Here is a 57,671-nt window from a genome sequence, read left to right on the forward strand (position 1 = left end):
GCATCCTCTACAGCAAATCTACTGCTTAGTGTTATTCCAGGCCGATTTGCAATCCCAGGCTTGTTTATAATCTCATGTCTTATTTCAATGGCAATGGGAACAAGCGTAGGTACCATATCTGTGCTTGCGCCAATAGCATGTGCTGTAGCTAAAAACGGACACATCAGCTTGGCATTTTGTGTTGGAGTTGTCGTAGGTGGTGCTATGTTTGGAGATAATCTTTCATTTATTTCAGACACCACTATTGCAGCCACAAAGACTCAGGGCATCGCCATGAAGGATAAATTTCAGGCTAATTTAAAGCTGGCTCTTCCGTCGGCGATTATTACTTTAGCAATCCTGATAGTCTGTTCCTTTAAAACAGAAGTAACAGCAATAGGAAATTTTGATTATAATATCCTTCAGGCACTCCCTTATTTCATTGTACTTGTACTATCAGTACTTAGCATAAACGTCTTCAAGGTACTGCTTTTGGGCTGTTTCATGTTTATAGTTGTTGGAATGCTTACCGGCTCGCTTACCTATGTTTCTGGGCTATCTTCGATGGGAACAGGAATTGCAGGTATGTTTGAGACAATGATAGTAACAATCCTTGTGGCATCTGTTGCATCTCTTATTAGAGAACATGGTGGATTTGAAGCGATATTACAGTTGATTAGAAATAAGGCAGGCAATAAAAGAGGTGGAATGCTTGGCATCGCCTTCCTGACCATGTTTATGGATCTTGCCACTGCTAATAACACTGTTGCAATTGTAATTGCAGCACCAATCGCTAAACAAATAAGTGAAGAATACAGCGTGGAGCCGAAGAAGACAGCGTCACTGCTTGATACATGCTCATGCATAATGCAAGGAATCATCCCTTATGGTGCACAGCTTCTTGTGGCAGCCAACATTGCAAAAATAGCCAGTTTTTCACTTATTCCTTGGTTGATATATCCATTTGTTTTGATAATATTTGTGGGAATTTCGATTTTCAGAGAGAAATAAAAATTAGCCAGTTATTAATAGATTTAATAGCTGGCTATTATATTAAACCACTTGCAGCTATACTTCTACAGAGTTATAATAAAGCTATACTTCTACAGAAGTATAGCTTTATTTTTTGAAAGCAAGGTGATTTAATTGAGCAAATTAGTTTTATATCATGGCTCGGACAAAATAATAAGTTCCCCTAAGTTTGGGTATGGAAAGCCCTTCAATGATTATGGGCAGGGCTTTTATTGCACTAAGCATATAGACCTGGCCAAGGAATGGGCAGTAGAAGCTGAGAGAGACGGTTTTGTTAATGTATATGAAATAGATGATAAGGGGCTTAAGATTCTAAATCTTAATGATGAAAAGTATTCAATTTTGCATTGGATTACACTGCTGATTGAGCATAGAACCTTTAGTATCAACAGCCCACTGGCAAGGGATGGTATTGGCTTTTTGCAGCGAAACTATCATATAGATATAGATGAATATGATGCAATAATAGGTTATAGGGCAGATGATTCATATTTTTCATTTGCCAGAGCCTTTTTGGCAAATACTATTAGCATTGAACAGTTGGAAGAAGCTATGCACCTTGGTGAATTGGGACAACAGTTCTTTATAAAGAGTGAAAAGGCTTTTTCAAAGCTTAAGTTTATAGAGGCAAAACAAGTGGATTGCGCGGAGTATTATCCTAAGAAGTCTGCTAGGGACAACAAAGCCAGGGAAAGCTATAATACTATTGCTGATGCAATGGATAAAAAAGGAACATATCTTATTGATCTTGTAAGAAAGGAGCAGTAGAATGGTTCATCCTTATAAAGAAATTTATCTTAGTGATGCTATGGCAAATTTAGCAGAAGCATTTCAGACTGCAGCTCATGATTACAAGTTCAGTCTAGATTTTTTTATGAGCCTGTTCATCGTTTCAGGAATAGCAGCACAGTTTGAAGTGGGAAATCCCAAATACATAGTTGGAAAATCTGGGGCGGAGCTTACTCAGGAGATAGTCCTTAGAACAAATGCTACAGAACTAAGGCAGATTGATACATCATTTAAAGCACCTAAAGCGGATTATTGGACAGGTTGGGTGTTAGCATATTATCAGTGGTACTCGGCCAAGAGCTTCAAGGAAATACAAAGCATTATTACCCCAGAGGAATTAATGGAGAAGTACAATCCATATCATGAAATGGATGAAATGCAGATAGTAGAATATATTAATTCCAAAGTCGACAAAGCAAGAGCGGTAAGCAGGCTTCAGATGTATCGAAAATACTTTGAAATGTCTCAAAGTGAGCTTGCCAAGGAAGCAGATGTTAATTTGCGCACATTGCAGCAGTATGAAATAGGGGCCAAGGATATAGGCAAAGCCTCGGTGGCTACACTTGAATCTTTATGTAAGGTCTTGAAATGTGACGTAAAGGATTTATTATAGTTAATATGATATAAAAAAAGCCTTCCCCATGAGGGGAAGGTGGCCTAAGGCCGTATAAGCTGTATTTTTATTTAATCTTCTTACATACATAATTAATGCAGATACCACCAACTGAATTTCCAGCAGTGATAACCAGTAGCTTAATTATCGCATTTACGGAATAATTAAATGCCATGTTGTAATAGAACATATCTGCAACACAGTGCTCTGTGCCTGCAAGAATAAATCCCATAACACCAAGGAATATTCCTAAGTATTTGCCAAGCTCATGGCTGTTATTCTTAAATTCATCTACTGCAATAAAAATAAAAATGTTGCATAAGATTCCAAGTAAGAACAGGCTCAAGTATGAGTCTCCATTTTTAACTTCACAAAGAGCTGTGGCCTTTTCAGCAACGGCTGCTCCAACTCTAGTACCTCTTATCATAAGAGCAAGTATCAATGTTCCGATAAAATTTCCAACCCAAATAGATATCATATCAAGTATAGTAGGGCCGCCCTTATCAATAGTGTAGCAAACCTTACCAGTGAAAAGATTAAAGCCGAAGGTAAGTACTACGAAAAGTCCAACAGAAAACAGTGCGGAACCAATCACCTTATTATCTAACGATAAATAAATGAGTCCACCAAGGCCGATAGTGAAACCAGCCATAATAGATTTTACAAAAGCTTTGTTAGTCATATACATTTCTCCTTTATCGGCAATATTATATGTATTTTTTTACTTAAAAGCAACGAAGTACAATAGGTATTTGACAAAATACAAAAAAGAAAATAATATGTTATAGCCTATTATTTAGATGGGTGTAAAAGGATGAGCTGTTTTTTGTTAAAAAATGAGGAGTTTATGAAGGAAATATCATATAAAGAGCTTATGGAGCTCAGTAAAGATTCATATATATTAGTTGATACCAGAAATGAGGGAAGCCTTAAATATGGAATGATTCCAGGGGCAGTTAGCATCACTCATGAACTGTTTGAGACAGATTTAGAGGGTGTCTGCAATCGTCTGGACAAATCAAAGCAGATAATACTTTATTGCACCAGAGGTGTGGTTTCGGTTGAGGATGCTGCTGTTTTATCAGAGCAGGGATTTGATGCGGTAAGCCTTAAGGGCGGTTATAATAGTTATCTTTCAGCTATGATGGAGGCTCAGGATAATGAGGCAGAAGATGAGCTTAGAGAAAAGACTGCTGAGATAGAAAAGAGCATCAGAAAGAAATTCCATAAGACATTGTTTTCTCCATTTGCAAGAGCTTGCAAGCAGTACGAGCTTATAAAGGAAGGTGACCATATCGCCGTATGTATTTCAGGTGGTAAGGATTCCATGCTGATGGCTAAGCTATTTCAGGAGATTAAGAGACATCAGAAGGTTAATTTTGATCTTACTTTTCTTGTAATGGATCCTGGCTACAGTGAGGTTAACCGCAAGCTTATTGAAAGTAATGCCAAGCTAATGGGTATCCCAATTGTAATATATGAAAGCGATATTTTTGATGCTGTGGATACAGTAGATAAGAATCCTTGCTACTTGTGTGCCAGAATGCGCCGTGGTCATCTTTATTTCAAGGCTAAGGAGCTTGGCTGCAACAAGATAGCACTTGGCCACCACTATGATGATGTTATAGAAACTATTCTGATGGGCATGCTTTATGGCGCCCAGATACAGACAATGATGCCTAAGCTTCATTCTACTAATTTTGAAGGCATGGAGCTAATCAGACCACTGTATCTTATCAGACAGGATGATATCATTGCATGGCAAAGATACAACGGCTTACACTTCCTACAGTGTGCCTGTCATTTCACCGAGACCTGTGACAGCTGTTCTGTAGATGGAACCAGTGCATCAAAGCGTCTCGAAACAAGAAACTTAATTGCAGAGCTTAAGAAGGTAAATCCTTATGTGGAATCAAACATTTTCCGCAGTGTTGAAAATGTAAATCTTGCCACAGTAATTGCTTACAAACAGGATGGTGTAAAGCATCATTTCTTAGATGATTATGATAACTAACTGTTAACTAAATCGCTGAGCTTCTTGCCATAGAAGAAGTCTCTTTCAAGTAGATAAAATTCAGTCCACATTGGGAGTGTCTTGCATACTCCCTCGCGAGGGCAGTCTTTCGCACCGTCAGCCAGACATGCTACAGGTGCGAGGCTGCCCTCTAATAACTCTATAATCTCTCCAACGGAATACTCTTCCGGCTTTCTTGTAAGCTTGTAGCCGCCGCCCTTACCGCTGACACCAGCAACTAGGCCGCCTTTAACAAGTTCCTTAACAATAATCTCTAAATACTTCTTTGAAATATCCTGACGCTCTGCAATATCCTTAAGAGGAATATAAGCCTCAGAATGCTGCTGCGCCAAATCTATCATAACGCGTAGTGCGTATCTTCCTTTTGTACTAAACATAATCGTAACCTCCTATTACCATATTTTACGATAGGTAAGTAGGTAATTGCAAGACTCTACAGTTTTTTTAATATTAATGGTAATATAGAAAAAATAACTTAGCAAAAGGAGATATAAGGAAATGACAATAGAAGAAAGAGCTGACTTGGCAGCTAATTTAAAGGCAACAGGCCAGTGCAACTGCACACAGTCTGTACTAAAGGCATTTGAAGATAAGATTGATATTGCTCCAGAGGAGCTTTCAAAGCTTGCAGCTGGCTTCGCAGCAGGCATGGGTTGTATGGAAAGCACCTGCGGTGCCCTTATCGGCGCTGTAATGACAGCCGGTATGATTACAGAAGGAAAAGGCACCCCTAGATACTCAAAGGAAATGGTAAGCAAGTTCAATGACAGATGTGGCGCCACAATCTGCAAGGATTTAAAAGGAATCTCCACAGGCCAGGTACTTTGCGAATGCCCTGAGTGTGTACGTAATGCAGTGCTTGCGTTGGGCGAGACTTTGGCAGTAGAAGATTAAGCTTTAAAACTCCCAGGCAACCAAAGGCATCTAATAAATTGGTTCATGTGGTGTTTATTATCGGAGGATTACATTAAATACTAAAGAAAATAGATTATTTCCGTATTAAATAGAAGATGATTACATGAATAATTGTGATATTGCATATTATATGGTAATTATTCAATGTGCCTTCATAGTGTAATACCCATGTATTGCATGAGTGAGTAGAAGTTATGCCACACTCCTTGTAAAGCCTACGGAAATATCCTAAGATTATATAAAACTTATGTAATTTTTAGAAAACCAAAGCTTCATAGAGTTTAAATCTTAAATAAAGTGACAAAGAAAACTATTAAAATTTCAAGTAACAATAGCCAGCTATAAATCAATTTGATAGCTGGCTATTATTTTTTACAATTATAAAGCCTATTGACCTAGTAGGTAATAAGAATTAATATATGTCACATAATAACAAGAAAGGAGGTACCACATGAAAAACATCTTATGTTTTGGGGATTCAAATACATACGGGCTACGTCCAGATAATGGTGATAGATATGCCAGAGATGTCAGATGGACAGGGATTCTTTCCAAGAGGCTTGGCGATAAAGATTACAGAATCGTTGAAGAAGGCTTATGTGGAAGAACTACTGTTTTTGAAGATAGCACACGTATTGGTAGGAATGGCTCTCTTTACTTGCCGGTTTTTTTGGAGTCACATTATCCAATTGATACAGTAGTACTGATGCTTGGAACTAACGATTGTAAATCAATTTATAATGCTTCCTCTACAGTGATTGGCAGAGGAATAGAAATCCTTCTTAAACAAATTAGAGCGTATAAAAAAGACATGGACATCATCTTAATATCACCTATTCATCTAGGCGAAAAAGTATGGATGAAAAAGTACGATCCAGAGTTTAATGAAAATTCAGTGGTTACCTCCAAGGAGTTGAAGGCAGTATTTAAAAAGCTTGCGGAGGAATATGATTGTAAGTTTTTGGCAGCATCTGATGTGGCGGAGCCTTCAGAATTGGATCAGGAGCACATGGACGATAGAAGCCATGCGAATCTTGCGGGGGCAATTGAAAAATTGATAAAAATATAAATGAAAGAGGATTATTAAAATGAGAAACAAATTATTAAAAAGATTAACAAGCGGATTACTTATTACAGCACTTACAGCTGCTACATTTACAGCATGCGGCTCTAGTGATAACTCAGCAGCTACTTTAGATGCAGGTACAACTGATTCATCAAAGGAAACAGGTTCAGCAGCAGGATTTAGAACATTAGATGAAATCAAAGAAAGTGGAACAATCAATATTGGAGTATTTTCAGATAAGAGCCCATTTGGTTATGTAGATGAGAACGGCGAATATGCAGGATATGATGTTTATTTTGCAGAAAGAATTGGCAAGGACCTTGGAGTTGAAATCAACTATGTGTCTACAGAGGCAGCTAACAGAATCGAATATCTTCAGACAGGAAAGGTAGATATCATCCTTGCAAACTTTACTGTTACAGAGGAGCGTGCACAAGAGGTTGATTTTGCACTTCCATATATGAATGTAGCTCTTGGTGTTGTATCACCATCAGATGCAGTAGTAGAAAGTCTTGATGATATCGGTGCTGATGATCAGGTTATTGTTATTTCTGGAACAACAGCAGAAACATATCTTACAAAGAATTATCCAGATATTAAGCTTCAGAAATACGATGCATATGCAGAAGCAAAGACAGCTTTTGAAAATGGTAATGGTGTGGCATGGGCAAATGACAACACAGAAGTTATCGCATTTTCGATAGAAAATGAGGGCTACACAGTAGGCATCCCTTCACTTGGTGACAATGATACTATTGCACCTGCAGTAACAAAGGGTAATGAAACACTTCTTACATGGCTCAATGATGAAATTACATCACTTGGCGACGAGCAGTTCTTCCACGCTGATTATGAGGCAACACTTCTTGATACATACGGAGCTGACTATGAGGATACTCTTGTAGTAGAAGGTGGAAAAGTACAGTAATTGAAAGGCTATTTATTTAGTGATGGATATAGATATTCTTAAAAGTTATATTCCACTATATAAGGACGCACTTTTTCTTACAATGAAGATAGGATGGCAGGGCATACTTCTTAGTTTGATTCTTGGACTAGTTGGCGCTGCCGTTCTTCATTTTAAAGTTCCGGTCCTTAAAGTTATCACTGGAATATACATTGAAATTTTTAGAAACACACCACTTTTGGTACAGTTATTTTTTATTTATTTTGCATTGCCAAAGGTGGGGGTAAAGATTACAGCAGAAACTTGCGGCGTGCTTGGCTTAGGAATGCTTGGCGGCGCCTACATGATAGAAACTATCAGAAGTGGATTGGAATCAATCCCAGTAATACAAACAGAAAGCGCATTAAGCCTTGGCATGACAAAGGAGCAGACTTTTATACATGTAATATTGCCTCAGGCAATTTCCATGAGTGTGCCAGGTCTTCTTGCAAATGTTATTTTCCTTTTGAAGGAAACATCAGTATTTTCCACAATAAGCCTTATGGATTTGATGTTTACAGCAAAAGATTTAATTGGAATGTACGCAAAGACTATAGAGTGCTTATTCCTTCTTGTATTGTTCTATTTGATAATGCTTCTTCCAGTTTCAATACTGGGGGCATTTGTAGAAAGGAGGATGCGCTATGGCCAATTTGGGGATTGATGTTTTATTTAAGGGCACAAACTTTTTAAGACTTTTGCAAGGCTTGTGGGTATCAGTAGAAATCAGCCTTGTATCAGTTGCAATCAGCATTATATTAGGATTGCTTGTAGGTGTTTTGATGACACTTAATAAGCTATGGCTTAAGGCCATTCTTAAAATCTATCTTGAGATTGTCAGAATCATGCCACAAATGGTACTGCTATTCATTGTATATTTCGGAACCACCAGAGTATTTGGTTGGGACATTACAGCGGAGGCTGCTGCTATATTTGTATTTAGCTTTTGGGGCGTTGCTGAAATGGGAGATTTAGTAAGAGGTTCCATAAAAAGCATTCCTAAGATTCAGTTTGAATCTGCATATGCGCTAGGCATGGATAAAAAGCAGACTTACTTTTACATCATATTGCCACAGACAATTAGAAGACTGATTCCACTTTCTATAAATCTGATTACAAGAATGATTAAAACCACATCTCTTGTAATGATGATTGGAATAGTGGAAGTTTTAAAGGTGGCACAGCAGATAATCGAGGCAAACAGAAAGGCATCACCTAACGCAGCCTTTGGAGTATTTGCTGTGGTGTTCTTACTATATTTTATAGTTTGCTGGCCTATCAGCAGACTTGCAGTTTATTTAGAGAAAAGGTGGGCGTAATGAGCGAATTATTAAAAGTTACACATTTACAAAAGAAATTTGGAGATAATGTTGTATTAAAAGATATTAACCTATCTGTGAAAAAGGGAGAGGTTGTGGTTATCATAGGTCCATCTGGCTGCGGAAAAAGTACTTTTCTAAGGTGCCTTAATGGACTGGAGGAAATCCAAGACGGAGTCATAGTGGTGGACGGTCTTCCTGTTGAAGCTGGTAAAAGAGAAATTACAAAGCTAAGGCAAAAAATCGGAATGGTATTTCAATCCTACGAGTTGTTTCCACACAAAACGGTGCTTGAAAACATAATCCTTGCGCCAATGAAGGTACAGAAGCGTTCTAAGGATGAAGCTACAAAGGAAGCTTTAGAGCTATTAGATAAGGTTGGGCTTGTAGATAAAAAGGATTATTATCCAAGACAGCTTTCTGGCGGACAAAAGCAAAGAGTGGCAATTGTTCGTGCACTACTGATGCACCCTGAGATTCTATTATTTGATGAGGTGACAGCTGCACTTGATCCGGAGATGGTGCACGAGGTGTTAGAGACAATGCTGGCCCTTGCAAAATCAGGTTCAACTATGCTTATAGTTACTCATGAGATGTCGTTTGCAAGAGCTATTGCTGACAGAATTCTATTTTTAGATAAGGGAGAGATAGTGGAGGAAAGCAACGATGCAAAAAGCTTTTTCATCCAACCTACCACTGAAAGAGCACGTAAATTCTTAAAAACGTTTGCATATGAATAGAGAAATATAAATATATAGCTGGTTATAAATCAAATTTATAGCCAGCTATAATTTTTGGCAATTATAAAACCTATTGACCTAGTAGGTAATAACTTATATTATTAACACAACAAAACAAACGAGAATATTCTTAAGTAAAAACAAGGAAATAAAAGGAGGAAATATATATGAGCAACTATCGATTTGAAACATTGGCACTTCATGTAGGACAGGAAAATCCAGACCCAGCATCTGATGCAAGAGCAGTACCTATTTACCAGACAACATCTTATGTGTTTAGAGATTCTCAGCATGCGGCAGACAGATTCGGTCTTGCAGATGCAGGTAATATATATGGTAGACTTACAAACTCTACACAGGGAGTTTTGGAGGCAAGAGTGGCAGCCCTTGAAGGTGGTTCAGCAGCACTTGCAGTTGCATCTGGTGCAGCAGCTATCACATATACTATTCAGGCACTTGCAGCAAACGGTGGACATATCGTAGCCCAGAAGACCATCTATGGCGGCAGCTACAATCTGCTTGCTCACACACTTACACAGTATGGTGTTTCTACAACATTTGTAGATGCGCACAACCTTGACGAAGTAAGAAATGCCATCCAGGATAATACAAGAGCTATTTACTTAGAGACACTTGGAAATCCAAACAGTGATATTCCAGATATTGATGCAATCGCACAAATTGCTCACGAGGCAAATCTTCCACTCGTTGTTGATAACACATTTGGTGCAGCTTATTGGGTTCGTCCAATTGAGCATGGTGCAGATATTGTTGTTCATTCAGCTACAAAGTTCTTCGGTGGACATGGTACAACACTTGGCGGTGTCATTGTTGAAGCTGGAAAATACGATTGGAAATCATCAGGAAAATATCCAAATATTGCAGAAGCTAACCCTAGCTATCATGGTGTTTCATTTGCTGAGGTGGCCGGACCTGCAGCATTTGTGACTTATATTAGGGCAATTCTTCTTAGAGACACAGGGGCAACAATCTCTCCATTTAATGCATTCCTCCTTTTGCAAGGAATAGAGACATTGCCTCTACGTCTCGACAGACATGCAGAAAACACAAAGAAGGTAGTAGAGTTCTTAAAGAACCATCCAAAGGTAGCTCATGTTAATCATCCATCACTCGAGGATCATCCAGACCATGAGCTATACAAGAAATATTTCCCTAAGGATGGCGGAAGCATATTTACATTTGAAATTAAAGGGGGCAAAGAAGAGGCTTATAAGTTTATCGACAACCTTGAAATCTTTTCAATCCTTGCAAATGTAGCAGATGTAAAGAGTCTTGTAATTCACCCAGCCACAACAACACATTCACAGCTCACCGAAGAAGAGCTTATCGACCAGGGAATTACTCAAAGCACAATTCGTCTATCAATTGGAACAGAGCACATTGATGATATCATCGAGGATTTGGAAAAAGGCTTTGCAGCAATCGACGATGAGAAAATAGATGAGATTTTTAATGCAGAGAAAAACGCAAATGCGGTATAATAAGTTTTAATGAGATTTTAAATGAGCCTGTAGCTAACAAGCTATTATATTTCTTAAGGGAGACGTGCTGTCGACCGTAGAAATATAATGCTTGTGAGCGTAACAGGCGGACTATATTATTAGAAAAACTGGGAGGATATTGATATGTCAAAGATATATAAGGGAGCAAGTGAATTAATCGGAAATACTCCACTTGTTGAGGTTACAAATATTGAAAAGGAACTTGGCTTAGAGGCTACAGTGTTAGTTAAGCTTGAATATTTCAATCCAGCTGGTTCTGTAAAGGATAGAGTTGCTCTAGCTATGATTGAAGATGCAGAAGAAAAGGGATTATTAAAGGAAGGTTCTGTAATCATTGAGCCAACAAGTGGTAATACAGGTATTGGCCTTGCAGCTATTGCAGCAGCAAAGGGCTATCGTGCAATTCTTACAATGCCAGAAACAATGTCAGTAGAACGTAGAAATATTCTTAAGGCATACGGCGCAGAAATCGTTCTTACTGAAGGTGCACAGGGCATGAAGGGCGCAATTGCTAAGGCTGAGGAGCTTGCTAAAGAAATCGATGGAAGCTTTATCCCAGGACAGTTTGTAAATCCAGCAAATTCAGCAGCACATCGCTCAACAACAGGCCCAGAAATTTGGAGAGATACTGATGGAAAAGTGGATATCTTCATCGCTGGTGTAGGTACAGGTGGAACAGTTACAGGTGTTGGCGAATATCTCAAGAGCCAGAATCCAAAAGTAAAGGTAGTTGCACTTGAGCCAAAGGATTCTCCAGTTCTTTCAGAGGGACGTGCAGGTGCTCATAAGATTCAGGGTATTGGTGCAGGCTTCGTGCCAGACGTTCTTAATACAAAGATTTATGATGAAGTATACCAGGCAGACAGTGAAGATGCATTTGCAGCAGCTAAGCTTCTTGCCAAGAAGGAAGGCATCTCAGTTGGTATTTCATCTGGCGCAGCACTTCATGGTGCAATAGAACTTGCAAAGCGCCCAGAAAACAAGGGTAAGACAATCGTAGCACTTCTTCCAGATTCAGGAGACCGCTACTATTCAACACCACTTTTTACAGAGTAATAATGATTATTTTAAGGCTAGAGCATTTCGCTCTAGCCATTTTTTTGAATAGAAGCTTCACCACTTGCACACAATCTATTTTTGTATTATTTTATAGTCATGATTAATGTATGTATCGTAGAAGATGAGCTGGCTCAGGCAGAGCTCCTCAAACAATATATAAGTAAATATGGAAATTCCACAAAGCAGCCCTTTAACATCACACATCTTAGTGATGGAATAGACCTTGTAGATGATTATAAGGGGCAGTTTGATATTATATTGCTTGACATTCAGATGAAGCATTTGGATGGAATGGCAGCTGCGGAGAAGATTCGCAAGGTGGATTCTGATGTTATTATTATTTTTATCACCTCCACCGTACAGTATGCTGTTCAGGGATATGCTGTTGATGCCTTGGGATATGTACTTAAGCCTGTTCCTTACACTCAGTTTGAGCAGCTTTTTGATAAGGCCATCACCAGAGTAAATGCTAAAAAGCAGCATGTGTATGTAAAGGTTTCAGTGGATGATAAACAGCTTAAGCTTGATTGCGATACCATTTCTTATATCGAAAGTCAGCGTAACAATGTTATCATTCATACTGATGACATGGACTATACTACCATTGGTCCTCTTAAAAGATTTGATGAAATGCTTATGGAGCATGGTTTTAGCAAATGCCATAACGCATACATCGTTAATCTTTCAAGGGTTGAGGCAGTGCAGAAGGAAGAGGTGTTACTTACAAACGGAGTAGCGCTTCCTATTAGTAGAGCCAGAAAAAAGGAATTTATGGCAGCCCTTACAGAAGACATTTTATAAGCTAGGAGATTAAAATGGATTTACATGCTTTTTTAGACCCAGTTAAATTACAGGATACACCGCGACTTTTTACCGCTATTGCTGAATGGCTAGCGGTTTTTGTTTATTTCAATATTTATAAAAGAAGACGCCACGACAAGGTTTATGTTTTTCAGTGCATAGGAACACTTCTTATACAGGTTTTATATCAGTTCATTGCAGGAATTCTTCCTTTGGAATTTTGGATTCCAAGTATGATTGGTGCCGTTGTGCTGATGTACCTTTCCTTATATTATGTGCTTGATATCAAACCAAAGGATTGCGGCGTCATCACCACCCACGCATTTGTTTTGGCAGAATTTGCAGCATCACTTTACATACAGCTTTATGTGTGGTGTGTATATTTTTCTAACGTAGATGATTTTGTTGAATCACTGGTGGTGATGGGTATCGTATATACGATAACATTTATTGCTTATTATAATTTTGAAAAAGATAACATCCCTCCAAATAAAAATCTTAATGTAAAGACAAATGAACTTATAAGCGTTATTGTTACAGGTATTGGTGCTTTTATTATGTCTAACCTGAGCTTTGTTACACAAAAGACGCCTTTTTCAGCTACTGAAAATATGCTGTATGTTAGAACATTGGTTGATTTCGGAGGCATGCTGATGTTGATGACAGAAATGGGCCGCCGTAACGAAATGGCAGCTAAAAACGAAAACGATGCCATCAATCAGTTGTTCCAAAAGCAGTACGAACAGTACAAGCTGGCGGTCGATAATTCTGAGGCCTTGCGCAAGGAAATGCATGATATGAAGCATTACGTAATGGCGTTAAAGGAAGAGGATGATCCAGCAAGACGTGCTGAAGTGTTAGAGGACATGGAGCAGGCCATCGCCATACAGGAATCATTTATGAACACCGGAAATAAGGTTTTGGATGTTATCCTTACTACCAAAAGTCTTCAGTGTGAGAAAAAGGACATCACTCTTAACGCCATGGTAGATGGAGATTTGCTTTCTGGCATTCACGTTAAGGATATCTGCTCATTATTTGGTAATGTCCTTGACAATGCCATCGAGGCAACCCAGCAGGTAGAAGATAAAGACAAAAGATTAATCACCCTGTCAGTTCGTTCCCGTAATCAATTCATTATAGTCGAATGCGAAAACTATTCTGAAAGCGATAATGTAAGACTTAGAAAAAGCGAAAAGAGGCGAATCTTCAAAAACGATAATCTGCCTCGCACAACTAAAAAAGATAACGTAAAGCACGGCTTTGGCCTTAAATCTATTGGCCAGGTAGCCGAGAAATACGGCGGTGCCATGAACGTAAGCTACGAAGATGGTTGGTTTAAGGTAAAGGTCCTTCTCAGTAATAAGAAGTAGGCTTCCCCCTCTGGGGGAAGCTGTCACCGCAGGTGACTGATGAGGGTTATTGCAAGTTATCACGGATTTTTGACAAGTTGTCCTTCGGGGCAACTTGTTTTTTTTATATCGTGGTAGATTAATATCAGAGTTAAATGAAGATGGTAAGCCAATGAGTCTGTAGCTAACAAGCTCTTATATTTCTTAAGGGAGACGTGCTGTCGACCGTAGAAATATAATGCTTGTTAGCGTAACAGACGGACTAAAGACTAGCCAATAAATGGAGGATATAGATGGACGCTAAAGAAATAATTTCAAAGCTTACATTGATGGAGAAGGCCGCACTTTTAAGCGGTAAGAATGAGTGGGAGTCGCGTGATATTCCACGCTTGGGGATACAGTCAATTACTTTTTCTGATGGCCCTCACGGGTTACGCCGTCAGGAAGGCGCTGGTGATCACTTAGGACTTAACGCATCACTTCCAGCTACATGCTTTCCAACAGCAGCAACAGTTGCTAACAGCTGGGATCCTAGCCTTGGCGAAGAAATCGGTGCAGCTCTTGGTGAAGAAGCAGTGGCACAGAACGTAGATGTGTTACTTGGACCTGGTCTTAATATGAAACGCTCTCCACTTTGTGGTCGTAACTTTGAGTATTTCAGCGAAGATCCAATCCTTGCAGGTAAGATGGCAGCAGCTTATGTAAGAGGTATTCAGAGCAAGCATGTTTATTCTTGCCCAAAGCATTTTGCAGTTAACTCTCGTGAGTACCGCAGAATGGCTATGAACGCTGTTGTTGATGAGCGTACACTTCGTGAGATTTACCTTACAGCATTCGAAATCGCTGTTAAGGAAGGTGGGGCAAAGACAATCATGTCTGCTTACAACGAGGTTAACGGTCAGTATGCAAACGAGAACAAGCATCTTCTTGTAGATATCCTTAGAGAAGAGTGGGGATTTGACGGTATCGTTGTTACAGACTGGGGTGCTAGTAACGACCACGTTGCAGGTGTTAAGTGCCAGTCAAACGTTGAGATGCCAAATCCTGGTCTTGATTCTGCTAGAGAGCTTATCAAGGCAGCTACAGAAGGCGAAGGACGCATCACAGAAGAGGAAATCGATAAGGCAATTCTTCCTATTATAGAAGCAGCTATTTACTTCAAGGAGAATGACCATACTAAGGGATTCGATAAGGAAGCACACCACGCGATTGCTAAAAAGGCAGCTGTTAATTCAGCAGTGCTTCTTAAGAATGATGAAGATATCCTTCCACTTAAGGCAGGTACAACAGTTTGCTTACGCGGACCATTTGTTGATAAGCCACGTTACCAGGGTTCTGGTAGTTCACAGGTTAACTCAACAAAGGTTGAGACAATAAGAGAGCAGATTGCAAACTATGACTTAAACGTAACAGATGATCCAGAGAAGGCAGATGTTGTTTTATTCTTCTTCGGATTAGATGAAATCGCTGAAAGCGAAGGCGCAGACAGAATGTCAATCGATGTGCCTGAGTATCAGATAAAGGAGCTTGAGGAGCTTACAGTTTACAACAAGCACATCATTGGTGTTATGAGTGCTGGTTCATCAGTAAAGATGCCATGGCTTGGCAACTTACAGGCTTTACTTCACGGATATTTAACAGGACAGGCTGGAGCATCAGCAGTTCTTGATATCATCGTTGGAAAGGAAATCCCAACAGGTAAGCTTTCAGAGTCTTATCCATTTGCATATACAGATTGCTCAATCGTGAACTATGCAAACACAGATAAGAGAAACCTCCAGTACCGCGAGGGACCATTTATCGGATATCGTTATTACGATACAGCTGATGTGGCAGTTCAGTTCCCATTCGGATACGGACTTAGCTACACAACATTCGAATACTCAGCACTTTCAGTATCAGAAGAGGGTATTAAATTTACTATTAAAAATACAGGAAATCGCGACGGCGCTGAAATCGCTCAGATGTACATTGGTAAGTCTGAATCAGGTCTTATCCGTCCTAAGAAGGAGCTTAAGGGCTTCAAGAAGGTATGGATTAAGGCTGACGAATCAGTAGATGTAGAGATTCCATTTGATGACAAGTCATTCCGGTATTTCTCAACTGTAAGCAGCAACTGGGAAATCGAAGATGGCGAGTATCAGATTTACGTAGGTAGAAACGTTCGTGATATCGAGCTTACAGGCCGAATCACAAAGAAGGGCACAATCACAGAATTGCCTTACAATATCGAAAGCCTTCCAAGCTACAAAACAGGAAAGGTTAGAAACGTTCACTACGAAGAGTTTGAAAAGCTTTATGCAGCTCCACTTCCAGAGGAAAAGGTTGGACCACTTGATATCAACGATGCCCTCTGCCAGATGAAGGATGCTAAGAGCGGAATTTGCAGATTAGTTTACAAGGTACTTAAGAACAACCTTGATAAATCTTATGAAAAGGGCGTACCTGATCTTAACACAATGTTCATCTACAACATGCCTTTCAGAGCAATCTGTAAGATGTCAGGCGGAATGGTAAGCCGTGAAATGGTAGAAAGCATTGTAAAGATTGCCAACGGACACTTCTTCCGTGGCCTTGGCGGCGTAATCGGTGGCTTCTTCAAAAACGCCCGCGCAAACAAAAAATACGAAGCTCGTCTTAACCATAGGGAATAAACAGTTATAAATCCAAACCTAAAGATAGCTTGTAGCTAACAATTATTTATATTTCTGCAGGAGACATCCTAGTCGACGAAGGAAATATAAATGATTGTGAGCGTAACAAGCGAGAGACTAACTAAAGGAGAATGAAAATGAATATTTGGAATAATTTTGTAGAGAAGCACCCTGCAGTTGCTAAGTGGGTTCGCGAGGGTGGCTTATTCGTAATCGTAAGTAACTTAATCACAGTATTTAAGTATTTGTTACTTACATTTTTACCTGCAGCTTTTGCATTCTTAGGAGACAGAACTTTTGGCTGGCCAGGTATTCCACTTACAATCGCTGGTGAAACATTCCAGTGGAACATCTTAGGTTACGACCAGGCACACGGTGGTCTTGCTTACTTCACAGCATACATGATTGCCATGGTAATCGGCGAGGTTATCAACTTCCCAATTCAGAAGCTTGTAGTATTCCGTAACCACGACAAAGCTGGCAAGCAGATTGCATGGTACATCCTTGCATTCATCGTAATCACTTGCATCGTAAACTCAATCAACTGTATTTGGGTTGCAGTAGCTGGTAAGTTCGTTCCTGCATTTGTTTACAACATCGGAACAACAGTACTCAACGGCGGAGTTTCTATGGTAGTCTTCTTCTTCGTGAACAAGATTATCTTCCCAGAAACCCCAAAGTCCACAGAAGCGTAATTCAAACGCCGACTTTTATTTGCACTTAGGAATTTAGATGAGCCTGTAGTTAGCAAGCTATTATATTTCTTAAGCGAAGCATTCTTAGCTGAGCGTAGAAATATAATGCTTGTTAACGTAACAGGCGGACTAGATTCTTGAGATAAATTTACTATTAATGAAGAGTTAATAGGAAGGAGAAGAGAGAATGTTATCAATCAACATTGCGGACGTCATTGCCGTCCTACAAACAATGATTCCACAGCTTATCATTTTAGGCGTGGCACTCGTTGCAGCTATCATCGTTACTGTTTGTGCGATGAAGGCTAAGAAGCCTCTTAAAGGCTTCATCAGAAAGGAAGCTTGGATTGCTTTCTTATTAGTAGTGGTTGTAGTTGCAAACACTATCGTACTTGGCCCTATGTTCTCCATGATTAACATGGCTATGGGTGGTGGCAAGATTTCAGATGATGCCATCGCAGAGGCTAAGGAGCTTTGTACAGATATTGCAGAGGAAGGTATCGTTCTTTTAAAGAATGATGAGAAGGCTCTTCCACTTGCTGAGGGTGCAAAGGTTAATGTATTTGGTTGGTCTTCAACTAACCCTATCTATGGTGGTACAGGTTCAGGTGCACTTTCAGATGCATACCCAACAGTAGACTTCTTAACAGGTCTTACAGATGCAGGTATCGAGTACAACCAGGATCTTGTAGATTTCTACAAGGGTTGGAGAGATGCCAGACCTACAGTAGGTATGATGGGACAGGATTGGACAATTCCTGAGCCAAAGGTTTCTGAGTATGGCGACCTTATTTCAGATGCAAAGAACTATTCAGACACAGCTGTTTTCTTCATCGCTCGTTCAGGTGGTGAAGGTGCAGATCTTCCACAGTCTTATGATGGAGAGGACACATTCTCAACAGAGGGTATGTTCGGTGCATCAGGTGTTCGTTACTCTGATCAGAAGGACGATTTAGATGCTTCTAAGTCTTACCTTGAGCTTTCAAATAGAGAGCAGGCACTTCTTGATGAAGTAACAGCAAACTTTGACAAGGTTATCGTTGTTGTTAACTCAGCAAACGCTATGGAGCTTGGCTTTGTTAACGATTACTCACAGATTAAGTCAGTTCTTTACTGCCCAGGTACTGGCCAGACAGGTTTTGATGGACTTGGTGAAATCTTAGCAGGTCAGGTTAACCCATCAGGTAAGACAGCTGACACATTCGTAGCAGATTTATTTGCTACACCAACAGTTAACAACTTTGGTGATTTTGATTATACAAACATGGAAGCTTACGGTGTAGATAACATGTTCGCTGAAGGCGGCAAGGCTTATCCTACATTTGTAAACTACGTAGAAGGTATCTATGTTGGATACAAGTTCTACGAGACAGCAGCTGCTGAGGCAGAGGCAGGCAACTTTGAATTCGATTACGATTCAACAGTTGTATATCCATTCGGTTATGGATTATCTTACACAAACTTCAAGCAGGAAATGGGACCTATCACAAACGATGGTAAGACAGTTTCCTTTGATGTAACAGTTACAAATACTGGCGATGTTGCTGGTAAGGATGTAGTAGAGGTTTACTACAACCCACCTTACACAAACGGTGGTATTGAAAAGTCTGCAGCAAACTTAATTCAGTTTGCAAAGACACAGACACTCGAGCCAGGTGCTTCTGAGACAGTTTCAATCTCATTCGCACTTGAGGATATGGCTTCTTATGATACATACGGCAAGGGCTGCTATGTACTTGAGGCTGGTGATTATGAGATTTCTATTAATTCAGATGCACACAACAAGATTGCTACAGATACAGTTAACGTAGCATCAGATATCGTATATGACGATTCAAACAAGCGTGATAGCGAAGTAGTTGCAGCTAAGAACGAGTTCCAGTTTGCAGAAGGTGATGTAACTTACCTTTCACGTGCAGATGGATTTGCTAACTACGCAGAGGCTACTGCAGCTCCTGCATCTACAGAGATGTCAGATGAGTACAAGAAGACATATTTCAATGAGACAAACTATGATCCTACAGATTACAACAACGACGCTGACGAAATGCCAACAACTGGAGCTAAGAACGGTGTCGAGTTAAAGGAACTTCGTGGTCTTGACTATGATGATCCTAAGTGGGAAGAGCTTCTTGACGAAATGTCAGTAGCTGACATGAACACACTTATCGAGCTTGGTGGATATGAGACATCAGCAGTTGATTCTATCGGCAAGGTTATGACATACGATTGTGATGGTCCTGCTTCAATCAACAATAACTTTACAGGCCAGGGTTCTATCGGATTCCCAGCAGCAGTTATGATTGCTTGCACATGGAACAAGGATATGGCTCTTGCATTTGGTCAGTCAATCGGCCGTATGGCTAACGACATGGATGTATCTGGTTGGTATGCTCCAGCTACAAACACACATCGTTCAGCATTCGCAGGACGTAACTTCGAGTACTACTCAGAGGATGGCGTACTTGCAGGTTGGATGTGTGCAAACGCTGTTAACGGAGCAAGAGAGTGGGGCGTATATGCATACGTTAAGCACTTCGCAACAAATGATCAGGAAACAAACCGTACAGGACTTCTTTGCACATGGCTCAACGAGCAGTCAATGCGTGAGATTTACTTAAAGTCATTCGAAATTACATTTAAGAATTCTAACCCAGGTGCAACAATGGTTGCATTCAACAACATTGGTACAGTACCTGCAGAGGCTTGCCCAGAACTTCTTAACGACGTACTTAGAGGCGAGTGGGGATTCCGTGGATTCGCTGAAACAGATTACTTCGGTGGATACGGATACCAGGATTCAGATAGAATGATTAGAAATGGTTGTGACCTTATGCTTGCAACATACTCTACACCACAGTCAACAGTTACAGATCAGACATCTGCAACATCTGTGATTGCTATGAGACAGGCATCTAAGAACATTCTTTACACAGTAGTAAACAGCCGTGCTTATGACAAGGATATCCAGGGCGGTCTTCCAGCATGGGAGAAGGTTCTCATCCTTATCGATGTAATCCTTGGATTACTTATCGTTTGCCTTGAGTACTTCGCAGTTAAGAAGTATCTTGCAAAGAGAAAAGAAATGGCACCAACTGTTGAGGCAGAATAATCGGTTGATGATATTCATCATATTTGATAAAATCATAAAGGTTACTTAACAAGGGGACGGGCAACCGTCCCCAATTTTTATAGGAGATATATTATGAAATTATTAAGTTTTGCAGTACCATGTTATAATTCTGCAGATTATATGGAACATTGCGTTGAGACCTTACTTCACGGCGGTGAGGATGTTGAAATCATAATTGTTGATGACGGAAGTCAAAAGGATAACACAGCAGAAATCGCTGATAGATTAGCAGCTGAGCATCCTACAATCATTAAGGCTGTTCATCAGGAAAACGGTGGCCACGGTCAGGCTGTTAATACAGGTCTTAAGAATGCAACAGGTTTATTCTTCAAGGTCGTAGATTCAGATGACTGGGTTGATCCAGAAGCTTATGATAAAATTCTTAAGGTTTTACGCAATTCAGTAGAACATAGCAAGCAGCTTGATATGCTCATTTCTAATTTCGTATATGAAAAGGAAGGCGCACATCACAAAAAGGTAATGTCATATTCAAATCTCCCTGTTAATAGATATTTTACATGGGATGAAACCAGACATTTCAGAAAAGGCCAGTACATATTGATGCATTCTGTTATCTATCGTACAAAGCTTCTTCGTGATTGTGGATTAGAGCTTCCAAAGCACACATTCTATGTAGATAACCTTTATGTATTCTATCCACTACCTTATGTTAAGAACATTTATTATTTGGATGTGGATTTCTATCGTTACTTCATCGGTAGAAATGACCAGTCTGTTAACGAAAAGGTTATGATTAGCCGTATCGATCAGCAGATTAAAGTTAATAAGCTTATGTTAGAAGCTTATGATTATAAGAATATTAAGGATGAACACGTTAAGAAATACATGTTCAACTATCTGGAGATGATTACAGTTATTTCTACAGTGCTTCTCATGAAGAGTGGTACAAAGGAACACCAGCAGAAGCGTAGAGATTTATGGAAATACATCAAGGAGCAGGATTATTATCTATATCGTAAGCTCCGCTACGGATTCATGTGTGCAACAACCAACCTTCCTGGTCATGGCGGACGTGCTATTTCAATTACAGCATACAAGATTGCACAGAAGGTAGTAGGATTTAACTAATCATCAGATTAGTTAAATCCGTATATGGCATCACTTTTGGAAACAAAAGTGATGTTTTGCTTTAGCAAAATTAAACTGCTGCTTTCCTTGGCAGCAGTTTAACCCCAGGGTTTAACTAATTATTAAACAGCACTTTTTAACGAAAAAAGTGCTGTTTTGTTTTAAAGAGATTTAATTTTGAAATTCAAAAATACTAAGAGGTAAAATAACCAAAAGTTAAATGTAGATTTAGCGTGATTATAAATTAAAACAGGATATAATAAAAAAGAAAAACAGCGTACTTTCCCGTATTCGCAAAATATGGGAAAGTCTTTTTTTATGCTGATTAGTACATTTGCTCAAAAAACTGTGCTTTTTTTGACGTTTTTGCCAAATTTTGGCACTTCTTGCCAAACCCCTTTATTTTGTTGATTATTTGGGCTATATTAGACCGTGGACACATAATGTTCACATATTGTTTACAATTTGATAATATTTAATATACACTTAGTTCACATTTATTTCACAAAACGATTGTGGCCTAGATTTTAAGGAGCATTTTTAACATGAAAAACAATCTCATCTTAAAAAGAATAATGTCCTTTGGTCTTGCCATGGCATTGTTTATATCGACACCAGCTAATGCGTGGGCAGATGATGTAAATCCAGTGCCAGTTGAGACGGTTATTGATGATAAGTTACAGGTTAATGAGGCTGATGCTGAAAGGGAGACAGTATCAGAACAGGATTTAGCCACTGCAGCAAAGGGAGAATCTGAGTCAACAGCTGCATCTTCGGATGTAGCTGAAAATGACTCGGAGGAAACACCTACAGGAGAAGTTGTTGTTACTGAAGAAATAAAAACAGAAGACGATGACAAAACAGAAGAAACAGAAGAAACAGAAGAAACAGATGAGATTGAAGATACAGAATTAGATGAAGAAGATACTGAATTAGAATTAGAAGAAACAGAAGATGATGAAGAAGTAGAAATAGTAGATGATGCAAATCTTGTAAGAATAGTTGCTAAGAAGAATGTATTAAACGGAGCAGTTAAGGTTTCTGTTAAAGAAATCACACAGGAGTCTGATGAAGGTCAGTACAATCAGATGGCTAGCGTTCTTAATAGTGAAAATGCTGCTGATACTTCTGTAGTAGATTTTGTTGCTTATGATATTTCACTTATAAATGAGAATGGTGAAGTGGTTGAACCTACAGGAGAGGTTAAGGTCGAATTTAACAATCCTTCAGTAGATGGTCTTAATGATGATTCACTTTCAACTGAAGTTTATCACTACTTAGATAAATCTCTTAATAAGATGGGCGAAGTTGCATCAGATAGTGATTCAGTTGAAATGATTACTGATCATTTCTCTACATATATTATTGCTATTAAGGGATACAGAAATGGAAACATTTTTGATAGCAAATATGTAACTGTTCGTGCTGAACAGCGTGATTGGAAATATAGTAACACTTTCCCAGAGATGTATGCTCATGAAGGTACATACGAGAATTCATATTTCTACACAAACATCAATGGCATAAATTATAGATATTATTATCCATTGGAGTTAAGAGTATATCTTAATGGAAGTGATGAACCAGTAGAAACATTTAGCCATGCTTATTTCGCAAGCAATGATGCTTATGCTCGAGATGCTTTCAAAATTAACGCTGAGGATTATGTTATTGATTCAGTGAATTTTGGTGTAGGTCCTAGTTACAATAAATACAATATGCAAAGACAGGACGGTACAGGTACATACGGTTTTGGATTTGCTGACTATATGCATACTGATCAAAAGATACCTCAGAATGACTTATATAAGAACGGCGTTTACGACATAGTTTACCCAGTAAATCCACAGAGAAATATCAACTATATTGATATATATCTAAAAGATAGCAATTTAAATGTTTACTCAGTTCAGAAGGCAGCACTTATTGATTATAAGGATTGCTTTAAGGCTGCCGTAACTAATCAAGATAATCAAATCGTTGATGCGTTTAACTTTGCTAGAAATGGTGGAATAAATAACACAGCAGGCAACGTATTTGAAGGAAACAATTTCCATGAAAATGCTACAGTATATCAGGGATTAGCAAACCAGAAGTATTACGATAAGTTTAATCTTGCTGATTCTATATATATGACTCAGGAATTATTCCCAAGTCCTGATATGTTAAACGAGAATTATGATGCTGCTGCTTACAATGTAAGTGTTCAGTTTGTTAAGACAGATGATGGATACTATGTAATGGATAGTGGCAAGTATGGTTATGATTTAGTTCAGGATAATGGTGATTCAGCAATTGGAACAGTTTCAAATCATGCAACATTGAAAGTTAAGAATGAACCAGAAAATGGCTTTTGGCCATTTGCATTATCTGGATATCATTTCGGAATGCAGATTCCACTGGATTTCGCAATTTCACCAAATGGAAAAACAGTAGTGAATGGACAAGAAAGAGATACTGTTTTTGAGTTTTCTGGTGATGATGATGTATTCGTCTATATCGATGAGAATTTAGCTCTTGATTTAGGTGGTATACATGGTAGGGTTGCAGGTTCCATCAATTTTGCAACTGGTATGGTTCACGTAGAAGGTGATGATTATATCGGTAATGGTAATCGTATGAATCTTAGAGACAAGGATTTCAATTTCTACGATAAGATTGGAATGTCACGTGAAGCATTTAGTAAGAGTGCTCATACAATGCATGTTGTTTACTTTGAAAGAGGCGCTAATGAATCAAATTGTATGATTAAGTACAATTTCGTTCCTCTTAACAATAAAAAGGTATTCAAGAAGAGCATTACTATAGAAAAAGAATGGGATGATGCTAATAATGCAGAGCTTCGTCCAGAACAGTTAACATTTAACGTTTGCGGTTCTTATTCAGAAGAGGGCAATGTTAAATATGTAGATTTAGCTGGAAACAGTCATGACGACAAAGAATCAGCTATAACAGAGGTCGTTGTTTCAGCTGATGAAAATTGGCAAAAGACAATTAATGGTCTTCCAGTATTCTTTCAGAATGATGCAAGAAAAAAAATAACATGGTCTGTTGAGGAAGTGGTTCCAGAGGATTACGAACAGACAGGTTATGAAAAGTGGTATTCAGAGACTACAGATATTACTAAAGAAGATTTGATTCCTGAACCTGCTTCAGAAGGCGGAGAAAGATACAGTCATTTTGATATCGAAATGAATGCTGTTTCAGATGACAATTCTGTTGGAGCAAGAACAATTGAAAGCATCCGTGATTTGAACGGTAACGAAAACTGTGTATCAGTACTTGGTTATTATGATAATTATACATGGAGACCTTATGAAAAATCTGTTCCTATGTATAAGCACAATAACTACGAATGGAGAGCTGATCATCAAGCAATTGGTAAAAACACAGTAATTACATTCTATGTTAAGTATTCAGGAAGAAATGATTATAAGTTAGTAATCATAGACAAGAATTCTTATTATCCAGAAGGTGCTAAATACTTTAAGCATTCAACAGAGTTTAATGATCAGCATGAGCCATACAGAAATTTGGCTTTGTACTATACAGGAACTGATAATCCTTGGTGGGGATATGTTGATTTAAGTGGAAAGAACTTATTTACCACAGCCATGATTGAATGTCCTGTTACAGTATCAAATGGATATGGAAATATAAATAATGATCACTATGGTTACCAAGACCCAGGAATTGATTTAGTTCTTTCACCAAAAACTATAGAGAGCGTTTCTATAGAAGCTACTGGTGATGAGCACTTCAAATTTAAAAACACAGTAAAGTCAAAAGTTAATTTAACATTTAAGAAAGTGGTTGAAGGCGAAAACGTAAATCCTGATAGTCTTTACCGCATCAAGGTGGAGAAAGTTTCAACTGATAATGGTAAAGAGAAGACTGAGCTTGTTGATTACAAGAACGGTAAGGTTTATATAGGTAATAACGAAATATTAAATGCAAAATTAACAAGTGAACAAAATGGCGTAATCCTTGGTATTGGATGCCAAGATGGTATTTATAATATCTGGGCTGATCAGACAGTTTCTATTACTGGTTTGCCAGTAGGTGTTTATAGAATATCAGAGGTTGGAGCTTATGGCGGAGTCGAACTTAATCAGTTTGATGTTTCCATCCAATATGATGATAAGACTATTAAAGACGTTAAAGCAGATATTGAATGTGGTAACGGAGATAAATATGTAGAAATACATAATAAACTAAAGCAGACCTATGGATGGAAGCTTAAGAAAGTTAGTGCCACATTAAATACAAAGACTTTGCCAGGTGCTAAGTTCACTTTAACTGGTAAAAATCATACATATTATGGTATCAGCGGTGAGGATGGATATGTAGGTTGGTATACATCCAATAGCTTTTCAGATGATTCTTTGGTTAATGAAATCGAAGATGGAAAATATATCCTTACGGAGATAGAAGCTCCTGCAGGATATGCAATTAGTACTGAAAAGTGGACTGTTGAAATAAAGAAATACAAATCAGTTTCAGTTAAGAATGGTAAAAATACAGTTGCCAAGACTGACAAAAACAACCCAATTATTGAAGTGACTTTTGAAAACGAAGTTGCTTACACTCTTCCTGAAACAGGTGGAAGAGGTACCTATCTCTATACAATCGGCGGAATCTTGCTAATGCTAGTGGGGGCGCTGTTGTTATATAAAAATAAAAGAAATAAAAAATAAATACAAAAGGAGAAAAGAAATGAACAAAATTAAGAAAGTCATTGCCTTTGCTTTAATGATGGTAATGATGATGGCAATGAGCGTAACAGCATTTGCCGCAGACACAACAACAATCACAGTTAAGAATCTTTCAGCAAATGAACCTACTCAGGTTAGCATTTACAAAATCGCTGAAATCGGAAGTGGTAAATGGAATTTCTCACCATGGGTAAAAGCTGACATGTACAAGGTCAATGGTGAAAAGTATGATTTTGAATTCGCTAAAATGGCAGAAGCAGTTGCTAATGAAACTCCAGATCAGACTCTTACAACAACTGTAGGAACTACTTCACTTACATTCACAGATGTAAAGGCTGGTGCTTATCTTGTATTAGCTGCTGGTGAGAAGACAACTTACAATGTTATGGGTGTTGCAACATATAAGTATGATGATAATGGCAAGTTCGTAGCAAAGCCTGCAGAGGTTATTGCTAAGTCTACAGGTACTGTAGTAGTAAAGGATACAGATGATACATTCGTTGCAGCTGGCGATACAGTAACATTCACAATTACAACAGAAGTTCCTTATATTGAAGAGGGTGCAACAGATAAGTCATTCACATTATATGAGAATCCAACAAACTTAAAGAATCTTACAGTTACAAGCGTTAAGCTTGCAGATGCTGAGAAGAAGGCTGGTAATACATATAATCTTGTTGAAAGCACAACAGCTAAGTATGAATTAAATCTTTCTGATTTAGTTGCTGATAACAATGCTAATGCTGGTAAGAAGGTAGTTGTTACTATCACAGCAGTTGTTGATGGTGTTAATGGATATGAGAATACAGCTTGGTCAAACAAGTCTGATTCAAATGTTGATTATAAGACAAACACAGTTAAAGGCTTTACAGGTTCAATCACACTTAAGAAGATTGATGCAACAACAGAAAAAACACTTGCTGGTGCAAAGTTCAGCTTTGTAAAGAACGACGAGACACTTAAGTTTGTAGCAACAGAAAAAGCTGGTGTTTACACATTTGATAAGAATGGCTCTTTAACAGAACTTGAAGTAGCTGAAGATGGAACTCTTAAGGTCCAGGGTCTTTCTGAGGGTGTTTATAACATCATCGAGACACAGGCTCCAGAAGGATACTCAATCCATGAAAACATTTCTCCAGTTGAAATTAAGCCAGACTATGCTGAGACAACTAGACTTTCAGTAAAGGAAGCTACAGCACACAAAAACGTTGGTGCAGATGATCCAGTTCCTGTTACAGATACAAGATTAACAACACTTCCATTCACTGGTGGTATGGGTACAACAATCTTTACAGTACTTGGTGTAGCTATTATGGCACTTGCAGCTGTACTTTTCTTTGTTTCAAAGAGAACAGCTAAGAACTAATAAATTATGATGATGTCTTCCTGGTGGGAAAACCCACCGGGAGGTACAACATCAAGGAGAGGACAGCAACTTAAATGAAGGCATTTTTAAAGAATAATTACAAACTAATAGCAATAGGTGCCTTAATGCTTGCTGGATTGTCCTTGCTGGTGTACCCACTCGTGGCTAACACATGGAATAATCATGTACAGGCAACTCTTGTAAGTAACTATACTGAATCCGTAGAAACAGCTATTAACGAAGGAAAGCTTGACGTTGAAGCTGAGATGAACAAGGCTTATGCATACAACGAAGAATTATTACCAAGCATACTTCCTGACTCATTTGCAGAAGCAGAGGCAAATGGTGAGGATGCAACATATATGGGCATATTGAATGCAAACAAGGATGGAATCATGGGTTATATTCAGATTCCTTCTATTAATGTAAAGCTTCCAATTTTCCATACAACATCCGAGGAGGTTCTTCAAACTGGCGTAGGTCATTTGGAGGGTTCTTCACTTCCTGTAGGAGGGGAAAGCACACATTCGGTCTTGTCTGCTCATAGAGGTTTACCAAGCGCTACTCTATTTACAGATTTGGATAAGGTAAAAATAGGAGATGATTTTTTCCTTATCATTATGGATGAATACTTAGCTTACGAAGTAGATCAGATAGAAGTTGTTGAGCCAGATGATACATCACTTCTTCAGGTAGAGGAAGGAAAGGATTATTGTACACTTATAACATGTACACCTTATGGCGTTAATACACAGCGTCTTATGGTTAGAGGGCATAGGGTTGAATATACACCTACTCTTTTGGAGGAGGCAAAGACTCCAACATTTGGTGTCGTTAGTCTTAGAACAAATTATCTGTTATGGGTAATCGTAGGTCTTTCTATCGTAGGAGCATTTATCTTCGTATTGTATTTATATGATAAGCATAGAAATAAATAAACTTAAGGGTGATTTCAGTGAAAAAGTTAGCAATTAAAAGAAAACATTATATTGCATTAGCACTTTCAGCTACTTTATTGTTGTCTGGATTCGGTTTTTACAAAGCAAATGCGGCATCTTTAATTGATAAGGATGAGCAATGCAAGATTACTGTGCAAATTCCAACGGCATCTCAATATGATGAAAATGAGCACAGTAAGATTTCTGACGGAATCATTATGTACGATGAGGATGTTACTGTTAAGTTTTATAAGATAGCAGATGTTGAGCTTAATGGTTCTTACGGTATTTCCCTTGCAGATATAGATTTGTCTGTTCTTAAAAATGAAAATGTAACAGCAAAACAGTGGGAAGATTTAACAAATCAGGCTTACGAGGCTGTTAAGGATTCAGATCCAGCTTACACATTGACAATTAATCCTTCAAACGAAACTGAAAAAACAATTAACGTTGATAGAGGTCTTTATCTATACGTTTGCGATGATATTTTAGGTGATGCTTACAAGTATACATTTACAAAATCTATGATATCTGTTCCATCAAGCTACCTTGTACAGGGTGCTACAAAGCTTGATGAAAACGGAAATATTGTAGAGGCGCCTACAAGTGATAAGTGGCTTTACAATGTTGATGTTGCTTTGAAGTCAGAGGCAGAGCCTAGATTTGGAAGCATTCAGATTAACAAAACACTTAAAACCTTCAACAAGTCCCTTGGCAGTGCAGCCTTTGTTTTTGAGGTAACAGCTACAGTTGATGATGAAACAGTATTTAACAATGTATATACAATGAATTTTAATTCTGCTACAACACAGAGCGTAAAGGTTGATAACATTCCAGCTACAGCAAAGGTTACAGTAAAGGAAGTTTACTCAGGCGCAAGCTACAGCATGGAATCTGACGAAGCATCTAAAGAAGTTGTTGTAGATGCAAATAAGGTTCAGACAGTTGATTTTACAAATGATTATGATGAAAGACTTGAGCTTGGCGGAATTAGCGTTGAGAACAGGTTTGAATATGACAAAAATGGTCAAATCAATTGGAATAAATCAGTAGGAGGTAACTAATTATGAAGTATAAGAAGTATTTATTAGTTGCCGCAGCTGCAGTATTAGTTGCTACAGCATCAATAAAGCCTGCGATGGCATATTTTACAGATTATCAGGTTGCTACAGGCTACAGAACAATTAAGTTAGGAGATTCTGAGCTGACTCCACCTGAGGATAGTGTTTCAGACATGGTAAAAACAGTGTCAATTACTAACACTGGTGATTACGATGTTTTTGTAAGAGTGAAGGCTATAGCTCCAGAGGGAGTAGGAGTAAAGCTTAATAAGGATAGCTCATCTAATTGGGTTTTAGTAGGAGATTATTACTATTATCTTTCATCTAAAGATTCAAATGATGTTGAAAATGATGGCTTGGTCCTTCCTGTTGGCAAATCAACTGAACCATTAAAGCTTGATATTGTAGAGCCTACAGATAAGAATCTTAAAGGACATAACTTCAATGTGGTAATAGTTCAGGAAGCTACAAAGGTTCTGTATCATCAGAATGGTCAAACCTTTGCAGACTGGAAGCTAAAGATTAATGGGGAGGTAGCGGACTAATGAGAAAGATTGTAAAAAATCCCCTTTTTGTATTAGCAGCAGGATGCCTTGTTGTATTAGGAAGCTCTATCGGAGCTACGAGAGCAGCTTTCGTATATAAAAGTGCAGCTGAAGAAGTTGATTTCCACACATCTAATGTTAAGGTCGCATTGCTAGAAGGAACAAAAGAATCTGATGTAAAGGATGTCTCCGATGAAGCGGTTCTTTCATTTCCAGGCATCCCTGAAGAAGATGTGAAGATTGGTCAGGAGTATCCTGAAGTTGTTAGTGTTAAGAATACTTCTAATCAATATAAGGAATACATCCGTGTGACAGTTAAAAAATTCTGGGTTAAGACTGATGAGGATGGACAGCTTGAGAAGGATACATCGCTTGATCCTTCACTTATCAAGCTTGATATCGATAAAACTAATGGTAAATGGTTTGAGGATACAACAGCTGAAACAGCAGAGGAAGAGGTTTATTATTTACCATCACCTGTTGAATGCCAAGAAGTAGTTCCTTTAATAAAAGGTGTAACAATCAGTAATAAGGTTGTTACAGCTGTGGAAACAAAGAATGCTACAGATAATGATGGTAATGCTATTTCAGGAACAATAGAAGATACATACATCTATGATGGCGGATCTTTCTATGTAGATGTAAAGGTTGATGCCGTTCAGTCACATAATGGTGCGAAGGCAATGTGCGGAGCATGGGGCGTTGATGCTAAATGTGATGCAGAAGACGATGGAAACATCATTTCAATAAATGGAGTTTCAGCTAGTAACTAAAGGAGTAAGAAATGAAAAAATCATATATAAGATATACACTTGCTCTGGCAGTTACAGTTGCAAGCTTTATGGGAATGACAAATACAGTATCTGCTAAAACTGAGACTGTTGAATGGACTGTTAATTATACAGGCGAAGGCTCTACAGGATTTTCTTCAAACTATACCGAAGATTTAAAAGATAAGATTTCTAGTGCAATGCCTGGTGATACATTAGTTTATAAAGCAAATTATAAAAACGATTCTGAGAAGACAATGGACTTTTACTTATCAGCGGATGTGTTGTCTTCCTTAGAAGATGATAAAACAGGCAAAACAGCAGCAGGTGGAGCATATACATATAAACTTACCTATGATTCAGGCGATGGCGAGAAGAACATCTATGACAGTGAAACTGTTGGTGGTGATAATGATGTTCAAAAGGGTTTGAATCAGGTAAAGAATAATAATGCATTTGTTAGCGTTGGACGATTGAATAAGAAGCAGGATGGTGTAGTAACAATTACTATTAAGCTTGATGGCAATTCACAGGACAATAGCTATATGACAAAGCTTGCCCAGTTAAATGTTCAGTTTGCTGTAACAGAGCCAACTGATATTGACCCAATTGATAAGACAGTTGTAAAAAAAGTTAATAAGGTAAAGCCAGTTGTTTATACTATCCCTGGAGGTTCTGAGGTTGTAAACATAGACGATGGCCAAGTACCTTTAGACGAGGGCTTTAATCCTAAGACAGGAGATTCCATTTTACCACTTGTAATATGTGGTATTGCTTTTTTGGCAGGATTAGTTCTGATTGGACTTTATTTTATCTTTTCAAATGAATCAGATGAGGAGGTGGCCTAGAATGAAGCTATACAAAAGATTACTAGGTGCGTTCCTTACATTCGTATTTGTACTAACTACTTTTACAGTACAACCAATTACTGCAAAGGCATATAATTACACTATTAATATTATGCTTGCATGCAGTGGTGATGAAGGAGCTGAATACATTCCTCTTTCAGAAATGATTTCAAGCAAGACCCTTAGTCTTTCTAATGGTAAGGCTGATATTCAGGGAAATACATTGAAGCTTACAGGGCTTAACTATGGTGATAAGGTTTCCTTTAATCCACAGGCAGCCATTAAGCTTAAAGAGGATTCTAAATACTATGTTAAAGGTATGCGAATTGCTGGAACTAACAATGTTTTGGCTGCTGGTGCCTTTGATGTTTTTGAAGATCAGACATATGTTATAGCATATGGAGTGGGAGATATCGTTCCTTATATTGTTCATTACGTTGATAAGAATGGCAATAAGCTATTAGAAGATACAACTTATTATTCTGCATCTGGTGAAGCAGTATACATTCCATATAAGCATATTGATGGTTATGCTCCTTTAAAAGCAAGCTGTAATTATGATGACAAGCTTACATTTGCATATCCTAATGCTTATAACATTCCTGTAAAGCATTTACCTAAATTAGATAAAGATGGTAAGCCTGCTGAATATACATTTATGTATTCAAAGGGTGGCGAAACAAATGTAATTACTAATGAGGTAGAAATCACAGAGATAACCACATCTATTGGTGAGGTAAGCTATACATTTTTAGCAAATAAATCATCTGCTCAAAATGCATCTAAAACGGCAAACAGAACTAGAAGAAATGGTGGCAGTGGACATGGCCATGGTGATAGTGATGAAGCTGACGGTAATGGAAATGGTAATGGAGCAGCTGAAGATGATGAGCTAGCTGTGGAAAATGATGAGTCAGATGATACTGCATCAGATGATTTAATTGAAATCGATGATGAAGCTACAGCTAAGGCCGGTGGCGAAAAATCTGATTTTACCAGAAACATGATTATAGCATTTATAATTGCACTATTAGCTATTTTGGTTATATTAGTTGCATTGTACATTGCTGAAAAGAAGAAAAGAATACGTCAAAGAAGAATGCTTAAGCAAAAGCAGATGCAGAATCAAAATCAAAACTAATCAACATTTAAGTCTTAAAATGTGGTAAATTCATTATAAGAAATTATTACATATTTAATCTAAAGGAGAGAGTTGGTTTGAAACAGGCTGTTATCAGATTCTTGGTAGTTGTACTTTTCCTGATAGGTGGATGCCTCCTTGCGTATCCAATACTATCTAATGAATGGAATAATTATGTTCAAAGTAAGCTTATTGGTGATTATCAGAATAAATTAACTGATATGAACTCAAATGAGTACACTCTTGAGTGGAATGCCGCTAAAGAGTTTAATAGTAATATTACTGAGAATGCCATAGGAACAGATGCATTTGGCATGAATGGTGAAGAAGAAAGCACACCAGGTCCTGATTTCTTTGATTCAAAGTATTATTCGGTTTTAAATGTTAATGGCGATGGCATAATGGGATATTTATCCGTTCCAAAGATTAATCTTAAGTTACCTATCATGCATGGAACATATGATGAATATATTCAAACTGCTTTAGGTCATATGAATGGAACTGCACTTCCAATAGGAGGAGAGGGCACCCATTCGGTTATAGTAGGCCACAGAGGTCTGCCTAGTGCTGAGCTGTTTACAAATATTGATCAGCTTCAAAAGGGAGATAAGTTTTATGTGCACGTACTTGATGAAGTTCATGCATACGAAGTTGATAAGATTTATCCGATGATTGAAGCGGATGATATGGATACATTAGAAGTAGCTCTTAGGGTGGAAAGTGGTAAGGATTATGTTACATTATTCACTTGTACACCATACGGAGTTAACACACACAGGCTTTTGGTAAGAGGTACCAGAGTTGAATATCTAGGTGAAGATGAACCTCCTAAGGGAGCCGATGCAGTTGTTGAAACTGTCAAAAACTATTATATGGTGATTTCAATAATAGGCTTTATATTAGCGATAATCATCATAGTTATTATAAGTCGCATAGCGAAAAACAAAGAAGCAAAAAGAGGACTGTAATTACAGTTCTCTTTTTTTAATATTTGTGAATAAATGGGGTTATATATAATATATATTTTTTCTGCAAGCGGGAGTTCTATAGCGAAATCAAATAATTCTTGCCAATTTCTGACATTTTTTGCCAGTTCACAGATTTAACACACAATTCATGCTATACTGTCCTTACAAGTTATTCAATATAACATTTTTATCCGTTAGGTCGTGCAAAGTGAGGAAGAATTATATGAGAAGAAATCGCTTATTCAATAAAATCATATCTTTATCTCTTGTTATTGCATTATATCTTTCAATGTCAGCAAGTGCATATGCAGAATTGGAGACTGAAGTTCCTGCAGTGGAATCTAATGCTGTAGTTGAAGAAGTTAATAATGCTCAGGATGTTCCTGCAGAACCTGTTGCTGAAGTGGAAGAAACCACTGAGCCACAGCCAGCAGAAGAGCCTTCTGATGCTACTGCTTCTACAAACATCGTTGGGGAAATAGTTGAAACTATAAAAGAAACTATCGGCGATGTTGTAGCAGGTGATTCTGAAGAAGCAGAAGAAACAGATGATGAAGAGTCTGCAGATGATGCAGAAGCAGAAGAAACAGATGATGAAGAGCCTGTAGATGATGCAGAAGAGCCTGAAGAAGAGAATATAGAGTGTGAACACGAATTACAATATTCTTCTAATAATGATGGAACTCACAATGTTACTTGTAGCAAATGCGAAGAGTTAGAGGAATACACAGAAAGCTGTGACTTCGACGAAGAAGGTGTTTGTACTAAATGTGGATATAAAAGACTTCCAGATCCAATCCTTACCTATGAAGATGATGAAATTATAGTAAAGGTAAGCGGCGCAGTTCCACAAAATGCAGACCTTAAGGTTACACCAATCAAGGCCGATGTGGAAGAAACTGCTGAAGCCTTCAAACAGGTTAAGGAAAAGGTTGATGAAACTACTAAGATTAACTACTCAGAATCATTAGCATTTGTAGCTTATGATATTGGATTTGTATCTATCGAGACTAATGAAGTTATAGAACCTGATGGCGATGTAACAGTTTCCATGGAATACAAAAAACAGGTTAATCCAGTTATCGATGATAAAAAGGATAAGGTTGAGAATATCGATATTAGCTTATTGCATATCGATGAAGAATCACAGTCAGTTGAAACCTTAACAGGAACAGATAAAGCTACATTAGAAGTTGACGGTGATAAGCTTCTTACAAAAGCAGAATTTACTAATGATTCTTTCTCACCTTATGTATTCGTTTACAAAACATCTTATCAGGAAGAAAAAATAAATCTTTACTTTGATAGTATTACAAAAGATGGTGACAACCTGGTAAATATTCAGGATGAAACAACAAAGACATTTTCTATATCTACAGATGAAAATCATTCTGATTATGTAGAGAATTTTAAAGACGATATTGCGGGATATCGATTTGTTGAAGCCGGTTACATGGTAAACGGTGAGATGGTTAAATTTGATAATTTCAGATATACCTTTACTGAACGGTATATGGGTTGGGGCGTGTATTATTATGATCCATCTCTACAGTTATATTTAGGAAATGTGAGGGTTGCAGGGAATATAAAATTTGAGAATCAACAGATTATCATCTACATGTTCTATGAAAAGGATGTTGCATTTAGTGTTTCGAAAATAGTTACAGGTCCACCTGCTGCTGATACAGACACAGAGTACCAGTTCCAGTTATCTGGCGGGGATGGTGTTAAGAACAAGCAATACAAAAATGGAGAAAATACATATAGTACTGATAGCGAAGGTAAATTTACATTAAAGGCAGGAGAAAGTGCAGATTTTGCAACCTTCACTCCTGGAACATATACAATCACAGAGCTTGGCATATCTACAGAGGCCGATTACACCATACATAATTTTAAAACAAAGATTTTTATAAATGGTGTGCAGGATAAAGAGTACGCTCCTGAAAGTGAAGCGGTAAGACAATCTAACAGTTTCACAGTAGAGGAAGGAAAGCTTACTGAGGTTAAGATAAAGAATTACTATTACACCAAGCTGATTGAATCACAAAAAGAAGCTGTTTCTTCAAAATATCTTAGATACAACGAGGAGACGGACGATTATCAGATTCAGATTAAGTTTACTGGACCTGAAATTGTAAAGAAAGAAACCAGCTATGAAACAGAAGCTCAGGATGTTATGACAGCTAAGGATGTTCATATCACATATGTTGTTGATAGATCATTCTCGATGCGTACTAATTCTAGAGCGTCTCATATGCAGCAGGCTTCCAAGACTCTGGCTGAAATAATGAAGACGAAAAAGAATGTTAATGCTAGTTGGAAGATTGTAGATTTTGGTTCTAACGCTGTTTCATCGCCAAACTGGATGAGTACAGATGCCTTCTATGATGAAGTAAAAGGAAGCGATTTCGCTTGGTATTATACAGACAATGAAGGAGGAACTAACTACGAAGCTGCACTTCTTCATGTGAAGAATATTTTAGATAATGATAATAGCGATGCTCAAAAGATAGTCATATTCCTTACAGATGGTCTTTCAACAGTTTGGCTTAATGATAATGGAGTACCAACCTGGTATAACTCAACTGGAACTTCCTTTGAACCAAAGGCATATAGAGAGGCTTTAGCAGTTGTCAAAAATCTTAAGCCAGATGCATTCTATTCAATTGGTGTAGATTTTGGTAATGATACCTATAAAACCTATGATGGAGTTGCCAGAAATGCCGAATGGTTCTTAACAAACTTAACAAATAGTAGTAAAGCTAAAACTAAGAAGACATCAACAGTTAAGGGCGATAAGCTTGTTTCATTATTTAAGGACCTTGCAGGTGTTATTTCATCAACAGAAACTGGCGGAACTATTGAAAACACAGTTGCATATCACGCAGAGGATGTATTAATAAACGACCCATTAAGTGATTATGTAGATATAGAAGATGGATCTACACTTTACATAGGTATCAGAGATAATAATATTCCTGTTACAGCAGATGATCCTAATGCCAACGAGCTCCAGAAGTTAGGAAGAGGTAACTGGAGAAATGGTATTATCGATTCCACTAGTGAAGTGGTAAATAATCATGATGATACATCAATAAATATTGCAGAGTACGATATTTATGAAACTGACGAAAGTGGAAATACTGTTACATATACAGTTTCCGCATACTATGATAAGGATTCAAGAAGCATTAAGATGATTTATCCAGAAGGATATCAGCTTCCAGCTAATTATTCATTTGTAGTTTCATTCAATGTAGTACCAAGTGATAAAGCTTATGAAGAATATTATCAGCATCAACAGAGCGGCGAAGAGCTTTACAATGCAGTAGGTGATCCATTTACAGATCATGTATCAGTTCCAGAAGAGAACTGGACATCATCTGGAAAGCCTGGTTTCAATTCAAATGGAGATGCAAAGGTAACATACGACTTCTGTGGAAATACAATAAAAGATAAATTACCACATCCAGTTATCCAGGTTAGATTTAAATATCAATGGGAAATCTACAAGACAGATGCAGATGGAAAATCAGGTGAAAGACTTGAGGGAGCACAGTTCTTACTTAAGGAAGCAGGAGACGAACCAGAGATTGCTTACTTAGGAACAAGTAGTATAGCTGATAACAATGCAGGTAAGGTTATCTGGGATTTGAAGAACGATAAAGCTATTCCAGTAAACAAGACCTACATCATAACAGAGGAAGCTGCACCAACAGGCTACGCAAAATGTGATGACCATTGGGAGCTTACTTTAGATGAAAACAATATACCTACTGTTACAGCAATAGCAAAACAGGGTGTTGCAACTGAATATGAATCTGAGGTTGTAAGAGAAAAGAACCTGATAACTTATAAATTCTATTATAAGAATATTAGAAAGATAGCGAACATGCCAAACACAGGTGGCAAGGGAACTACAAAGGGAAGAGCCTTCGGATTCACATTAATAATGATTTCAGCCTTCATCTTGTATAGAAGTAGAAAAACAAAAGGTATGTACAAAAGGGGATAACAAGGAGGGTTAAATATGAAAAAAATAAAAAGAATTATTACCCTGATGCTTGCGATGATGATGGTATTTTCGATGTCAATCATCTCATCAGCAGCAGATAAGAATGCTGTTATTACCATTACCGGTGCAGGTGAAGGAGCTACATTTACATATGCACAGGTAATAGAGGCAGACACCAGCACAGAGACTGGTTGGGCAATCGTTCCTGGATACGAGAGACTGTTTGCAAGCTTTGGTGATGACGAACAGTCACAGATTGAAGGATATATTGCAGCAAGTGAATCAGCAAGAGCAGCTGCGATTAAAGCTGCAAATGTATCGACAAGTGAAGAGTTCACTAATCCAAAGACAGTTACTGAACCTGGATTGTATTTAATCAATGGAACAGAAACAGGATTTGAATATAATCCAATGCTTGCCTATGTTGGATTTGATACTGATACAGGCGCTGCAACTGGTTTAAAAGACGCTACATTAAAAGCTAAAAAGACACCTAAGACTGTAGGAAAGACAGTAGATGAGCAGACAGATAAATTTGTACAGGTTGGTGATGAAGTAACTTACACACTTAAGGCAACAATTCCTTATTCACCAAAGGGATCACAGACAACACTTGTTATTACTGATGAACTTACAGGTGGAAAGTTTAAGCTAAATGCGGCAGATAAGGTAGTAGTTACAGTTGATGTTGGGGATGCACCAACAATGGAAATCACTCCAAATGATAATAAGCTTACAATTGATTTAGCTTCACTTATCATTAACAGTGAGGACCCAGAAGAAGATAACAAATATGCAAACATGACAGTTACACTTACTTATGTAGCAATCGTAACTGGTACAGAGATTGAAAACAAAGCTTATATCGGAAATAATCCAGCTACAGTTGTTAAATCTTATACAGGAAAGCTTAAGATTACAAAGATGAACGAAGCTGGCTCTAACCCTTCAGTGGCTTTGGCCGGTGCAGGATTTGTAGTAGTAAACGCTGATGGAAAGTTTGCAACACTTGAAAATGGTGTTCTTACAGGATGGGTAGATACAGCAGATGCTGCTACAACAATCACAACAGGTCCTGATGGAACAGCTACAGTAGAAGGTTTTGATGCTAATAAGACATATAAGTTCCATGAAGTAGTTGCACCAGAAGGATATAAGCTTAATGATGATGATGTAACAGCAGAGTGGACGCCTGGCCTGGCTGATAACGCGCAGATAGCTGAAGCTACAATGCATGATACAAAGCTTTCTACATTACCATACACAGGTGGTAAGGGAACAGCAGCATTTACAATATTTGGTGTTATTTTGATGGGTATTGCAGCTGGTTTATATTATGTAAATAAGAGAAATAAATCAGCTAAGTAATTGTAATTATTGTCCCTCCGTCGCCAATTGGCGGCGGGGGAGGCAATAGCTACATTGAATAGAAGAGAGTATAAAAGTATTTTGTTCTATTCAATGTATCAAATAACAAAAGTAAAGGCCTAGTGGCTTGGAAGGGAGTCGCCAGTGAATATAGTTAGTAAAAGAAAAAAAGGATTAATAGGACTAAGCGTTGCAGTAGCAGTACTTGTCATGTTTGTTGGAATTCAAGGTCTTGCAGCAGGAAGGGTAGACCTTGATAAGGATGTGACTATCACAGCAAAAATCGATACAAATGATAATTCACTGTTTGTGCAGAAATATAAGGGAAATGTTGAGGTGAAGGTATTCAAGCTTGCAACTATGGATGCATTTGGAAATCTTACCGTAACATCGGATTTTGCAGGAGCAGGATTAGACTTATCAGTGCTTGGTAATGAGCCAACTGTTGATGATATCAAAGCAGGCATTGTTGATAATGCTGTTGCTACTGCTAAGAATATAACCGATTCTGCAAAATATAAAACTATCACAATAGATAGAGCAATTGGCAAAACCTCAGGATATACCAAAATCCAAAAGGGAGCTGGCTTATATCTTTACATGCCTGAGGATGTAACAGATGATGAATATGTTTATTCATTTACACCATATGTAATAATGGCTCCAAGCAGTGAGCGTATAGTTACAGGCCAGGGCTCAGACGAATGGAAATATGATGTAAGCTTTAATCTTAAATCAAGCGAAGAAAGAAGATTTGGAACATTAAAGCTTACAAAGACATTGGATAAATATAATGAAAGTCTTGGATTTGTTTCATTCGTTTACAAGATTAAGGCAACCTTATCAGACGGAACGGTTGTATTTGATGATCTTAGAACAATCGATTTTTCAGCTCCAGGTACAAAGGAAGTAGAGGTGGAAATCCCAGCTACAGCAATAGTTACTGTAGAAGAGGTATACACTGGTGGAAGCTATCAGGCTGTAGAAGGTACTAATACAAAATATGAAAACATTAAAATAGTTGTTGATGAAGAAAAGGAAGTAAAATTCGAAAACACATATGATGGCAATCTAATCACAGGCAACATGAGTGCTGTGAACACATATGAAAAAGTTGATGGTGAATATGTTCACACCAATTTTTTAACAATTCAATAAATATGAGAGAGCGAGGTAACTAACTATGAAAACAAAATGGTTATGTATAGTTGCTGCAGCAGTATTGGTTGTTAGCGCATCTGCAGTAAAGCCTGCTTTAGCATACTTCACAGCAACCAAAACTATTGAAGGAACAACTAAGGAATTAAAGATTGGTGATAGCATCCCAGATATTCACGAAGATATCGATGGAATGATTAAGAAAATCACTATCATGAATACAGGTGAGTACGATATTTTTGTAAGAGCTAAGGCTATTACACCTGATAACTGGGAAGCTGAGTTTACCCCAACCGATGGCTGGAAGGAAAAGGATGGCTACTATTATTACGACAAGCCTCTAGCACCTGACGAACAAACAGCTACAGCACTTACACTTGAAATCAAACCTAAGAATGTAAGTGAAACTTATGAGGTGCCAGAAAAATTTAATGTCATAATTGTTCAGGAAGCTACAAAGGTTGTTTTCGACAAGGATGGTAATCCAGTACCAGATGATTGGGCAAACGCAATTACTAGTCAGATTAATGCAGGCGAATAGGAGGGGTAAAAATGAAAAAAATAAATAAAAATCCTCTTATAATCTTGGCTATAGGACTAGTAGTAATTATAGCAAGCACTGTTGGAGCTACCAGAGCAGCAATGGTTGCGCAGGAAGATGCAGATAGTCTTAAGTTTACAACTGCTGAATTCAAAGTAGATTTTACAGGGGATATATCAGATGGAAAAATTGATTTTCCAGCAATGGAAGAGGATGAATTCCTGAAAATAGGAAAGCTTTATAATGAGACAATATCTGTAAAGAATACTTCTACTGGAGAGTATGACGAGTATTTAAGAGTAGTGGTTAAAAAAAGCTGGGAAAAGGATGGCAAGAAAACAATTGCTTTAGACCCAAAGAAGATTGAAATCAAAGTTGCAGATGGCTGGTACAAAAATGTATCAGAGTCTACAGCAGAACAGGATGTTTACTATAAGCTAACACCAGTTAAAAAGGATGCTGAAATTGCTTTTATTACTGGAATCAAGGTTAAGGAAGATGTTGCAAAGGTAGTTGAACAAACAGGAACTGAAACAATTATCGAAAATTCATATCCTTATAATAAAGCAAAAATTAAACTTTCCCTTGAGGTTGATGGCCTACAGACACATAACAGTGCCGATTCAATCCGGGCAGCCTGGGGACTTGGACAGTCTTTCGAAGCAGAGGATAGTGAAGGAAATAAAACGACGGTAAGCTTTGAATTTGTTGATTAAGAAAGGGGCAAGCGATGAAAAAGAGAATAATGAATTTAGTCCTTGCTCTTGCACTGACAGTTCTAGGGCTGATAGGACAAATCAATACAGTAGAAGCTAAGACGAATGAGGATATTAATTGGGATGTTACATTCAATGGAAGTAAGGTAGAATCAAACTTTTCACAGAAGGTAACTAACAATGTTATTTCCTCAGTAATGCCTGGTGATACTATCGTATATACGGTAAATTACAGCTCTTCAGTTGCAGCAGATTTTTATCTGAATGCTGATATTATTAATACTTTAGAAGAAAAAGCAGCAGATGAATCTGATTCAGCAGATGCAAAGGAAGGTGCTTATACATACACTATCACCTACGGACCAACCGGTGAAGAAAACACTGTATACGATAGCAAGCTCATAGGTGTTGATGAAGTAAATACTATTAAGGGCTTGAAGCAGGTTGATGGAGAAGATAAGTTCTTTGAATTAGGACGAGTAACTCCAGGATTTGGACAGAAGGTTAAGATTACTATTCAGCTGGATGGTAACAGTCAGGACAATTCATACATGTTCAAGCTGGCAGCACTTGAGGTTAAGCTTGGTGCGCAGACAGTTCCTCAGAACACAGTCATAACCAACACAAACACAAAGAAAGTAGTTTACACTGTTCCAGGTGGTACAGAAATAGTAGCAGTATCAATCACTGATCCAGATACGCCACTTGCAGTAGTTAAGGATAATCCAATTACTGGTGATTATATTCTTCCACTTATTATTATCACAGTTGGATTTATAGTAGGCATTCTTTTAGTATGTTTATACTTTAAGGTAGCTGTTAAGAGCATGAGAGAGGAGGTAGTCTGCTATGAAAAAGATGAATAGATTTTTTGGACTACTTTTAGCCATGCTTATAGTTTCCGCAGGAGTAATGTCTATATCAACAGTTTCATATGCAGATTATCAGTACACTGTAAGGATTTACCTTGGTGGAACAGGAGATGAAGGCGCAAGCTTTACATCCTCTGAGGGAAGTGCTTATTTGGATTATAAAGTAGATGCTGGTAATACATTTAGCTTTAATCCAACCACAGAAGTTACAATCTCTTCTACAGATGCAAAGTACCAGGTTATCGGACTTCGTCCTAGTGGAGATTTTAATCATGAAAAGCTGGTTGATAACATTTCAGGCAAGACAATAGATAAGGACGAAACTTATGTTGTAGCATATGGTACGTATAAGACAGTTCCTTATACAGCAGAATTTGTTAATGAAGCTGGAACAAAGATTTCTGAGGACCTTGTTTATTATGGAATTAAAGGAAAAACATTTAATGCACCATACAAAGAAATCGATGGCTATGTTCCAAAAGACGGAACAAAGAATAAGGCTATAACACTTACAGAAAGTGATGAAGTAGTTCAATTCGTATATACGAATCGCGGTACTGGTTCTACTATTTATAACACCATCGAGAATACAGAGTATTCAACAGTAAGAGGTGCTAACCAGCGTGTAACACAGACAATACCTGGGGAAACACAGCCTGCTGATCAGTCGGCAGTTACAAATAATAGAAATCAGGACAATAGGAATCAGGGTGCAGCTACAGATGATAGCCTAGCTGTAGAAACAGATGTAGCTAATGACACAGAAGTAGATGATTCAACTACACCAGCAATTAGCGGTAATGAGGAAACAGAAATTCCTGATGAAGATGTTGCTAGAGCAGTAGGAGATAGAAAAACAATTACGAATTATTTTATCTATCTTATAATAATTGCAATCTTAGGATTCTTGATTGTATGTATATCAGTTATCGGAACAGTTGTAGTTAACTACGATAAGAAGCATAAGAACTAATGAAAAGTTAAATTAGGAGCGACTTAATGGTCGCTCCTATTAATTTGTGATAAAATCAAAGCATGAAAAATATAATCAAAACATTGGGAAATTTAATAATCATAATTGTAATAGTGGCATGCATACCTATAGCTGTTCCAAAGGTATTTGGACTTGCGGAATTTAATGTTATCACAGGTTCTATGGAGCCAAAGCTTCCTGTTGGTTCATTAGTATATGTGAAAGCAGCTTCTTTTGAGGACCTTAAGGAAAAGGATATTATCGCATTTGATAAAGGAGCCACTGTCATTACCCATCGAATCGTTTCTATAAATGAGTCAGATATGCTCATTACCACAAAGGGTGATGCTAATGATGCTAACGATTTTACACCTGTTCCTTATCAGGATGTTATAGGAAAGGTTGTTTTCCATATTCCAGTCTATGGATTTATAGCAGCCTTCATTAGTAGTATTTTAGGTAAAGTGTGCTTTGTTTGTCTTCTGGTTTTAGGCGTTGTTATGTCTGGATTATCTGGCATAAAGATTGAGAAGAACAAAAAAGGTAATCCAAAGGTATTGCTTGTAGTAGGGCTTTTAATAATAGTAGGTTCTGTAGCAGGACTTGTTATTATTTTTTCAGATTATAAGCAATCAGAAGATTTATATACTGGAGTAAGGGAAAACTATGTATCTACTGTGGAAGAAGATATCCCATGGCAGGACATGATAGATGTAGATTTTGACGCACTGCAGGACATTAATAAAGATGTTGTTGGCTGGATTTATGTGGAAGGTACTGATATAAGTTATCCAATAATGTATTCAGGCGATGACGAAAAGTATCTACGCACAGGAATTGATTTAAAGGCTGCAACAGCTGGCTCTATCTTCCTAGAGGGATATAATCTTAAGGATTTTAGCGATAGTCACAGCATTATTTATGGTCATAACATGAGAAACCTGTCAATGTTTGGTAGCCTGAAGTTCTACAAAACAGAAGAAGGCTATTATGACAGTCATAGATATTTTCAGATTATCACTCCAGAGAAGAAAATGAGATTTAGGATTTTTTCTTATTTTGATACAGATCCTGCATCATGGGTATATACAGTTCCTTTTTCTGACTCACCAGAATTTGAGGAATATATATCTGAGCTCAAAAGACATTCTGCTATAAATTCAGATGGCGTTGAGATAAAACCAAGTAATAAAATTGTTACACTATCTACATGTTCTGTGGCTGAGAGAAGATTCACATTGCATGGTGTAATGGTAGACAAAGAAATAATAGATGAGTAATTATTAGTTAAATAATTTTAGATGTGGCAAAAACGTACGAAATCTGGCAAAAACGGTTACGCAAAACTATTTATTTTTAAAAATAGCGTGATAAAATAACGCATATAAGATAAATTGTTTGTAATGTGTAACTTTTCAGATATTAGGAGTACGGAGATGTCTAAGAAAAAAGTTGAGAATCTATTGAAGGGCGTTGCTATAACAGGAGCAACAGTTGGTGGTGCATCTATATTAGGTGATGCTAATCTTGCTTATGCAGCAGAGCTTGGCGAGGAAGAAGCTAGCGCCTTAGCTCAGGGAGAGATAGTTCTTAAGGTAGCGCAGGAACAAACAGAGCAGCAGGCAGAACAACAAGCAGAGCAACAGCTTCAGACAACAATAGAAGAAATTGATTTGCAGTCTGAATCTGCATCTGAAAGTGCTGCAAGCGAGGCTTTTAGCATGTCTACCGCTGTATCAGAAGCGGAAGCAAGCTATGAATCGGCATCAACATCATTTTCTGAGGCAGGCTTAGAGGATGAATATCTGGAAAATCTTATCCAGGAAATAGAGCAGGCGAAAACAGAGCTTGAAGCAGCTAAGCAGAATGCTATTGATAACGGCCAACAACTCGATCATGACGATAAATCCAACAATTATTATGGAGCTGGAGATAAGCTGTCAAACCTATTGATTCAGTACGCCTTTTATCAGGAAGGTTATGTTGGCGAAATCATGTACAGCGAGTGGGATTCTAGCAGCTACAATACTAACAGTGTAAAAGTAACCTATGTAGATTCCACAGGGGCTACCAAGCAGGCGTATTTTGATTACGTAACAGTGGATGCCTATGGAAATGCACTTGTGCCAGGATTTTATGATAGTAAAGACGGAGGCCAGGATTATAATAATCCAAACGTAGTTGATGGCATCATGGTTGTTGAGAAAACTTTAGAGTACAAGGACGAATTTGGAAATGTACTCACATGGGAATACTCAACTGAGACAGGAGCTGACGGTCAAGAGAAAACAGTTTGTCATTATTATATAAATGGGCAGGAGATTGCAGATAATGTGGAGGTGACAATTAATGAAGATGACACATTCACGTTAACAAGTACTGATGCAAGTCCAGAGGTTCAGGTGGTTAAGGTAACTGAAGAAAACTTGGGCTATAAGTCATATATATATGATGCTGAAGATAACACTGTGTACCATGATTTGGGTATGTATGCCAATGCAGCAGGTGAGTGGAATAACTCCCTTGTAGGCTATACAAGAAATAGTGCAGACTTTTCTGTTGGTGTAGTTGAAACGGATGAAGAGGGTAACACCACTGTTTCTACATTAGTAGATGCTGAAGGAAATGCTGTAAATCTTATTAATAAGAGACCTGAGTATGCTAACTCAGATCAGTGGAATTGGCTTAGAAATGGTATAAGACAGTATTCAGCTTTTAGCATAGGTGGAAAAACATATTATTACTATACTTCAAATATAATTAATAACCATGATGGTACATATACATTCACTGGATATTATGATGAGGCTGGCTCAAGCTATAACCAGCAGTCAATTACTCTTTATTCAGCAAGTGCTGCATCTTCCAGCTTAAGCTTCACTCCTTCTTTTGTAAATAAGGAAGGAGATGGTACAGAAGTTTACAAGAACTACAACGGAGAGATTAAAGACGGTAACTTTGGAGTAAAGGGTTGCAAATACTTTAGCTTAGAAGATTTTAACAGGGGACGTGATGAATATCATGCGGCAAGAAGTGAAGTTACATCACGCTCAGAATCATTAAGTGAATTATTATCTCAGTCGGATTCTTTATCAGAGAGTGCATCAGTAAGTGCCACCGCTTCAGAGCATGCATCAGAATCCAGGGCAGAATCACTATCAGAAAGTGCAAGCACATCAGAAAGCATAAGCATTTCGGATAGTGAAAGTACATCGGAAAGTATAAGCATTTCGGATAGTGAAAGTACATCGGAAAGTATAAGTATTTCAGATAGTGAAAGTGTGTCCGAGTCAGAAAGTGTGTCCGAGTCAGAAAGTATATCTGAGTCAGAAAGCATATCCGAGTCCGAGAGCATGTCAATGTCTGAGGCTGCCAGTCAGAATGTGGTTAGAAGTGAGACAGCTTCTAATTATGTGAGCGTTAATGAAAATGTAGTTATATCAGCAAGTGAAGTAACTGAAGTAGCTGAAGTAGACGATGTAGCTGAAGATGTTAAAGAGCCAGAGATTAAGCAGGTAAGAAATGAAAACCTCGATGTTGTGAAGGCTCCGCTTGCAGTAAAGCTTGATGATATGGATGATTTAATAGACGCAGATACAATTCATATCAATGAAAAGGAAACTCCGCTTGCAGTAATGAAGAGTGGAATTGATGGAAGATCAAAGTGGCATGTGGTAGCGGCTCTTTTCAGTTTATTAACTGGAAAGGTTGCAAACGACAAGAGAAAGTCAACTGAAACAAAAGAAGAAGATACAGATAATTAGTGAGTATAACCCCAAGGAAACTTGGGGTTATATTATTATGTTTAATTTTATCAGATAATTTGATTGTTTATCAGCTAATGTGCTATTATTATAGAAAATAAATAAAGAACGGGGAATTATTATGAATTCAAAATTGAAAAAAGTATTGGAGCTTCTAGCGGTAATAGCAATTACCATCATCGTGGCTATGTCTAGCCCATTTAATCCATTTATGAACAATGCCTTTACAGAGGTGCAGCAGCAGATACAAGACATTGCACATTCAGTTAAGGATGGATATCTTGCATATGTAGAATTGGATGGTCATTATGGACCAGTAGTTTATGAGTTTTACGGATTGGGCTATCTTTTAACAGAGACTCATGTAGTTCAATTTGTAATGGAATTAGTAATTTTGTTTATAACAGTTTTATTTATGTATAAGACAGCAAGACTTTATACATCAGAATTGTTTGCTATTGCAACTACAGCAATCCTTTCAATATTCGGATGGGGCGCACTTACACATGCAGGGGCAGAAGAGCTTATGTTCTTTATTATGGTACTCACTGGATACCATATTTCAAGACAGTTAAAGTCAGGCTTTTTATCACATCATACATATTTACTTGCAATTGATTTAGGATTGGTATTTTTCTTACAGCCTGGATATGTTTGGTTCTGGGTAGCACTTATCATTTTCTTCGCAGTTAAATTCAAAATGGATGGTATTGATGGCAAGTCATATGGCTCATACTTCACATCAGTACTTGAAGGACTTGCTACAGTTGGCTTACCAATGGGACTTTATTTATGGCACTTCAAGAATGCAGGAGCATTTATGAAGCAGGTTGTAGATTACAATATGTCAAACATCGGTACATTAAAAGATGGCTTGCACATAATTATAGCTAGTCCATGGGCTATATTTGTACCTGTACTTATTATTGTAATCATTATCAAGGTGTTGACAGACGACAAGATTTCAGATTTATACTGCTGGGTTGGAATTATCGTATTTGCGATAGTTGTAATCGCACTTCAGGGTGAAAACCTCACATCATATTTACAGTTATCAAAGGCACTTTATGTTGTCCCATTAGCAAGTGCATTTTCTCTAATTGATAAACCATTAGGATTAAAAGCAGAGGATAAATAAATTTGGCATGGATAAAATAAAAGTATTAGTTGTGTCAGATAGAGATTGGAATAGTTGTTACACGGTTCCTGATTACCTTAGGATTATTTCCTACAAGGATGAGGTAATCAAAAAGAAGGATATCTATGAAATCGTTATCCTTGAAAAGAACATTGAAGAGGATGATTTTGATATTCTTAAGGAACATTCCTATTCTTACTGCCTTTTTGCGGTTAAAGATTTGCAGCTTAATGACACAACTAAAATGCTTTTTGCCCAAAGGATGGGTAAGATTTTATACCATAATGAAATTCAATCCTTTTTAGATAACGACGCAAAAAAGTATTTTTCTAAACCATATGGTGAAAAGCTCAAGCCCTCTGATATAGGAATATCTAGGGATTTTAAAGGCAAAATAAGTTGGGATGGTAACTATTGCGTTAATCTTGAAGGGGACTACGGTAGTAAGCTTAATCAGATAGCATTCTGGCGAAACAATATACCAATAACAAAAGGTCAGGCTATTGAATTTTGGCTTGAATATAAAAAGGATGAAAGTGTAGACATATCCTTATCCATAAAAGAATACGCCGTGGGCAGCCTGGCAGATGAAATTGAGGTAAAGGAATTTTCAGAGGATGATCTTAAAAATCCAGTTATCATAGAAGGCAAAGAGGACGGAGAGATTTTTTGCTCGGTAAATGCCAGTGGTACTGGAAAGCTAGGCATAATAGCATTGCATGACAGAGTATCACATTATGATGTGGGCAGCTTTATGGTTGGTGGAAAGCGATTTGTAACAAGCGAGGGAGAGGAGATATTCGCATATTTCGATCCAGGCGATTTAAAGCCACCACTTGCTGTTTATTTTTCTGGATATAAAACCCTAGAGGGCTTTGAAGGCTACCAAATGATGAGGAAAATGGGATGCCCATTTTTGCTTATTGCGGATCAAAGATTTGAAGGTGGCGGTTTCTACATGGGAAGTCCTGAATACGAAAAGCTTATGGTTGATATAGTAGATTCATATCTTGCTAAGCTTGATTTTTATCCAAACGAGCTGATACTTTCAGGAATTTCAATGGGAACCACTGGTGCTATGTTTTATGGGTGTGATTTGAAGCCACATGCTTTGATTATCGGAAAGCCGTTAGTAAGTCTAGGCGATATAGCTTTTAATGAACGTTTGAAAAGGCCAAAGGGATTTGCTACATCTTTGGATTTGCTTAATCACTATGGCGGCGGAATGGATGAAGGGGCTATCGATAGATTAAATGAAAAGTTTTGGGAGAAACTTAGACACACAGATTTCAGTCGTACAAAATTTATCGTGTCATACATGATAGAGGATGACTATGATTCAACAGCTTATGAAAAGCTTTTGTCTGAGCTGAATTCATCAGGTGTGCAGGTGTACGGAAAAGGTCTTCATGGAAGACACAATGACAACACGTTAGGTATTACCACCTGGTTTAAAGGACAGTATGATAAAGTATTAAAAAACGATTTTAATCGTAAATAAGCAGGAGTTGAAGGATAGGATGAAAAAGTATTTTTTCCCTAGAACATTAATAGAGAAGCTGCTATTTACATTGATTATCATGGCAGTTTATTTGATTGGCAGAGAAATTCCGCTTTTCGGGGTGGATTTGGGCGCTTATGATGTTCTTAGGGGAAATACTGACGATCTTATCATGCAAACAATCGGAGGAGATAGGTATAAGACAAGTATTTTTGCTCTTGGAATATCTCCTTTTATGTTTTCTACATTGTTTATTCAAATGGCTGTGGCTGTAAAAAATGTAGATAGCAAGACTCATTCATCTCCTAAAAAAATAACATATGGAACTTTAATTTTGATGCTTGTTTGGGCTATCATTCAAGCCTGCTTTAACACCGCATCAACATTTTATTTGTTTGATGGGGCTGGTTTAGTTTTAGTAAAAATCATTTCTGGCCTTCAGATGGTTGCAGGATCATTTGTTATTCTTTGGCTTGCAACTCTTAATGGCAAATATGGTGTGGGAGGCCAGACCATTCTTATTTATGTAAATATTCTTGATAGTATCGTAAATACGATACAAGGAGAGAGTTTTGCAGATTTGAAGCTCATAGGACTTATTTGTATAGTTGCTTTGCTTATAACTATCATATTCGAAAATACGGAATACAGAATTCCTATGCAGCGTATTTCTATTCACAACATTTATTCTGATAAAAATTATATTCCAATAAAATTAAATCCAATAGGCATGATGCCTGTCATGTTTTCTTCGGCATTTTTTATGCTTCCAGTTTATATTTCTACCTGCTTAGTTGGATGGTTTCCTGATAATGAAAATTTCATATATGTCTATGAAAATATGAATACGGGCCACGCCCTGGGGATTATTGTTTATATAGTTGCTTTATACATAATCACTATTGTTTTTTCATTTGTATTTATAAGTCCAAAGAATCTTGCAGAAAGTATGCAAAAATCAGGAGATAGTATCACAGGACTTCGCTCTGGTAAAAGGACAAGAAGATATATAGGAAACAGATTGTTTTTGATATCTATTGTTTCAGCAACATTTATGAGCATTTTTATAGGGATGCCATTGGTGTTGCAGCTTAATGGAATGGTTGATACAGAACTGATGAGTTTGCCATCTATCGTTATTGCAATGGGAAGCATCAACTGTAATCTTTACAGAGAGCTAAGAGCTGTAAAGGATTTTGATGGCTATATACCTTTTATTTAAAAGTTGTTTTGATTGGAGACAGGTAATGCTTTATTTTATTCCAGCATGGTATCAATTGAATAGCTTTAAGGAATTGGAGCAAAGCTGGCACACTAGACGTATGCATACGGAGTTTGACGATACGGTTAAGCATGTGCAGATGTTTTATCGAAATGGAATCAATGATTTTACCATTTTGCTTTTAAGTCACGCCCCAAATTTTAGACATTTCCTACACAGGCAGGGAGTTTTTCATGCGCCATATCTATCTGTGTTTGATTCAATACAGGAGGTAAGGGGCAAGAAGGTAGCGGTTTTTTCTTTTCATAATCTTGATTGGCCTGAGGAAATTGAATTTGTCTACACGCCTTTTGTTGTACTTGCTTATCTGCATGGAAAGAAATACGCCCAGATTAACTTTGGCGAGGCAGGCAATCCAATCGAAGTAAGTATGTATGAAAATGATGTGATAATCAGGCGAAACATCTATGACGATAGAGGTTTTATATCTGCAACAGAGCTTTACGAGGATGGAAATATCGCATATACGGACTATCTTACAGAAGAGGGCATAGTGAAGATGCGAATCATGGCAGATGATGGCCAGGTTCATATAAATGAAAAGGCTAACACCTATTTGGTTTTCAAGCAGGACGGTATCACCAAAAAGCAGTTTGAAAAAAACGTATATGATAGCATAGCGCAGGTTATTTTGGAGGTGTTGAATGCCCATTTGGAATATGGAGATGATGATATATTCTGCATTGCCATGCATGAACTGAACGTGCTTATCACGAAGGATTTGATTGGAGATAGAAAATCGATTCTATCCTTTTATGGTGACAGATACAGGATTAAGGATCATGAGGAAGGCAAGGAATTGGTAACAAAGGCCAGCTATATCATCACTGATTCAGAGGCAACCACCAGATATCTCAAACGTGAAATGGGCAAGGAGTTAGAAAACATCATCGATATTTCTCCTTACGATACCAGAATGGATTTTGGAATAAGCGAGCAGCTGACAGTCCAGAAGATATTAGTTCCTGTGGATGATTTGCCGGAGAAAAGATTTAAGGCACTTATTATTAATCTGGCAAAATATCTTACAACAAATGAGAATGCAATGGTTCATATATTCACAAGAAATGCCAAGTACGACCTGCCAGATATTTTGATTAATTCAATTGCAGACATCATAGAGGCGGCAGGCTACGATAGGCGAATGGCCATCGGCGAAAAAAAGGATGAATTAGATGATGAGGAGAAAATCCCAGTAAGATTTTTCATAGAACAATGTGTGGATGAATTGTCGGTAAGTAAATGCATTAGAGAACAAAGAATCATGATTGATATGAGACACAATCCTGATTTGTTCTTGCAGATAAACTGTATTAGCATGGCAATTCCGCAGATTGTTCGCAGGGAAACACAGTACATGCAAAACGGTTACAACGGATTTGTGGTGAAGGAATTTGAACGTATCCCAGTGGCTTTGGATTATTTCTTAGGAAGTCTTGCTAACTGGAATCAGGCTAAGGTCTATTCCTATGAAATTAGTCAGAAGTTTACAACAAAGCATCTGATTGAAAAGTGGGAGATGGTTCGTAGTGCATTAAGCCTTAAAGCTGAATAAAGGGGAAATTATGAATAACACAAGTTGGCCAATCTATTGGCTGGAATACAGCAGTAATGCATATCTGTATGGCTCAGAAATTGAATATCTGGCAAAGAACAATGTTCATTTTAAAAACAATCTGATGCCACCTGGAACAGTCATAAAGGAATGGTATTCCATGACAAACTACCAGGCCAGCAGGACGGAGCCATCCCTGCCGATAATAGACGGCGAAAGCCATTATCATATCAAGATAGATGTGGAAACTCCTGATGGAAAGGGATGTCTTGTTAGACTTGTTTTTCTGGACAGATACGAAAGAGAAGCAGGGGATTTTACCATAAGAGGAAAAGAGGCGGATTTTAGCTGCCCGCTTAAAACCTATAGCTACAAAATGCAGCTAATCAACGGGGGAATGACGGAATTTACATATCATTCAATCACTATTGAGGAAATAGAATGAAGATAGTAAAAACAAAGTCTACAGTTAAAAAGTTAATAAGGGATTTGAAAAAGGTTAAGGCCCTGAAGGACAAAATGGAGCAGCTTAGTGATGATGAGCTAAAGGGGATGACTGAGCTTTTTAGACAGCGATTTGAGGCCGGCGAATCCTTGAATGATATCCTGCCAGAGGCTTTTGCTGCCATGTGTGAAGCGGACAAAAGAGTTCTTGGCATGTTTCCTTTTGATGTTCAGATTTTGGCTGGCATCGCATTGCACAGGGGATATTTGGCAGAGATGAACACAGGTGAAGGAAAGACTTTGACTGCAACTCTCCCGATGTACCTAAATGGCTTGACTGGTAAAGGAGCCATTCTTGTTACTAACAACGAATATCTAGCACTGCGTGATGCCGAGGAAATGGGACCAGCCTATGAATTTATGGGGCTTACCGTAAAAGCTGGTGTAAAAAGAGACGAGGATGACCGATTTGATAACAAGGAAAAGAAGGTAATCTACCAGGTCGATATCGTATATACCACACATTCAGCGTTGGGATTTGATTATCTGATTAACAATCTGGTTAAATCCAGTGAAGAAAGGTTTTTAAGACCATTTAATTACATCATCATTGATGAGGCGGATTCGGTTCTACTGGATAGCGCCAGCACACCGCTTGTAATTTCCGGCTCACCACGTGTTCAGTCTAATCTGTATGAGGCTGCGGATTTCTTTGTTCGAACCCTTAGAGAGGATGAGGATTATGAGGTGGAAGAAAAAAATGTGTGGTTCACGGAAAAGGGCTTGAGCTACGCAGAAGAATATTTTGGAATAGATAATATTTTTGACCCTGAGTATTTTGAAATCTACAGACATTTGGTGTTGGCTCTTCGTGCTCACAAAATAATAGAAAAAGGCACGGAGTATATGATTTCAGAATCAGGGGAGGTAGCTCTTATCGATGCAAGCTCAGGCCGAATGCTAAAGGGCGTTAAGCTAAGAGGCGGCCAGCATCAGGCTATTGAATGTAAGGAGCAGGCGGAAATAACTCAGGAAAATCGTTCCATGGCGTCGATAACTTATCAGAATTTCTTTTCAATGTTCCCTAAGATGGCGGGAATGAGTGGAACCATCTATGATGCCAAGGATGAGCTTATGGAGGTTTATGGAAAAGAGGTTGTGGTGATTCCAACTAATAATCCTATTAGGCGAGTGGATTGTCCGGATTGGTATTTTAGCGATTCCAGTAAACAGTTTGAGGCGGCAATTAGGCTGGCGGTGAAAAAGCATGATAGTGGTCAGCCAGTGCTTATAGTTACAACTATGATTTCTGATACGGAAATCATTTCCAATCTTTTGGTTAAAGAGGGAATCCCACATTCGGTGTTGAATGCCAACAATGCTTTCTGGGAGGCGGACATCATAAAGGAAGCAGGTCAGCTGGGCGCCATGACTGTTGCTACATCAATGGCAGGGCGTGGAACTGATATCAAGCTTGGACCAGGTGTTAAAGAGCTGGGCGGGCTTGCTGTTATCGGCGTTGGCCGAATGCTAAATGTACGAGATGAAAGACAGGCCAGAGGAAGGGCTGGACGACAGGGCGACCCAGGCTACAGCAGGTTTATAGTATCGTTGGAGGATGACATTGTCGAAAAAGGTACGGATTCAGAAAAGCTAAAGAAATATATCGATGGTAAGAGGCGCATCAGCGATTGGAGAGTGAAGCGAATCGTCAACAAGGCTCAGCGTATTAACGAAGAGCTTGGAAGCGCTAACAGGAAAACCTCAAAGGATTATGACGTGGTTTTACAGTTGGAGCGAAAGCTCATGTACGATACCAGAGATAGGCTGCTTGATGGTGGAACCTTAGAGGACGAAAAGATAAAGGCAATTGCCGAGGAAAACATAGATGGATTTTTAACGGCTAATAGAAAGCTTTCGAAGGCGGATTTAAACAGATTCATTTTGGATAACATATCCTACGAAATGGAAAAGAATATGAGATATTTGGATCTTAGTGATAGGGCCCAGGTGAAGGCTTATATGTTAAAGCGAGTGGAAAAATCCTTGGAGGAAAAGCGAAAGGCTATTGATTCAGATAATGGAATGAAGGATTTTGTCAGGGTATCGGCACTGTCAGCTATTGACGAGGCCTGGATAGAACAGGTGGATTATTTGCAACAGCTGCAGCCTGCGGTATCAGGTCGTAGCAGTGCCCAGCGAAATCTTATGTACGAATACCATGCCGAGGCGCTGGAATCCTTTAGAAAAATGGAAAAGAGAATTAAAGGCAATATTATGCGTAATATACTTCTTTCCGAAGTATCTATGGATGAGAAGGACAGACTGCACATTATACTCCCATAGGAGGCTGCATGATTTATAACTTTAACCTGGGCATTGGCTGGGCCAGTTCGGGTGTTGAATACGCCCAAAGCTACCGAGCCAAGGTGCTTCGAAACATAAACAAGCCAGCAAAATTCATTTTCACTGACATGTTTCCTAGAGACAATCTTATCGATATGACCAGGAACATCGGCTTTGAGGATGATGAAATCATTTGGCTTTATACTTTTTTCACGGACCAGAAGCTGGGGCCTGTTACATTTACTTTGGAGGATTTGAAGGCTACCTTAGGTGGGCGCGACTTTACCTATGACCGGGATGGGAAGATTGGAAGGTTTGTGTTTGATGGGGATAACAACTTTTATCGAATCTACTTCGTAAATGCGGATTCAGATTTGGTCCACAGGGTGGAGATGGTATCTCGTGGCCGCCTGGTGAGAAAGGATTATTTCATTACTGGAAGGGTGTTTAGCGAATACTACGCACCTTTGGATGGCAAGGCTCACATGTATCATCGCAGGTTCTTTAATCAGGACGGAAGTCTTGCTTACGAAGAGATAAACGATGATGGGGATGTGATGTTCAAGTTCGCTGACAAGCTAATCTGCTCCAAGGAGGAGCTTGTAGGATATATGACATCTAAGCTTTCTCTTACAGCTGATGATGTAGTACTCATTGATAGGACCACGGGAATCGGCCAGGCTATTTTAGAAAATGCTGGTGCTGCAAAGGTTGGAGTTGTCATCCACGCAGACCATTTTAGCGAAGGGGCAACAGATGATGACAATATCTTATGGAACAATTATTACGAATATGCCTTTGCAATGCATGAACATATCAGCTTTTACGTGACAGCTACTGAGGCTCAGCGAAAGCTTCTGATAGAGCAATTTGAAAAATATCTAAAGGTTACACCTAACGTATATACGATACCTGTAGGGGCGCTGAAGGAATTGAAGTATCCTGGTAAGGCCAGAAAGCCATATTCTCTTATAACCGCATCGCGTCTGGCTACAGAAAAGCATGTGGATTGGTTAGTGGATGCGGTGGCAACTGTTCATAAGGATATTCCTGAAATCACTCTTGATATATACGGAAGGGGAGGCGCAGAAAAAGCCTTAAAGGAGCAAATCAGCAAGCTTGGCGCAGATTCCTATATACGATTGATGGGTCAATACGATCTTGAGGATATTTACATAAACTACGAGGCTTATCTGTCAGCTTCCACCAGCGAGGGCTTTGGACTAACCCTGATGGAGGCCATAGGCTCAGGTCTTCCAATCATCGGCTTTGATGTGCGATACGGAAATAAGAATTTTATCGATGAGGGAAAAAACGGATATAAGCTGCCTTACAATGCTGGAATCGAAAAATCTAGGCGGCAGAAAATGTTTGTGGATGCAATAAAGAAGCTCTTTACAGATGGTAATTTAGAAGAAAAACGCAATCACTCATACGAGAAGGCGAAGGATTATCTGGCTAGTGAAGTGGAGGCAAAATGGAAAAATCTACTGGAGAAGATATAGTTTTATTGTTTGATTATTATAATCAAGGAAGCAGGGATTTGCTGGCCTCTTTTTTGAATGCAGGCATGCAGGTGAAGGCTGCAGTTATCAATGATGACGGCTTTTTGCCTGATAATGTGGAAAATGTTTTTGAATATTTCCTTGGCCCATTTTACGAGGGGCAGCCACTGTATTTTAATCAATTAAAGGTGCCAACATACTGGGAGATAAGTGGAAACAACAGTAACGGCAGTGTTCATGATAAATCAAAGGAGAGAGGACGAATCTTCTACAGCGAGCCTAAAAATAAACGCCAGGTAAAGGTGGTGGACTGGCTGGATGATGAGGGGAAGGTTAAAGCCAGTGACCACTACAATAAATACGGGGTCTGCTACGCCAGAACCATTTTTAATAAAGAC

General features: G+C 38.2%; 46 protein-coding genes (2 of these 46 cut by a window edge). 44 read left to right on the forward strand and 2 right to left on the reverse strand.

Annotated elements, in window-relative coordinates; genetic code table 11:
* The 3 genes from G611_RS0103795 to G611_RS0103805 form a co-directional block, all read left to right on the forward strand.
* On the forward strand, window positions 1–990 hold the 3' portion of the coding sequence (locus G611_RS0103795; RefSeq protein ID WP_028242501.1) for a Na+/H+ antiporter NhaC family protein. It extends 321 nt beyond the left edge of the window; only the last 990 of its 1,311 coding nucleotides appear in the window; its start codon lies beyond the left edge, outside the window; the stop codon is at window positions 988–990.
* 135 nt (window positions 991–1,125) lie between these two features.
* Window positions 1,126–1,779, forward strand: coding sequence for a DUF3990 domain-containing protein (locus G611_RS0103800; protein ID WP_028242502.1), 654 nt, complete (start codon window positions 1,126–1,128; stop codon window positions 1,777–1,779).
* 1 nt (window position 1,780) lies between these two features.
* On the forward strand, window positions 1,781–2,413 hold the full coding sequence (locus tag G611_RS0103805; protein ID WP_028242503.1) for a helix-turn-helix domain-containing protein: 633 nt from the start codon (window positions 1,781–1,783) through the stop codon (window positions 2,411–2,413).
* A gap of 67 nt (window positions 2,414–2,480) precedes the next feature.
* Here the strand turns inward: G611_RS0103805 and G611_RS0103810 are convergent, their stop codons facing one another.
* Window positions 2,481–3,095, reverse strand: a complete 615-nt coding sequence (locus G611_RS0103810) for a formate/nitrite transporter family protein (protein WP_028242504.1) — start codon at window positions 3,093–3,095, stop codon at window positions 2,481–2,483.
* 165 nt (window positions 3,096–3,260) lie between these two features.
* On the opposite strand from G611_RS0103810, the gene G611_RS0103815 reads away from it, so the two are divergent.
* Window positions 3,261–4,427 (forward strand): ATP-binding protein, encoded by a 1,167-nt coding sequence (locus tag G611_RS0103815; protein ID WP_028242505.1) that lies wholly within the window; start codon window positions 3,261–3,263, stop codon window positions 4,425–4,427.
* Here the strand turns inward: G611_RS0103815 and G611_RS0103820 are convergent.
* Window positions 4,424–4,825: an RrF2 family transcriptional regulator gene (locus G611_RS0103820; RefSeq protein ID WP_028242506.1), complete on the reverse strand. Its 402-nt coding sequence runs from the start codon at window positions 4,823–4,825 to the stop codon at window positions 4,424–4,426. The genes G611_RS0103815 and G611_RS0103820 overlap by 4 nt on opposite strands.
* Before the next feature lie 121 nt (window positions 4,826–4,946).
* Here G611_RS0103820 and G611_RS0103825 point away from each other — a divergent pair, with 121 nt between their 5' ends.
* The 40 genes from G611_RS0103825 to gtfB form a co-directional block, all read left to right on the forward strand.
* The gene (locus G611_RS0103825; RefSeq protein ID WP_028242507.1) at window positions 4,947–5,342 is read left to right on the forward strand and encodes a C-GCAxxG-C-C family protein; all 396 of its coding nucleotides are present in this window, start codon (window positions 4,947–4,949) and stop codon (window positions 5,340–5,342) included.
* Between the two features lie 472 nt (window positions 5,343–5,814).
* Entirely contained in the window at window positions 5,815–6,432 is a 618-nt protein-coding gene (locus G611_RS0103830) for a GDSL-type esterase/lipase family protein (protein ID WP_028242508.1), read from the forward strand.
* A gap of 19 nt (window positions 6,433–6,451) precedes the next feature.
* Entirely contained in the window at window positions 6,452–7,357 is a 906-nt protein-coding gene (locus G611_RS0103835; protein ID WP_028242509.1) for a transporter substrate-binding domain-containing protein, read from the forward strand.
* Between the two features lie 22 nt (window positions 7,358–7,379).
* Window positions 7,380–8,039 carry an amino acid ABC transporter permease gene (locus tag G611_RS0103840; RefSeq protein ID WP_028242510.1) on the forward strand — a complete coding sequence of 220 codons (660 nt, stop codon included), beginning with the start codon at window positions 7,380–7,382 and terminating at the stop codon, window positions 8,037–8,039.
* Window positions 8,020–8,694 (forward strand): amino acid ABC transporter permease, encoded by a 675-nt coding sequence (locus G611_RS0103845; protein WP_028242511.1) that lies wholly within the window; start codon window positions 8,020–8,022, stop codon window positions 8,692–8,694. Before G611_RS0103840 ends, G611_RS0103845 begins: the two co-directional genes overlap by 20 nt.
* Complete coding sequence (locus G611_RS0103850; RefSeq protein WP_028242512.1) at window positions 8,694–9,434, forward strand: amino acid ABC transporter ATP-binding protein; 741 nt, start codon at window positions 8,694–8,696, stop codon at window positions 9,432–9,434. The genes G611_RS0103845 and G611_RS0103850 overlap by 1 nt, the downstream gene beginning before the upstream one ends.
* 167 nt (window positions 9,435–9,601) lie before the next feature.
* Complete coding sequence (locus G611_RS13765; protein WP_051195046.1) at window positions 9,602–10,936, forward strand: O-acetylhomoserine aminocarboxypropyltransferase/cysteine synthase family protein; 1,335 nt, start codon at window positions 9,602–9,604, stop codon at window positions 10,934–10,936.
* Between the two features lie 144 nt (window positions 10,937–11,080).
* On the forward strand, window positions 11,081–12,013 hold the full coding sequence (cysK, locus tag G611_RS0103860; protein WP_028242513.1) for a cysteine synthase A: 933 nt from the start codon (window positions 11,081–11,083) through the stop codon (window positions 12,011–12,013).
* An 81-nt stretch (window positions 12,014–12,094) separates the two neighbouring features.
* Window positions 12,095–12,817: a LytR/AlgR family response regulator transcription factor gene (locus G611_RS0103865; protein WP_242824253.1), complete on the forward strand. Its 723-nt coding sequence runs from the start codon at window positions 12,095–12,097 to the stop codon at window positions 12,815–12,817.
* A 14-nt stretch (window positions 12,818–12,831) separates the two neighbouring features.
* Window positions 12,832–14,190, forward strand: coding sequence for an ATP-binding protein (locus G611_RS0103870; protein ID WP_028242515.1), 1,359 nt, complete (start codon window positions 12,832–12,834; stop codon window positions 14,188–14,190).
* Window positions 14,191–14,462: 272 nt separating this feature from the next.
* Window positions 14,463–16,823 (forward strand): glycoside hydrolase family 3 C-terminal domain-containing protein, encoded by a 2,361-nt coding sequence (locus G611_RS0103875; RefSeq protein WP_028242516.1) that lies wholly within the window; start codon window positions 14,463–14,465, stop codon window positions 16,821–16,823.
* A gap of 137 nt (window positions 16,824–16,960) precedes the next feature.
* Window positions 16,961–17,518 (forward strand): GtrA family protein, encoded by a 558-nt coding sequence (locus tag G611_RS0103880; RefSeq protein ID WP_028242517.1) that lies wholly within the window; start codon window positions 16,961–16,963, stop codon window positions 17,516–17,518.
* A gap of 187 nt (window positions 17,519–17,705) precedes the next feature.
* Window positions 17,706–20,630 (forward strand): glycoside hydrolase family 3 protein, encoded by a 2,925-nt coding sequence (locus G611_RS13770; protein ID WP_036948059.1) that lies wholly within the window; start codon window positions 17,706–17,708, stop codon window positions 20,628–20,630.
* A 93-nt stretch (window positions 20,631–20,723) separates the two neighbouring features.
* Complete coding sequence (locus tag G611_RS0103890; protein ID WP_028242518.1) at window positions 20,724–21,740, forward strand: glycosyltransferase family 2 protein; 1,017 nt, start codon at window positions 20,724–20,726, stop codon at window positions 21,738–21,740.
* A 545-nt stretch (window positions 21,741–22,285) separates the two neighbouring features.
* Window positions 22,286–26,437, forward strand: a complete 4,152-nt coding sequence (locus G611_RS0103895) for a SpaA isopeptide-forming pilin-related protein (protein WP_028242519.1) — start codon at window positions 22,286–22,288, stop codon at window positions 26,435–26,437.
* A 19-nt stretch (window positions 26,438–26,456) separates the two neighbouring features.
* Entirely contained in the window at window positions 26,457–27,821 is a 1,365-nt protein-coding gene (locus G611_RS0103900; RefSeq protein ID WP_028242520.1) for a SpaA isopeptide-forming pilin-related protein, read from the forward strand.
* A 74-nt stretch (window positions 27,822–27,895) separates the two neighbouring features.
* A complete protein-coding gene (locus G611_RS0103905) occupies window positions 27,896–28,759 on the forward strand; it encodes a class C sortase (RefSeq protein WP_036948065.1) in 864 nt (287 codons plus the stop codon).
* 17 nt (window positions 28,760–28,776) lie between these two features.
* A complete protein-coding gene (locus tag G611_RS15145) occupies window positions 28,777–29,823 on the forward strand; it encodes a DUF5979 domain-containing protein (protein WP_051195047.1) in 1,047 nt (348 codons plus the stop codon).
* Window positions 29,824–29,825: 2 nt separating this feature from the next.
* Window positions 29,826–30,365: a hypothetical protein gene (locus G611_RS13780; protein WP_051195048.1), complete on the forward strand. Its 540-nt coding sequence runs from the start codon at window positions 29,826–29,828 to the stop codon at window positions 30,363–30,365.
* Window positions 30,365–31,138: a hypothetical protein gene (locus G611_RS0103920; protein ID WP_028242522.1), complete on the forward strand. Its 774-nt coding sequence runs from the start codon at window positions 30,365–30,367 to the stop codon at window positions 31,136–31,138. Before G611_RS13780 ends, G611_RS0103920 begins: the two co-directional genes overlap by 1 nt.
* Before the next feature lie 11 nt (window positions 31,139–31,149).
* Window positions 31,150–31,983 (forward strand): hypothetical protein, encoded by an 834-nt coding sequence (locus G611_RS0103925; protein WP_028242523.1) that lies wholly within the window; start codon window positions 31,150–31,152, stop codon window positions 31,981–31,983.
* 1 nt (window position 31,984) lies between these two features.
* Window positions 31,985–33,124 (forward strand): hypothetical protein, encoded by a 1,140-nt coding sequence (locus G611_RS0103930; RefSeq protein ID WP_028242524.1) that lies wholly within the window; start codon window positions 31,985–31,987, stop codon window positions 33,122–33,124.
* A 77-nt stretch (window positions 33,125–33,201) separates the two neighbouring features.
* Complete coding sequence (locus tag G611_RS0103935) at window positions 33,202–34,092, forward strand: class C sortase (RefSeq protein ID WP_028242525.1); 891 nt, start codon at window positions 33,202–33,204, stop codon at window positions 34,090–34,092.
* 223 nt (window positions 34,093–34,315) lie between these two features.
* Window positions 34,316–38,110: a DUF7604 domain-containing protein gene (locus G611_RS0103940; protein WP_028242526.1), complete on the forward strand. Its 3,795-nt coding sequence runs from the start codon at window positions 34,316–34,318 to the stop codon at window positions 38,108–38,110.
* 15 nt (window positions 38,111–38,125) lie between these two features.
* On the forward strand, window positions 38,126–39,478 hold the full coding sequence (locus tag G611_RS0103945) for a SpaH/EbpB family LPXTG-anchored major pilin (protein ID WP_028242527.1): 1,353 nt from the start codon (window positions 38,126–38,128) through the stop codon (window positions 39,476–39,478).
* 144 nt (window positions 39,479–39,622) lie between these two features.
* On the forward strand, window positions 39,623–40,636 hold the full coding sequence (locus G611_RS0103950) for a hypothetical protein (protein WP_028242528.1): 1,014 nt from the start codon (window positions 39,623–39,625) through the stop codon (window positions 40,634–40,636).
* Window positions 40,637–40,661: 25 nt separating this feature from the next.
* A complete protein-coding gene (locus G611_RS13785; protein ID WP_051195049.1) occupies window positions 40,662–41,177 on the forward strand; it encodes a hypothetical protein in 516 nt (171 codons plus the stop codon).
* A gap of 11 nt (window positions 41,178–41,188) precedes the next feature.
* Window positions 41,189–41,893 (forward strand): hypothetical protein, encoded by a 705-nt coding sequence (locus G611_RS0103960; RefSeq protein ID WP_028242529.1) that lies wholly within the window; start codon window positions 41,189–41,191, stop codon window positions 41,891–41,893.
* A gap of 14 nt (window positions 41,894–41,907) precedes the next feature.
* Window positions 41,908–42,759: a hypothetical protein gene (locus G611_RS0103965; RefSeq protein WP_028242530.1), complete on the forward strand. Its 852-nt coding sequence runs from the start codon at window positions 41,908–41,910 to the stop codon at window positions 42,757–42,759.
* Window positions 42,743–43,738, forward strand: a complete 996-nt coding sequence (locus G611_RS0103970; protein ID WP_028242531.1) for a MucBP domain-containing protein — start codon at window positions 42,743–42,745, stop codon at window positions 43,736–43,738. Before G611_RS0103965 ends, G611_RS0103970 begins: the two co-directional genes overlap by 17 nt.
* Window positions 43,739–43,800: 62 nt before the next feature.
* Window positions 43,801–45,018 (forward strand): class B sortase, encoded by a 1,218-nt coding sequence (gene srtB / locus G611_RS15150; RefSeq protein ID WP_051195050.1) that lies wholly within the window; start codon window positions 43,801–43,803, stop codon window positions 45,016–45,018.
* A gap of 156 nt (window positions 45,019–45,174) precedes the next feature.
* Window positions 45,175–47,502 carry a hypothetical protein gene (locus G611_RS0103985; protein WP_028242532.1) on the forward strand — a complete coding sequence of 776 codons (2,328 nt, stop codon included), beginning with the start codon at window positions 45,175–45,177 and terminating at the stop codon, window positions 47,500–47,502.
* Window positions 47,503–47,623: 121 nt separating this feature from the next.
* Complete coding sequence (locus tag G611_RS0103990) at window positions 47,624–48,640, forward strand: hypothetical protein (protein ID WP_028242533.1); 1,017 nt, start codon at window positions 47,624–47,626, stop codon at window positions 48,638–48,640.
* 7 nt (window positions 48,641–48,647) lie between these two features.
* On the forward strand, window positions 48,648–50,141 hold the full coding sequence (gene asp2, locus G611_RS0103995) for an accessory Sec system protein Asp2 (RefSeq protein WP_028242534.1): 1,494 nt from the start codon (window positions 48,648–48,650) through the stop codon (window positions 50,139–50,141).
* Window positions 50,142–50,160: 19 nt separating this feature from the next.
* Window positions 50,161–51,363 carry a preprotein translocase subunit SecY gene (locus G611_RS0104000; RefSeq protein WP_036948070.1) on the forward strand — a complete coding sequence of 401 codons (1,203 nt, stop codon included), beginning with the start codon at window positions 50,161–50,163 and terminating at the stop codon, window positions 51,361–51,363.
* 25 nt (window positions 51,364–51,388) lie between these two features.
* Window positions 51,389–52,978, forward strand: a complete 1,590-nt coding sequence (asp1, locus tag G611_RS0104005) for an accessory Sec system protein Asp1 (RefSeq protein ID WP_028242536.1) — start codon at window positions 51,389–51,391, stop codon at window positions 52,976–52,978.
* A gap of 10 nt (window positions 52,979–52,988) precedes the next feature.
* Window positions 52,989–53,423 (forward strand): accessory Sec system protein Asp3, encoded by a 435-nt coding sequence (asp3, locus tag G611_RS0104010; protein ID WP_028242537.1) that lies wholly within the window; start codon window positions 52,989–52,991, stop codon window positions 53,421–53,423.
* Window positions 53,420–55,768, forward strand: a complete 2,349-nt coding sequence (gene secA2, locus G611_RS0104015; RefSeq protein ID WP_081656959.1) for an accessory Sec system translocase SecA2 — start codon at window positions 53,420–53,422, stop codon at window positions 55,766–55,768. The genes asp3 and secA2 overlap by 4 nt, the downstream gene beginning before the upstream one ends.
* Window positions 55,769–55,776: 8 nt before the next feature.
* Entirely contained in the window at window positions 55,777–57,273 is a 1,497-nt protein-coding gene (gene gtfA, locus G611_RS0104020; protein WP_028242539.1) for an accessory Sec system glycosyltransferase GtfA, read from the forward strand.
* Window positions 57,246–57,671: the 5' end (the start) of an accessory Sec system glycosylation chaperone GtfB gene (gtfB, locus tag G611_RS0104025; RefSeq protein ID WP_081656960.1), read on the forward strand. Its footprint extends 915 nt past the window's final position; 426 of the gene's 1,341 nt are visible here — the first part of the coding sequence; its start codon is at window positions 57,246–57,248; its stop codon lies beyond the right edge, outside the window. The genes gtfA and gtfB overlap by 28 nt, the downstream gene beginning before the upstream one ends.

The organism is Pseudobutyrivibrio ruminis AD2017 (assembly GCF_000424305.1).
Taxonomy (GTDB): Bacteria; Bacillota; Clostridia; order Lachnospirales; family Lachnospiraceae; genus Pseudobutyrivibrio; species Pseudobutyrivibrio ruminis_B.

What these genes read in the sequence shown, in the direction of transcription:
- G611_RS0103805 (WP_028242503.1), top strand. Translation starts at nt 1,781, where the DNA reads ATGGTTCATCCTTATAAAGAAATTTATCTTAGTGATGCTATGGCAAAT.
- G611_RS0103810 (WP_028242504.1), bottom strand. Translation starts at nt 3,095, where the DNA reads ATGACTAACAAAGCTTTTGTAAAATCTATTATGGCTGGTTTCACTATC.
- G611_RS0103815 (WP_028242505.1), top strand. Translation starts at nt 3,261, where the DNA reads ATGAAGGAAATATCATATAAAGAGCTTATGGAGCTCAGTAAAGATTCA.
- G611_RS0103820 (WP_028242506.1), bottom strand. Translation starts at nt 4,825, where the DNA reads ATGTTTAGTACAAAAGGAAGATACGCACTACGCGTTATGATAGATTTG.
- G611_RS0103825 (WP_028242507.1), top strand. Translation starts at nt 4,947, where the DNA reads ATGACAATAGAAGAAAGAGCTGACTTGGCAGCTAATTTAAAGGCAACA.
- G611_RS0103830 (WP_028242508.1), top strand. Translation starts at nt 5,815, where the DNA reads ATGAAAAACATCTTATGTTTTGGGGATTCAAATACATACGGGCTACGT.
- G611_RS0103835 (WP_028242509.1), top strand. Translation starts at nt 6,452, where the DNA reads ATGAGAAACAAATTATTAAAAAGATTAACAAGCGGATTACTTATTACA.
- G611_RS0103840 (WP_028242510.1), top strand. Translation starts at nt 7,380, where the DNA reads ATGGATATAGATATTCTTAAAAGTTATATTCCACTATATAAGGACGCA.
- G611_RS0103845 (WP_028242511.1), top strand. Translation starts at nt 8,020, where the DNA reads ATGGCCAATTTGGGGATTGATGTTTTATTTAAGGGCACAAACTTTTTA.
- G611_RS0103850 (WP_028242512.1), top strand. Translation starts at nt 8,694, where the DNA reads ATGAGCGAATTATTAAAAGTTACACATTTACAAAAGAAATTTGGAGAT.
- G611_RS13765 (WP_051195046.1), top strand. Translation starts at nt 9,602, where the DNA reads ATGAGCAACTATCGATTTGAAACATTGGCACTTCATGTAGGACAGGAA.
- cysK (WP_028242513.1), top strand. Translation starts at nt 11,081, where the DNA reads ATGTCAAAGATATATAAGGGAGCAAGTGAATTAATCGGAAATACTCCA.
- G611_RS0103870 (WP_028242515.1), top strand. Translation starts at nt 12,832, where the DNA reads ATGGATTTACATGCTTTTTTAGACCCAGTTAAATTACAGGATACACCG.
- G611_RS0103875 (WP_028242516.1), top strand. Translation starts at nt 14,463, where the DNA reads ATGGACGCTAAAGAAATAATTTCAAAGCTTACATTGATGGAGAAGGCC.
- G611_RS0103880 (WP_028242517.1), top strand. Translation starts at nt 16,961, where the DNA reads ATGAATATTTGGAATAATTTTGTAGAGAAGCACCCTGCAGTTGCTAAG.
- G611_RS13770 (WP_036948059.1), top strand. Translation starts at nt 17,706, where the DNA reads ATGTTATCAATCAACATTGCGGACGTCATTGCCGTCCTACAAACAATG.
- G611_RS0103890 (WP_028242518.1), top strand. Translation starts at nt 20,724, where the DNA reads ATGAAATTATTAAGTTTTGCAGTACCATGTTATAATTCTGCAGATTAT.
- G611_RS0103895 (WP_028242519.1), top strand. Translation starts at nt 22,286, where the DNA reads ATGAAAAACAATCTCATCTTAAAAAGAATAATGTCCTTTGGTCTTGCC.
- G611_RS0103900 (WP_028242520.1), top strand. Translation starts at nt 26,457, where the DNA reads ATGAACAAAATTAAGAAAGTCATTGCCTTTGCTTTAATGATGGTAATG.
- G611_RS0103905 (WP_036948065.1), top strand. Translation starts at nt 27,896, where the DNA reads ATGAAGGCATTTTTAAAGAATAATTACAAACTAATAGCAATAGGTGCC.
- G611_RS13780 (WP_051195048.1), top strand. Translation starts at nt 29,826, where the DNA reads ATGAAGTATAAGAAGTATTTATTAGTTGCCGCAGCTGCAGTATTAGTT.
- G611_RS0103920 (WP_028242522.1), top strand. Translation starts at nt 30,365, where the DNA reads ATGAGAAAGATTGTAAAAAATCCCCTTTTTGTATTAGCAGCAGGATGC.
- G611_RS0103925 (WP_028242523.1), top strand. Translation starts at nt 31,150, where the DNA reads ATGAAAAAATCATATATAAGATATACACTTGCTCTGGCAGTTACAGTT.
- G611_RS0103930 (WP_028242524.1), top strand. Translation starts at nt 31,985, where the DNA reads ATGAAGCTATACAAAAGATTACTAGGTGCGTTCCTTACATTCGTATTT.
- G611_RS0103940 (WP_028242526.1), top strand. Translation starts at nt 34,316, where the DNA reads ATGAGAAGAAATCGCTTATTCAATAAAATCATATCTTTATCTCTTGTT.
- G611_RS0103945 (WP_028242527.1), top strand. Translation starts at nt 38,126, where the DNA reads ATGAAAAAAATAAAAAGAATTATTACCCTGATGCTTGCGATGATGATG.
- G611_RS13785 (WP_051195049.1), top strand. Translation starts at nt 40,662, where the DNA reads ATGAAAACAAAATGGTTATGTATAGTTGCTGCAGCAGTATTGGTTGTT.
- G611_RS0103960 (WP_028242529.1), top strand. Translation starts at nt 41,189, where the DNA reads ATGAAAAAAATAAATAAAAATCCTCTTATAATCTTGGCTATAGGACTA.
- G611_RS0103965 (WP_028242530.1), top strand. Translation starts at nt 41,908, where the DNA reads ATGAAAAAGAGAATAATGAATTTAGTCCTTGCTCTTGCACTGACAGTT.
- G611_RS0103970 (WP_028242531.1), top strand. Translation starts at nt 42,743, where the DNA reads ATGAAAAAGATGAATAGATTTTTTGGACTACTTTTAGCCATGCTTATA.
- srtB (WP_051195050.1), top strand. Translation starts at nt 43,801, where the DNA reads ATGAAAAATATAATCAAAACATTGGGAAATTTAATAATCATAATTGTA.
- G611_RS0103985 (WP_028242532.1), top strand. Translation starts at nt 45,175, where the DNA reads ATGTCTAAGAAAAAAGTTGAGAATCTATTGAAGGGCGTTGCTATAACA.
- G611_RS0103990 (WP_028242533.1), top strand. Translation starts at nt 47,624, where the DNA reads ATGAATTCAAAATTGAAAAAAGTATTGGAGCTTCTAGCGGTAATAGCA.
- asp2 (WP_028242534.1), top strand. Translation starts at nt 48,648, where the DNA reads ATGGATAAAATAAAAGTATTAGTTGTGTCAGATAGAGATTGGAATAGT.
- G611_RS0104000 (WP_036948070.1), top strand. Translation starts at nt 50,161, where the DNA reads ATGAAAAAGTATTTTTTCCCTAGAACATTAATAGAGAAGCTGCTATTT.
- asp1 (WP_028242536.1), top strand. Translation starts at nt 51,389, where the DNA reads ATGCTTTATTTTATTCCAGCATGGTATCAATTGAATAGCTTTAAGGAA.
- asp3 (WP_028242537.1), top strand. Translation starts at nt 52,989, where the DNA reads ATGAATAACACAAGTTGGCCAATCTATTGGCTGGAATACAGCAGTAAT.
- secA2 (WP_081656959.1), top strand. Translation starts at nt 53,420, where the DNA reads ATGAAGATAGTAAAAACAAAGTCTACAGTTAAAAAGTTAATAAGGGAT.
- gtfA (WP_028242539.1), top strand. Translation starts at nt 55,777, where the DNA reads ATGATTTATAACTTTAACCTGGGCATTGGCTGGGCCAGTTCGGGTGTT.